Consider the following 56,925-nt stretch of genomic DNA (forward strand, 5'->3'; position numbering starts at 1 on the left):
CGGACGCAGACGCTTGACCAAGCGCGGCTGCTCAGAAGTGCGCCGACTCTTGCACAACGCCGCCATGTCCGCTAGCAAGACCGAGGCTTGGAAGGAGGTCTATGAACATTATCGGAGTACAGGTAAGGCAACCACTCAGGCGCTGGTCATCCTGGCCCGAAAGCTGGCCAGAATTGCATTCGCCTTGATGAAGACTCAAGGCGAATACGTGAGCAAAGGCGGCAAAAAGCATTGCCCACAACCATAGAATCTCCCACCAAGATTGCGCTCGCTTCACTTCTTGGGCACGGCATGCGACACCGGGTGATCGTGCATTGGCTGTTCATCCGCAGCGCATGATTTTCAGAATCCAGCGTGGCTTTTGTGGGAGCGGCCTTGCGCCGCGATCGGGCGCGAAGCGGCCGTCAAGTCAGTCATCGCGGGCGTTCAGGATGATCGCGAGGCAAGGCGGTTCCTACAGAGGAGCGGTGCTGGATGACGGCACCGGCATGTGCAGCGCTTGCACGGTGCTCGGCCAGTCGAGTTGGAAGGTGCCGGCGGGGGTCTGCAGCCTCAGTTGGTGACGGTCCATGCCGGCATCGGCCACCGGTGTCCAGGGCTGCGCGGCCGTATTGCCGAGGCTCCGGGTCAGGTTCGTCAGGTCGTCAGGATGACAGTGCAGGGTGGCACTGGCCGACTCGCGCTGCCCGCTGGCCAACTGGCGCACCAGGGCGTCGATGCGCGCCGGTTCCGGCACCTCGTCCAGCAGCGCGCGCAGCGCCTCGTTGACCAGCCGTGCTGCGCTGGCTTCGATCTGCTCCCACATGGCCTGGCGCTGTGCTTCCCAGGCGGCGAGCGCGGCGTCGGCGTTTTCCCAGAACCGCGCCTGGGCGTCGAGCCGCTCGGCCTCGGCCAGGTCACGGGCCTGCTCGAGCACTTGCGCGGCTTGCTCCTGGGCCTGTTCGATGACCCGTTGCGCCCGACCGCAATCGACCAGGGTTTCGCGGGCGATGCAGGGTTGCAGCAGGCCTTGAGCGGTGGGGCGTAGTTCAAGCGAGCGACGGGCGAGCATCGGGTGTCTCCGTGTCGTGAGCGAGCGGGGTGATGGGCGCTGGGCGTTGCCCGGTCCTCCAGCAGACCGACTGCCACAGCGTGTCGAGCCTGGCGGCTGGCGGCTGCGGCGTCGCCCAGCGCTCGAGGGCCTCGACCCTGGCGCGGGGGAAGGCCAGGCGTGCGCGTTGCCAGGTCGGCTCACCCAGCCAGGCCCGCAGCAGCACCAGAGGATCCTGGTCCGGTTCGAGCCAGTGTCCGGGGCGCAGCGCCTTGGCCGTGCGCTCGCACCAGGCGCGGTCCTGCGTCGACAACGTCGGGGCTGCCGAGCGCGGTGAGCAGGTGGCGGCCACCAGTTCGCAGGCCAGCGTCAAGGTGGCGGGCGTACACAGCAGGGCCTGCATCGCCGGGTTCGGTTCGGGCGGCATGCACGGCGTGATGCCCAAGCCCTTCGCCAACGCGGCGTGGTGCCCACGGGCGAGGGCGTGCAACTGCGAGGTGCTCAGTTGGTCGAGGCCGGGTGGCTGCCAGTCGATGGCGGCCAGTTGCCAGGCGTGGTGCCACCAGTGAATCCAGGTCAGCGCCGCGCTCATGCGGCCGAGCCCTTGTCACGGGGGGCAGCGCCCGCGGGTTTCACGGCGAACAAGGTGGCTGCTGGATTGCCCGGTGCGGTGCCGGGTCGGGCGAGCTTCTGTTGCAGCGCGCGCGGCAGCGTCAGGGCACCTGTGCGCCACAGTCGGTAGAGTCCGTAGCCGACCCCCAGCAGCAGGCTCAGCAAGACGATGCCGGTCACGACCATCACCGTTCGCCAGTAGCCGACGTCTTCGGCTTTCATCAGGAACGGCCCGAACGGCGCCATCTCGCGCCGCTCCTGATAAGGCAACGTGGGCACGAACACCACCGACAACTTGCTGGTGTTATGCGCCGCGTCGGCCATGCCGGGGATGCCGCTGGCGATCAGGTTGCGCACCCGTGGCGTGATGCTGTCCGGGTCCAGCGCGCCGGTGTGCTTGATGAACACCGAGGCCGACGCCGGCTGCACCGGCTCACCGGGCGCGACCCGCTCCGGCAGGACCACATGGACGCGGGCGAGTACCACGCCGTCGATCTGCGACAGGGTCGATTCGAGCTCCTGGGACAGCGCGTAGATGTAGCGGGCGCGTTCCTCCAACGGCGTGGAAATCACCCCTTCCTTACGAAAGATATCGCCCAGGCTGGCGCGTGAGCGCCGTGGCAGGCCGGCCGCTTCGAGCACGCGCACAGCGCTGTTGAGGTCGGCAGGCGCGACCAGGACGCTCATGCCGTCCTTTTCCGTGCGCTTGCTGGCCTGGATGTCGTTGTCCGCCAACTGCGCGATCACTTCATTGGCATCCTGCTCGGAGAGACGACTGTGCAGCGTCGAGCGCTCCTCGCAGGCGGTGAGCAGCAGGCACAGCAACAACGTCGAGCAGGCGCGCATGAACATGGCCGGCAACTCCTTCACTGGAGGTTGGTGAGTTTCTCGATGGCCTGGGAGCCCTTGCTGACCAGCTTGGCGGTCATCAGGCTTTCCAGGTGGAACGACGACAACGAGCGGTTCGACTGCAGCATGTCCTGCGGGTCGGCGGTGCGGATGGCCTTGACCAGATCACGGTTGGCGCGCTCGTCCAGACGCTGCAGTTCGCCGGAGCGGCTGGACAACGAGTCGATGATGCGGGCTGCGACGTTGTTCGGGTTGTCCGGCGCGGGCGGCTTCTCGCGCATCTGCGCACTGAACCAACTGACATCACTGGTCTCGGCGCTGGCCTGCGGCTTGGCGCCGGTCTTGCTGGTGGCGGCCAGTTGCTGGGTATCGACGGCTTGGATTTCCATGGGTGTCTCCAATCGGGTTGGGGCGTAGCGAAAAGGGCGCGGCCGTTCAGGCGCACATCAGCCGCAGCACGTTGCGCGCACTGCCGGTCACGCTCAGATGGAATTCGACGGCCTCGCGGCTGCGTCTGACGCGGCGGCGCGCCAGTGGGGCCTGCCCGGCGAGGCGGGCCAGTGCCAGGTCCAGTTGCTCCAACGCCAACTGGAACAGCCGGACTTCGCGATCCTGCAGCGGCGTGCCCAGGGCGATGCGCTCGGTCCAGGTGCCGGCGTGTCCGTCGGCGGCGGCAGGCGACGGGTAGCGTTGCGGGTGTTGATCCATGAAGCCTGCGACTTCGAACAGCAGGTCCTGATCGTCCGAGGCGTACTGCGCCTGGCCAGTACGGTCGTCGAGGTCCAGCAGCACCAGCAGCTTGCGTCGACCCAGCAAGGCGATGAGCCTGAGCAGCAAGCGCAGACTCGCGCAGCTGCGGTCCAGCGCACCGCCGCTCTCCCAGGCGCTGAACAGGGCGCCGCAGAACGGGTTGTTGGCGCTGCCGAAATCGCTCTGGTTGCCAATGTCGTTGTCACCCAGCGGCGGCCTGCGCGGGGCGAGCATCTGCGCCAGGTCGCCGAGCAGGTCTTCATCGCAATAGGCGTCGTCGATGTCCACTTCCAGGTTCTGGCCGGTACCGCCGTTGATTTCTTCCAGGATGTCCGTGAGGACCAGGTTCAGCGGACTTTGCGTGGGCAGCGCCAGGTCCTGCTGGGGCGGTTGCCAGGCCAAAGGCGAGCGCCCGCCTGCGCCAGCATGTTCGGCGCCCCAGCGCAGCAGCGACTCCTTCAGTCGGCCGCTGCCGGCATGGCGGGTGACGTGCTCGGTCAGCGCATCGGCCACGCGCTGGGTGACCGAGTCGCGGCGCGGCGTGTGGGCGTCAGGCAGCAGGGCAGCAGGGGGGCGAAGGCTGTTCAGCCGATCGATAGGCATGGGTCTGATCTCATCGCGCTCGAAGAGACCCCGCCGCAGCGGGGCTTGAAGCGGGTCGTCAGAAGCGTATGTTCTTGGACGCCTCCCCCATGGCCGTGATGGCCTTGGTGGCGCTGTCCATGGACTCGGCCGAGATGGCGTTCATGGTGTCGGCGACCAGTTTCTGCTGGTCGAATTGGGATTTCATGGTCGTCATCGCGGCCGAGGTCGCATCCATCTGCTGCATGGCCGCCATGGAGGCCGCAAGAGAAGCTCCACCAAAACTCATAGTCGTGTCTCCGGATCGGTTGAATGGCGAGACGCGTGTGACTGTCTCGAAACCTGGGTGGCCGTTCAGCTACAAACGGTTCCACGCCGGCCGCTCAGTTCGTCGAAATTTCCAGGCACTTCATCCGGTAGTAGAGCGTGCGCCGGGCGATGCCCAGCTCAGCGATGACGGTGTCGATATGGCGGTGGTGACGGCGCATGCAGTCTTCGATGAGCACTTTCTCGAACTGCTGCAACTGCTCTTTCAGGTTGAGCGTGGCGCTGCTGCAACGCTCCGCCAGTTCAGCGCGCGGTAGCGGCGGCAGGCCGAGCACGTAGCGCTTGGCAGCCGATTGCAGTTCGCGGATGTTGCCCGGCCAGGCATGGCCGACCAGGTGTGACAGCAACCCCGGCGAGGGGGCCAGGTAGGGCCGGTCCAGGGCGGCGGCTTCGCGCTTTACCAGTGACAGGAACAGCGGCACGATGCGTTCCCGACGGCTGCGCAGGGGCGGCAGCTTGAGGCTGACGATGTTCAGCCGGAAGTACAGGTCGCGGCGAAACTCTCCGCGTTCGACCATCTCTGCCAGCGGGCACTGGGCTGACGCGATCACCCGCATGTTCACTGGAATGCTCTGGGTCGAACCCAGCCGCTGGACGGTCCGCGATTCCAGCACCCGCAGCAGCTTGGCTTGCAGCGTCAGAGGCATGCTGTCGACTTCGTCCAGGTACAGCGTGCCGTTATGCGCCGCCTCGACGAACCCCGCGCGGCTCTGGCTGGCGCCGGTGAATGCGCCGGAGTTGGCCCCGAACAGTTGGCTTTCGGCCAGGCTCTCGGGAATGGCGGCGCAGTTGATGGCGACGAACTTGCCGGAGCGCCCGGACATGCGGTGGATCTTTTCCGCCAGCGTGTCCTTGCCCGTCCCGGTTTCCCCGCGTAACAGCACGTCGACCATCAACGGGGCGACGCTTTGGGCAAAGGCCTCAAGGTTCAGTGCATCCTCTTTATAGGTCGTGGAAAGTGCAGCGCAAAGCAGCTTCGGCATCACTGACGACTCCATTCTTGTTCTCATCGGAGGTCGGTAGATTCTCGATCAAGGCACGTGGAAAACTCCCGCGCCGCGGCATGACCGACTTCAGACCCATCCCGGCTTGCTACGCAGGCTTAGAGATTTGCATGAAAAAAAGTTCATGGGCTCTAACGCAGAAGTTCAACGTTTCAGCTAAACGGTGCAGCACATGGCTTTCACGAAAAACTGACGTTTTTTTCGCATTTGCACCGTCATTCGAGCTAGGTCATTGAAATAGCAAGGAATAAAAACCAATTGACCATATCTTGACTGATTGGTCACTTATGTGACTGCGCCGCTTGCCGAGTACATGACCGTTGGTCACTTTCAATGAAGCAAATGCCCTCGGTCGATTCGATATACTCCTGCGCTTGTTCGGGAGACCTTATGCCACCGCTGCCAATCGATGCCGCCTTGCCGGCCCTTCTCAAAGCCCTTCAAGCGCGTGACGAGGTAGTGCTGCAAGCCCCGCCAGGCGCGGGCAAGACCACCCGCGTGCCGCTGGCGCTGTTGAATGAACCGTGGCTGGCCGGACAGCGCATCGTCATGCTCGAACCGCGCCGCCTGGCGGCGCGGGCGGCGGCCGAGCGTTTGGCCAGTGAGCTGGGTGAGAAGGTAGGTGAGACTGTCGGCTACCGAATTCGCCTTGAAAGCAAGATAGGCCCGCGCACCCAGATCGAGGTGGTCACCGAAGGTATCCTCACCCGTCGCCTGCAGGCCGATCCGGCGTTGGAGGGGGTGGGGCTGTTGATCTTCGACGAGTTTCACGAACGCAGCCTGGATGCCGACCTGGCCCTGGCGCTGAGCCTCAACGGCCGCGAGCTGCTGCGCGACGATCCGCCGTTGAAGATCCTGCTGATGTCGGCGACGCTCGAAGGCGAGCGCTTGTCGCGCCTGCTCGACGACGCGCCGGTGGTGAGCAGCGAAGGGCGCATGTACCCGGTGGATATCCGCTGGGGCAGGTCGTGGCAGTTGGGCGAGTTCGTCGAGCCACGCATTGTCGATTGCGTACAGCAGGCGCTGGCCGAGCAGCCCGGCAGCCTGCTGGTGTTCCTGCCCGGTCAGGCTGAGATCCGGCGCGTGCATCAGGCATTGCAGGCGGCGCTCGGCGAGCGTCGCGACATCCTGCTGTGTCCGCTGCACGGCGAGCTGGACCTCGACGCCCAGCGCGCCGCCATCGATCCTCCGCCGACGGGCCAGCGCAAGGTGGTGCTGGCCACCAACATTGCCGAGACCAGCCTGACCATCGACGGCGTGCGCGTGGTGATCGACGCAGGACTTGCTCGGGTGCCGCGTTTCGATCCCGGCAGCGGCATGACCCGCCTGGACACCCAGCGCATTTCACGCGCCAGCGCCACGCAACGTGCCGGTCGGGCCGGCCGTCTGGAGCCTGGGGTGTGCTATCGCCTGTGGTCCGAAGCGCAGCATGAGCAGTTGGCTGCGCACGGCAGCGCAGAAATAGTGCAGGCCGATCTGGCTGGACTGGCCCTGCAACTGGCCCGCTGGGGCGTGGCGCCTGAGCAACTGCGCTGGCTCGACCAGCCCCCGAGTGCGGCCTATGCCCAGGCCCAGGACCTGCTGGTGCGGCTCGGCGCCTTCAAACCTGACAGCCGCGAGGCACTCGGCGCCCACGGCCAGGCCATGGCCGAGCTGCCGGCCCATCCGCGCATCGCCCACCTGCTGTTGCGCGGGCAGCAACTGGGGCTGACCGACATGGCCTGCGAGGTGGCCGCACTGCTGGGCGAGCGCGATATCCAGCGCGGCGCTGGCGCCGACCTGCACACGCGCCTGGCGCTGGTCGGCGGCGCGCAGGTGGCCGAGCGTGCCAGTCGCGGCGCCGTGCAGCGGGTCCGCCAATTGGCGCGGCAATACCGTGGACTGCTGCGCGGCAAGGCGGCCAATACGGTCGCCGACCCTGACCATCCGCGTTGGCTCGGCGCGCTGCTGGCGTTGGCCTATCCGGACCGTATTGCCCGTCAGCGCCGCGAGGGGGGCGCCGAGTACCGGCTGGCCAACGGTCGCGCGGCGCTGTTCGCTGAAGTCGATGCGCTGATGAAGTGCGCCTGGCTGGTGATTGCCGAGCTGGGCAGTCGTCAGGGTCAGCGCGAGGAGCGCATCTACCTGGCCGCCGAGTTCGATCCGGGTTTGTTCGAGGACATTCTCGCCGAGCAGGTCGAGGTGGTCGATGTGCTGGAGTGGGACGAACGCGAGCACGTGTTGCGCGCCGAGCGCCAGCGCAGGGTCGGCGAGCTGGTGCTGGCCACCCAGGCGCTGCCGGGTCTGGATGACGAGGCCCGGTCGCGGGCGCTGGTCGGCCTGGTGCGGCGCAAGGGACTGGCGTTGTTGCCGTGGAATCCCGAGCTGCGCCAGTGGCAGGCCCGTGTGGCACTATTGCGTCAGCTGGATCTGCAACACGATGGGGTCAGCCAATGGCCCGACCTGAGCGACGACGCCTTGCTGGCGAGCCTCGAAGACTGGTTGCAACCCTACCTGGGCAACGTCTCACGGCTGAGCCACTTCGCTCAGTTGGACCTCTCGTCCATCCTGCGCAACCTGCTGCCCTGGCCCTTGCCGCAGCGCCTCGACGAGTGGGCGCCGGTGCACCTGTGCGTGCCGTCGGGGTCGAACATCCGCCTGGACTACAGCGAGCAGCCGCCGATTCTCGCCGTGCGCTTGCAGGAGCTGTTCGGCCTGGCCGACACGCCGCGCATCGCCCAGGGCCGTCAGCAGGTCAAGTTGCACTTGCTGTCGCCGGCTCGCCGGCCCGTGCAGGTGACCCAGGACCTGGCCAACTTCTGGCGCACCACCTATGCCGAGGTGAAGAAGGATCTGAAGGGACGTTACCCCAAGCACTACTGGCCGGACGACCCGCTGGTCGCCGAGGCGACCGCGCGGGCCAAGCCCAGAAAGTCCTGAACCCGCGCCGGCCGTGCCGCCTCACTCAGAAGCTGTACGCCACCGACATCAGCGTCCTGCGCTCATCGCCCACGGCCTGCGCCAGACCTGCGGCGTAATAACGGCGGTCGAACACGTTCTTGAGGTTGAACGCGGTGCGCCACTGGTCGTTGCTGTCGCAAAGCAGGCTGTGGACCTGCAGCGCGGCCTTGCTGTTCTCCGACAGCGGCATCCCCCCTCGAAGGTGCCCTGGCGGTAATCATGGCTGCCACAGCTCATGCCCAGGGTGGCGAAGGCCTCTGGCTTGGGGCGCAGTCCGTTGAGGCATAGGCAGTCGGAGGCCACTGGGGCGCGGAGGGTCACCGCGCTCCGGCTGTCCTGAATAGGCGCTCGTCCTGTACGACGCTCTGGGTTCAAGCCTGGCGCAGGACGAAGGTCTGCACCTGGCCCTCGAGGGTGTTCAGCCACTGCGCCCGCTGGCCGTTACGCATTGTGTTGCCTGGCCGTATCCCCACCCGCTGTCCGAGGTGGTCTCGCAAGTGGCAGAGCAAGCCCGATTCGTCCATCGCTAGCGGCTCGATTTTCCAGGGCTCGGTCACGTCAGCTACCCAGTAGAACCCCAGGAAGCCGTTGATGCTTATGCCAAGGCGCTTGGCCGAGCCCTGGCCGCTGCTGTCGCGGGGTGGACCCGGCAGGGTGATGTCGAAATACAGTCTGTCGGTGCTGCTGTGGCGAAACACGAAGTCCATGGCGGGGCTTTGTCCATCGCTACCGACCTGCAACCAGCCATCTTCGGCGATGCCGGTCCAGCTGAAACTGTCGTCCGAGCGGCTCAGGCGCAGGGGCTTGAGGCCGCGCGCACTGTTGAGATAAAGCTGGGCGCGCAAAGACCGGCCATACAGGGCGAGAATGTCTGGATGCATGGTGAGCGGCTCGGAGGAGGGATGAGGCCCCAGACTAGGGGGCCGCCCACCGAGGCGGCAGGGTCAAAAGCTTCAACCTGTACCCCACCTGCACAGCGTCGATGAATCACGCGTGAGCCTTGTCCTCCAGCAACATGAACAGCCGGTACAGCACCACGCTGCTGAACAACTGCAGGAAGCCGCTGAGGCTGTCCAGCGCCAGTTGCACGCCAGGCTGCGGCTCGGGGAAGGCCATCAGCAGCAGGCCGTCGAGCAGCCACAACGGCGCCAGTACCGCCAGCACGCACATCAGGATGCGCAGGAAGTGGCCGGTGGTCATGCGTGCGCTGGTGCGCATCGACTCGATCACGGGCAGGCCGCGCAGTACCAGCAGGTATTCGGCGAACACCAGGTTGATCATGATCCAGATGCCGGGGAACACGAACAGCGCCAGGCCCGCCATGATCAGCAGCGAGCTGATCAGGATGAGCAGGGCCAGGGCTGGCCACAGCTGCACGGCGCGGGCGAACAGATCACGCTTGCGGGTGTCCAGGCCCTGGCTGCGGGTGTCCAGATAAAGGATCAGCGCGGCGCTGTACAGCGGGTAGAACAGCAGGCTGACCAGCATGCCGTAAGCCGGCGAGGCGCTGTCGCCCATCTGGCGATAGAGCAGTTGGGTGAACAGGGCTTCGAGCACCACCAGCGGCAGGCACAGCTGCACGATGCTGGTGAAGTGGCGGCGGAAGAAGTACAGGGAGTCACGCAGGATGGTCAGCGGGTTCATCGGTCCGGATCGCAGGAAAAAAGCGGTGCATCACTTTAGCCCAGCCGCGCCTGCCTGAAAAAACTTTCATCGCTCCGGCGATTGAATCCGTCGCTTGCGCGCCCCATCTTTGCAGGTGTCCGATGTTCCGCATGGCCCACGAGGTAGCCCATGAACACTGAAGAGCAAACCCTGATCGACGGCTTGTTCATCCGCATCAAGCAGGCCGAGGATCCGCAACAGCCGCGCGACGCTCAGGCCCAGGCGCGTATCGAAGAACACCTGCGCCAGCAACCGGCGGCGCCGTACTACATGGCCCAGGCGATCCTGGTGCAAGAGGCGGCGCTCAAGCAGCTCGACGCCCGCGTCAAGGACCTCGAGGCCCAGCTCAAGCAGGCGCGCGAGCAGGCGCCGGAAGCGTCGCGCAGCAGTGGTGGCTTCCTTTCCAGTCTCTTCGGCAGCAGCCCGCGCAGTCCCGCTCCCGAGCCGCAACGGCCAGTGGCACCGCCTGCGTCTGGCGGTGGCTGGCGCGACCCGGCACCGGCCCCGCAAGCCTACGCCCAGCCGCCGCAAGCCCAGGCCCAGGCGCAAGGCTTCGGTGCGGCGCCTGCACGCAGCGGCGCCAGCAGCTTCCTTGGCGGCGCCATGCAGACGGCGGCCGGGGTGGCGGGCGGTGTACTGCTGGCGCAAGGTATCAGCAGCCTGTTCAACCACAACTCGCAGCCCAACGAGGTGGTCGAGGTGATCCATGACGAACCGGCGCCGGCCAGCGACACCAGCGGCTGGAACGATCAGGACAGCCAGCGCCAGGTCGCCGACGACAGCAGTTGGAACACGGATCAGGGCGGCTACGTGGACAGCGACTACGACAGCGGCGGCGGCTTCTTCGACGATGACGACACCCTCGTCTGAGCCTCAGGCATACTGACGCGAATTCCAGGGGCGCCCAGCGCCCCTTTTTTCGCGGCGCCAGGCCGCTGCCACGATTGAGCGCATTGCAGCGGGAGCGGCTGCCAGTTGAAAAAGATCGCACTGTTCGCCGACGTCCAGAACCTCTACTACACCGTGCGCCAAGCCCATGGCTGCCACTTCGACTACAGCGCGCTGTGGTCGCAGGTCAGCGCCCAGGGCGAAATCGTCGAGGCGCTGGCCTATGCCATCGACCGCGGTGACAGCAAGCAGCAGCAGTTCCAGCAGATCCTGCGCAACCTGGGTTTCGAGGTGCGCCTCAAGCCCTATATCCAGCGCAGCGACGGCTCGGCCAAGGGCGACTGGGACGTGGGCATCACCTTGGATGTGTACGAGGCCGCCAGCCGAGTCGATTTGGTGGTGCTGGCCTCCGGCGACGGCGATTTTGACCAGTTGCTGGAGCGGGTGATGCGCCGTTTCGGTGTGCAGACTCAGGTCTATGGCGCGCCGGGCCTGACCGCTCTGTCGTTGATCAGGCAGGCGACACACTACGTGCCTATCGAAGGCTGTCTGCTCAAGCGACATTGATCACGTCGCAGTTTTGGGGGCTGTTTTCATAGTGCAGCAGCAGGTACGGTTCCCGAACAGATGGGCCGATCGAATTCGTGGTGTGTAAACACACTTCGCTGAAATACGCGATGCAACTGTGAAGTGGCGCTCTGCCGCAGCGCGTCTATGCTGATGGTTTTACATTCCAAATCATCTGCTATGTAGAGCCTGTATGAAAACTGCAATCAAACCTACGCGAGCCGAGAACTTCCCAGAGTGGTATCAGCAAGTCGTCCTGCACGCTGAGATGGCTGAGAATTCGCCAGTAAGGGGTTGCATGGTCATTCGACCCTGGGGTTATGGTATTTGGGAACATATTCAGCAAGAACTGGACAGGCGTTTCAAGGAGACGGGCCATGTCAATGCTTACTTTCCGTTATTGATTCCATTGTCGTTTCTGCAAAAGGAGGCCGATCATGTCGAGGGTTTCGCCAAAGAGTGCGCAGTCGTCACCCATCATCGTCTCGAGCAGGACGCAGAGGGTGCTCTGGTCGCCGCCGGTGAACTCGAAGAGCCGCTGATCATCAGGCCGACCAGCGAAACGGTGATAGGCGCCTCATTTGCTCGCTGGGTACAGAGTTATCGGGATCTGCCACTGCTGATCAATCAGTGGGCCAATGTGCTGCGCTGGGAAATGCGGCCGCGGATCTTCCTGCGAACTTCGGAGTTCCTGTGGCAAGAAGGCCATACGGCCCATGCATGCAAAGAGGAGGCTCTGGAGGAAACTCTGAGAATGTTGAATATCTACGCGGACTTCGTCCACGACCACCTGGCGATTCCGGTCATCAAGGGCCTCAAGTGCTCCTGGGAGCGCTTTCCTGGCGCGGTCGATACCTACACCATCGAAGCCATGATGCAGGACGGCAAGGCGTTGCAGGCGGGTACGTCGCATTTTCTGGGGCAGAATTTCGCTAAAGCTTCCGATATCCGCTTCATCAATCGCGACGGTCAGCGAGCATTCGCCTGGACGACCTCCTGGGGGGTGTCCACACGAATGATCGGCGCAATGATCATGACGCACGGTGACGACGATGGTCTGCGGGTTCCACCCAAAGTGGCGCCCGTGCAGATAGTCATCGTGCCCGTCGTTCGCGATGAGTCGGACAGACAGTCGATCCTGGAGGCTTGCGACGTACTGCGCTCGCGACTGTCAGCGCAGCGCTGGGACGATCAGCCGGTACGAGCGCTGGTGGATAAACGAGAACTAAGCGGTGCGGACAAGAAGTGGTACCACATTAAACGAGGTGTTCCGATACGGGTTGAAATTGGCGCCAGGGAAGTTCTGGCAAGCACCGTGTCGTTAAGTCTTCGGACCGAGCCCAAAGAGGTTGAAAGTTCGACAGTCGAACACTTTATCCATAGCGTAAGTCAGCGACTTCAAGGGATACAGGACCGGTTATTGGAACAGGCCAGTCAGCGTTTACTGGAGCGGACGATCACTGTAACTTCATTGAGCGATTTCAAGCGAGCGTTCGAGGAAGAGCAGCAGACTGCGCCATTCGTACTGGCGCCTTTTGTAGATCATCCTCACGTAGAAGAGGGGCTCTCAGGCATGGGCGTCAGTGTCCGTTGTCTGCCCCTGCAACAAACAGGCGATACACACCATTGTTTATTCACTGGGCAACCGACCAAGACAATGGCGCTATTTGCCAAGTCCTACTGAACCTAGGCTCACCGTCCGTCACCGTGCTCGTCGACGAGTACGGTTGGGCGGATTTTCCGACTGTGTCGCAGCAATATACCCCCGCCTGTGGCGAGCAATGTCAGAAGATAAATCAACAGCCAGATCGGGCTTGCCTGAGAAAGGATCAGCCCGGCCACCAGCGGAGTGGAAGCGGCACCCAAATACGTTAGATTCTGCGAGCTGTAGTAGGCCCCGGCCCGGTGTGCCGGCGCGATCTCAGTGATGAACAGAAATTCGACAGGTTGCACGATGATTTCGCCGACGGTGAATATCAGCGTGAACAGTATCCATCCCACCAGTGTGCTGGACGTGCCGAAGCCAACGAGCCCAATGGCAAAGGCCGCCAGGCACAGTCCGATCCAGCGCGCGAAATGTTCAACTGAGACGTGACGGCCCAACACATATTGCAAGCAGGCGGACGTCAGCGCGTTAGTGATGAAGACGACATTGATGATTTCGTACATCTGCTGGACCGAGTAGCGCGTCAGCAGATATTGGCCGATGTAGAGATGAAACTGGCCAAACACGCCTGCGAGCAAGATAGTCGCCAGCGTGTAGGTCAGTAATGTTCGGTCTGCGACCATGCTCCTGAGGGTCGACCGCATCGTTTCCTCGGGGGCGGAGTCGTCGCTGCCAGAGTCGCTTGGCTGCCAGGGGAGAAAGATTGCAGCCATCAACAGTGAAGCCATGACTGCGCACAGTAGTAGCGGATTTCCGCCGAGGCTGTGCAACCAAAGGCCCATCAATGGCCCGACGGCGTAGGCGATGTTGGTCAGGCTGTACTTCACCGAGAGGACGCCTGCCGTCTGATGCGCACCGAACCAGCGAGCGATGCACAGACGCACCGCAGTCTCCGAAGCCAGGTACGCCAGGTTCAGGATCAGACACAGCATGAACGCGACGATCAACGAGTCGCACAGTTGCAGTCCCACATAGGCCGCGCTTTGCAGCAGGGGTGAAAGTACGATCACCCACTTGGGCCCTAGCCGATCGGTCAGCGCTCCCGCCACTAAGCTCACCAGTGAACTGAACAAGACAAAGCCAGCGATGAACAGTCCTATTTGGTCCACTGCGAGGCCGAAGTTGACCTTCAAGTACACCAGGAAGTAGGCCATGAATGCGGCACGCGCCAATGTCGGCAAGGCCGACAAAGGAACGATCAATCCACGGCCGTGAAACAGCGACGCAAGCGCCAGAGGTTTAGATAACGCCATGGACGACACGCGTTGAGTACCGAAGCGATACTTGACCTTGCACCTGGAATTGACGATGAAGCGCTTGCAGGGCTGCAATCGCAGCTTCGTACTCGGCGGTTCCCGGCAACGCGGCGTACGAGCACGACAAGGTTCTGTCGATGAATTCATCAATTCCCAACTGCTGGGCATTGGCAAATCTGCGTTCTTCGAACTGCCCAGCGTAGAAGTCGTTCACGCGGTCCTCGAGTTCCCGGTCGATCTCGAGCGTCTGTGCATAGTGCTCGAAGCTCTGTGCGAGCATGGCTTCATAAGCGATATGGAAGGCGTCGTGGTCAGGGCTTCTGATGTTCCACGCCAGTATGACCGGTCCGCCGACGTTCAGGATTCGGCGAAACTCCTCAGCCGCTCGCCGAGTATCGAACCAATGGAAGGATTGCCCGCACACAATTGCACGGGCCGAGCCTGGGGCCAGTCCGGTGTCTTCGGCAGATCCCTGTCGATAGTCTGCGTTCTGGTCACGGTCACGCGCTTGAGCGAGCATCTGACTATTGGGTTCGATGCCGATCATGGGGAGCCCTAAAGCGCCAAGCTGGCGGGTGAGAATACCCGTGCCTGCACCGATATCGACAATCGGTAGCGTGGACAGGCGTGGAACGCAGTGATTGATCCACGTGATCGCGGCACTGGGGTAGAGCGGTCTTGCGCGCTCGTACACGTCAGTTTTGCCGTTGTAGGACTTCGCCAATGAGAGGGTCATGGGTCCGGGCTCCGTTAATCATGCTGAAGTGTGCAGTAGTCATCGAGCAGGCGTGAAAACAGCCCAATGAAGTCCCTGGCGTGGGCAAAGGCGCATGTGGTGGGAGCGACGTGGTTCAGGTCGTCAACAATGACCGAAACGATCACCTTCACCTGACCTTGGCGCATGAAGTAACCCACGTTGTTGTAGTTGCGATAACCAATGCCGTGTTTATCACCTACGTGACTGGCCTCGTCGAGCCAACTTCGGATTGCCGTGGTGTCTTGTTGCCCACGCATGCACGCCAAGCCGAATTCACACAGTTCTTGGGCAATGAATGTGGGGCCCCTGCCGGTGCCTTGAACGCCCTGCACCATCAACTCCAGGGCTTTCACCAAGTCCGAAGCGGTGGTGGTATTCACCGCTTCCAGGGGATGGTCTGCATCGAGCAGCGGGTTGGGGACGGCACCGACATGATGGGTGTGCTGCAACTGCAACGTCTTTGAAAACGCATTGAGCCGCTGCAGGCCGAGCCGACGCACGAGATGGAACGTGGCTACGTTGTCGCTCAGGGCCATCATGCATTTGAGCAACTCCGCAATGGTGAACGCGCGGGGTTCGTCCAGTAGCCATAATGCCCCGCACGTCTGCTGGCCAGCCGCCTGCGGAAGGAGCCAAAGCCGGTCGTCGAGCCGCCAGTTACCGGTTTCGATTTCGCGCAGTACCGCAATGAGGATGAACAGTTTGCGGGTACTCGAGGCAGGGCATGGCGCATCGGCGGCCTGTTCGAAGCGCGAGCCTGTCTGCCAGTCGAGGATGCACCATCGATAAGCGCAACCTGGCCCCGTTCGTGACAGCGTGAGCATGCACTGATGAATGTCCTGAATCGTCGAGCAACGCGCTGGGTACTGGTGAGCGGGCAGTTCAATAGGCATGTGCGGTGACCTCACGAAGCGTTCGTGCCACCGTCTCAGCTACGGCTGCGAAGTTCGTACGGATGAAGAAGTGATCGCCTGCGACCGTCGTCAATTGGCACCTGCCCAACGTTTGACGCGCCCAGCCCGAGTAATCGGGCTGCTGATCGGTCACCGGGTCGTTATCGCCCAGTATGAGATGAACGGGCGCCGATACCTGCGCAGGCGGGCATCTGGAGAGGTCGATGGCCAGCTGAAAATCTGCGCGTATGACCGGCAGAGCCTGTTGCATGAGTTCAGGGTTGCTCATCAGTTCTGGCGGCGTACCGCCCAAGTCCTGGAGAACCTGCAGCAGGCGCTGATCGCTCAGATCACGTTCATAGGCGCCCATGGCAACGGCGAAGCGCTCGGGTGCCAGGCAGCCACTGACGAACAGTGCCTCTGCGCGCAGTTCAAGACGCTGCTCAAGACTGACGAGCAGCTCAAAGGCGAGCCGACCGCCAAGACTATGCCCGAACAACGCAAACCGGCCGCGGCAGCGGCTTTGCACCTGTTCGAGCAGATACGTGATCGTGGCTTCACGGCTGTTGAACGCAAGGGCCCCGGGCGACTGGCCCCGTGGCGGCAAGTCCACAGGTATGACCTGGGCCATCGGTAGTAGACGTTGCCAGCGTGCGTAGAAACTCGCGCTACCTCCCGCGTAGGAAAAACACAGCAATGAAATACGGTCCTGGCTCACACGTCACGCTCCTTCAGTTGGAGTAGGGCATCGAGCTTCTGGCTCATCAACTGTGCCCACCCTTCTACCTGCTTGTGGCTGAAGCGCTGACTGTGATGCCAGAAATTCAAGCGCAGGTCGTCGTCAAGTATCTCGACTACCAAGTGCAGGCCAGGGACACGCTGCATGTCTTCTATATTCGCTTGGGCCAATAGACGGTCTGAGATGGGTCCGAGAATTTCTACACCTTCCACACGCACCTGATCTGGCGCCGGGACCGTGTGCCGATAGTTGAGGAAGTTGATGCCCAGATCGGAGAAGTAGGTATCCAGTGCCATACCCGCGAATGCTGGGACAACATCAATCAGCATACTTGGGTGCATCAACGGATAGTCCTGCATGGCGTTGATCGTGCGTGCGACCATCCCTATGCCATCAAGCCACTGGTGATGCACCGTAATTGGAATGGGCCAAGGCGAAGTGAAGGGGCCAATGACATCGTTGAACTCCTCGAGACCGCGGCCGCTATTGATCGTGCTGATCATCAGCTTGTCGCACCGCAACACGTGCGCCATGGTGGAGGCGTAGGCATACAAGACCGCATTGAATACGCTGAAACCGTATTCGCCCGCCAAGGTCGCCAGGCGCCGATTGGCCGATGGCAATTCAATACTGTATCGGCTCGAAGGCGCCACCGTCGTCGAGGTGAACCCTGGGTGGTCAGGCAGTGCTGTGGGACCCTCGAAGGCGTTGAACAGCCCCCGGAAGAAGGCGGCATCTTCCGCCCAAGTGCTCTGGTACTGGGCCTGCCTTCTGGCGTAGTCGGCGTAGCGCAGGCCCTCTGCGCGTGCGCGTGGCGTTTGATCTCGCATGAAGGCGTGCAGGCAATGGGCGAATCGCTCGAGCATCAGCGTCAGCGATTTGCCATCGAACTCCAGGTGCTGCACACCTAGCAGCGCGATGAAAAAGGGTTCTCCCACGTCAATGAAACGCAGTGCCCAGGTCACGTTCACCTGCGGCTGGGGTAGCGTGCGAGCCATTGCGCGCACCTGCTCACCAAGCTGCTGGGCTGGATCGGCGACATCTCGCAGGTCCACGAAAAGCGCGTCGAAGCTGTCAAGTACTTCGTGGGTCGAGCGGATCTGTGGTCTACCTTGCGGGAAAAAGGTGCGCAGCAGCGGCTCTTCGTCCAGCACTTGAGACAAGGCCGCATAGCAATGCTCGCGCTGAAGCGGCGCATGAATTCGATAGGGAATGACCCGCAGGCCGTACCCTTTGGCGATCAGCGAAAGCCAGCGAACCTGCTGGATCGACACGGGGGGCTCCCCTGTTTCCACGCTATCCAGTGACTGCGGTCGAGCGCCGGGCGCCCGCCATTTTTCGGTCCCGGTCAAGGTTGCGACCACCTGCGCGAGCGCGTCCATATTGGCGATCTGCTGCAGTTGCTTGATGCTGTAATCAATACCCAACTGCGTGGTGAGCGCATTGCGCAATTGCACCTTCGCCAGTGAGTCAAAACCCAACTCGGCCAGCGTCGCCTGGCTGATGTCCTGGAAGCTGCGTTGTGTAGAGGCGTTCAGTCCTACCAGGTTGTCCACGGTTTTCATCAGCCACGGCTCGAGCTCCGAGCGCCTGGCTCGCTCGTCGTGACAGGTACCGAGCCTTTCAGCCAGGGTGAGAGAATCCGGGGTCGAGATCGCGCTGGCCTGGGCTGAGGGGGGCAACTGCTCAAGCAACCTGGCGCATGCGGGCGAGCGAGCAGCGAGCTGCTCTATGTCCAACTTCATGAATGCGCTGTTGCCAGGCGGTTGTGCCATCAGTTGACTCAAGTAATCGATGCCTTGGGCGCTCGAGTGCCCCAGCAGTCCGCCGGCTTGCAAGATGTGTTGACGTTGAGGCTGATCGCGTAGTGCTCCGGCGTCGAGCCAAACGCCCCAGTTGATGGTGGAGACGTTGGCTGCGGTGCCAAAGCACTGGGTTGGCAATGCGTCGAGGAAGGCGCTGGCAGCCCCGTAGGCCGCTTGTCCGCCATTGCCCAGCAACGCAGTAGCGGAGGAGAAGTTGATCACCCACTGGATCTGCAAGCCTCGTTCGGCAAGCACAGTGCACAGCGTGAGGATGGCTGTGCACTTGGCTGCGAATGCCCGTCGCAGATCCTCGAAGCTGACGTCTTCGTACAACTTGTCTTGCAGATCCACCGCCAGATTGAACAGGCACAGCTTGCCCAGGCGAGCGCTGCTGGCCCAGGCACGACATTCTTCGCGCCCTTGTTTACTGCTGGTATCCATACAGTGGTAGTGGACCTGAGGATGGCAACGCATGATTGCCTGCAGTTCATCTGCCGGCCGCAGGGATCGTCCAATCACATGAATAGCGCTGACATGATCGTCCACAAGACGCTGTATCAAATGTCTGCCAATCCCTCCGCCGCCGCCCAGCAGTAGATACGTTATGCCGTTGTCGAACTTCATGGGTGTCTGCTCGAGGTGCGCTGCCTCCAGGCGCGGGACCTGAGCAGTGCCGTCGCTACAGTGCACCAGCGTTTCATCGCTGTGCAGCACCTGCCGTAACACCCTCCACTCGTTTTCATCATCCGGTTGCGCAGGCGAAGGCTGGACGAAATGCACCACGCACGCCCGCAGTTGTGGACATTCGATCATGACAGTGCGGAACAAGGCGGCCACGCTGGTGGCGAGTGCTGAGGGATGATCGGGATGGGCCATTGCGGCCGGACTTGCACAGATCGCACAAAGCCGAGGCAGTTGTGCGTACGTTCGCGTCAGGCTACGCACGAGGTCCAGAAGATAGGCACACACCGCGACTGCCGCGTCTGGCTCGTCTGTCGGCAGATGAGTGAGGTCTGCGTAAACGCAGTCGAATCCTTCCGGGTACTCTCGCCAAAGCGTGTCGATTGCGGCAGGCGCGCAGTGATCGGATCCTTGGGCAGCCCCTATCCAGGGGGCCGAGTCCACAGCCCAGACGTGGCCGAAAGCCCGTTGCAGTGCTGAGCCGTATCTGGAATTCGAATCTGGGGTGAGCAACAACACGTTCGTGGGGGGCGAGCTGATCGATTGAGCATTTTCCCAGGAAAGTGGATGCCAAGTGGTTTTGTAAAGGCTTGGTGTGCTCGCCTCAGGGACGTTGCTTTCGATCCAGCAGCGCACCCGTTGAAATGGATAACTTGGCAATCCTTCGAGCAAGTGGGGCGACGGTGCCAGCGAACTGCTGAGTTGGGCGCCATCGCTGTAGAGCCGTGCGAGCACCGCGAGGTACTGCTGATCGCTAGCGCGCCCCTTGCGAGTCATTGGAAGAACGATGACCTCTGAAGGGGATTGCCCGACTGCCATCGCAGACAAGGCACTGGATACGCCGACCTCGACGAAATGGGTACACCCTCGCTCCACGGCGCAGGCGTAAGCGCTCTGCCAGTTGACGGTCTCGCGCAGTTGGCGACGCCAGTAAGCGGCCTGGGCCACCGTGCTGTCTGCCATTGTTCCGGTCAGGCCCGAGATCAGCGGCATGGAAGGGGAGGCCAGTTCGAACTGCGAGACGAATGCCTCGAACTGTTCCAGCAAGGGCTCCAGGAGCGCCGAATGTCCCGGCCTGCTGATGTTCAGGCGCTGGTGGGTGACTGCGCAGGCATCAGCATGTCGCATCAGGGTCTCGATGTCGGCAACGCTTCCCGATACTACGGTGTTGGCCTGCGTATTGGTTGCCGCGATGGATGCGTTGACGCCACACGCTTGCATCAGCCCGATGACTTGTTCCTGGTCCGTTGCGATCATCAGCATGGCGCCCTGCTCGCCGATCGAATGCAGTAGACGGCTGCGCTCGGTGACGATCATGAAGCCTTGCTCAGGGGTGAAGACGCCTGCGATGCAGGCCGCAGCATATTCTCCCAGGCTGTGCCCCAGTAACGCGTCAGGTGCATGAAGGTTGCTCAGGAGCAAGCGCGCCATCGCCACTTGCACAATGAAGATCAAAGGCTGGGAGCGAGAGATATCCGTTTCGAGCGCGCCACTGAAGTGGTCATCGAACAGTAATTGCGCTGCCCGTGCCGCGAACGTCGTGCTGCAGATCGCGTCGAACTCATCCACTGCCTGGCGGAAAACGGGCTCTCGCTCATACAGCGCGCGCGCCATGCCCCGATGTTCGCCGCCCTGGCCCGAGAACATCAAAGCGACTCGAACCGGCTGCGAGTGCCTGATGGGCAGTGGCATGTCCTGCAGGTCTTGCAGGCCTTGCATGGCTTGTGAGCGGTCGGTAGCGACCAGGCAAGCGCGATGGTCAAAGTGCGTGCGCCGTTGCCACAGGTTGGCCACGAATGTGGCGTAGGCCTCATCCGGCTGGGTATGTAGAAACTCCCTGTATTGCGCTATCAATTCACGTAGGGCTTGCGGGGAGCGTGCTGACAGAGGAACGAGACCTGCCGGGAGCGCGGGCACTGCTGGGGCATGAGCGTGCGTAGGCGCCGTTTCCAGGATCAAATGGGCGTTGTTGCCACCCAAGCCGAAGCTGCTGACGCCGATCTGGACACGATCGACATCAAGGTCAATCGTGTTCCGGTTGACTTCAAATGGCGTGTCTTCGATGTGCAGTTCTGGATTGTAAGTGTGTAGGTGGAGCGTCGCCGGAATCTTGCGGTACTTGGCGATCATGATCCCTTTGATCAGTCCTGCCATGCCTGCTGCCCATCCCAAGTGGCCGATGTTGCCCTTGACGCTGCCCAGATAGCAGAGTGACTGCCTGGAGCGTTCAGCGAAGACGTTGGCCAAGGCTTTGACTTCAATCGGGTCGCCAATGGGCGTGGCGGTGCCGTGGGCCTCGATGTAGTGGATGCGCTCCGGCGAGCTCTCTGCAAGACTCAACGCTTCACTCACCACTTGAGTCTGGCCTGCCACGGATGGCGCCGACATGCCTGCCCGGTGAGCACCGTCATTGTTGGTTGCAATACCCCGAATGAGCGCATGAATCTCATCGCCTTGGGCAAGCGCGTCGCTCAGTCGCTTGAGCACGATGACCGCCGCCCCGGAACCAAAGATGGTGCCGCTGGCCTGGGCGTCGAACGGACGGCAGTGACCGTCCGAGCTGAACGGCATCCCAGGCTCGAAGAAGTAAGGAATCGTCTGAGGTACCGAGATAGCACTGGCGCCGACCACCGCGCTTTCGCATTCGCCTAGAAGCAGGGCCTGTACGGCAGCCTGGACGCCAAATAAAGAGGTTGCGCATGCGGCCTGAACATTCACCGCCGGCCCACGGCAATCGAGTTTGTAGGCAATTCTGCTGGCAAGGAATTCCTTGTCAGTGGCCATGAAGCGGGCGAGCGCTTCAGAGGACTGGTACAGGGCGCATGCACTGTCGTGTGCTTGCAAGCCATAGACATTGTTAATGAAATACGAACTTGGACCCGCACCGCAGAACACCCCAGTGGCTGCTGTTCGGCCATGTAGCGCGGCATCTTCCATCGCTTCCCACGCACATTCGAGCAACACCCGCTGTTGCGGATCCAACAACATCGCCTCTTTGAGGCTGAAGCCGAAAAATTCGTGATCAAAGCACTCGATGTGCGTGATCTGCGCCTTGGCGTGAATTCTGCCTGCCTGATCTTGGGAAACCTCGATGCTTTCCACGCCATTCAGGAGATTCTGCCAGTATTGATGCACCGAATTGGCACCCGGGAAGCGGCATGCCATGCCGACGATGGCGATCGCGGTGTCTTCGAATCCCGACTGTTGGTCATTGAGCTCGCTCATCTTCAGTGCCTCCTCTTGGCCGATAGAGTTGCCATGGCAGCACAGCGCTGCCTGCGATCACTGACCGGCAACGGTCTATCGGGCGGCGGTGTGACGCTGTGAGGACGGGCCAAGTGCGCGCAGAGATGGCGTGCGCAGGGGAATTCATACAGGTCTGTCAGACGCAGATCGCGACCCAGCGCATGACGCAACTCCGCCATGAGCAACAGCAAAGTGATTGAACTGGCGCCCAGGTCCATGAAATTGTCGAGTGCGCCGACCTTGTCCAGTCCGAGGCAGGAGGCGGCGATTGCGCACAACTGAATTTCCATGGGGCCGTGCGGGGGCTCGTAATGCCCTGGGAGTTGATCGCGTGCGCTACCGAGTCGAGGTAAACGTTGCGGATCGGCTTTGCCGTTATGGTTGAGCGGAATGGCGGCTATCCGCTGATAGAAAGAGGGCAGCATGTACTCAGGCAATTGCGCGGCCAAGTGCGTGTGCAGAGCGAGGGTGACGTCTTGATCCGCTGCGTGTGTGGTGTAGTAGAGGATCAACACCGTCGTGGCCCCCGACTCGCGCGCAACGACCAGGCAGTCCGTAACAAGGCCCGAGTCGGACACCACCACCTCGATTTCCTTGAGTTCGACGCGATGCCCTCGCACTTTATGCTGACGGTCGTGACGCCCTTTATAGTGATAGAGGCCGTTGCTGTCCTGATAGCAAATATCGCCCGTGTCATACATCCGCTCACCGGATACAGGATCATGGATGAACCTGTCGGCTGTCTGCTGCGCCATGCCGTAGTACCCCAGAGCCAGTGATCTACCGGCGATGTACAGACGACCGCACGCGCCTGGCGCTACCGGCTGCAGGTCCTCGTTCAGTACACAGGCCCGGCTGCAAGGCAGCACGTCTCCGAGGGGAGGGAGATCGGGCCATTGCTTGGGTGGCTGCTCGAGCACGTGTTCCATCACGACGTGAGTTTCCGATGGCCCGTAATGATTGATCAGCCGGCAGGTTGGGTGCTCCTGGAACCATCTACGTACTGCGGGATTGATCCTCAACTGTTCACCTGCCACCAGGATCTGTGTCAGCCGCGGTAGGTCAAAGGCGCCATTGCGATCAAACATCGTGAAAGGGATGAGCATGGAAGTGGGCAGGAACAGCCGGGTGACCTGCCTGTCGTGCAGAGTGCGATAGAGGATGTGCAGGTCTTTCTTGATATCGTCTTCAATCAAATGAAGGGTGTGGCCGCAACACAGCGTGCTGTAGATCTCCTGAAAAGATACGTCGAAGCCCTGCGCGGCATAGAAAAGCGTGCAGCCCTGTGCGGTATCGGGTTGGATCATGCCGGCGATCAGTGCGCTCAACGAGCGGTAGGGCACCATGACCGGCTTGGGGCGTCCGGTCGTGCCCGAGGTAAAGACTATGTAGGCAGCAGCCTCCTGACGTTCGTTGACTCCCGTGGGCTCGGACGGCTCGGTGCCGGGGTGGACTTCGCTCAGGTCGAGCAAGACCGTCCCAGCACGCACCAAGTCGAGAGGTTCGGTGACGTGTCGATCCACAATGCAGAGCGCCAGGTCAACGGCATCGGCCAGCTGTTTTTGACGCTCGATGGGATACCCGCGGTCCAGCGCAACGGCCGTTCGTCCCGAGATGTGCACCGCCAGCAGCGCGACGATGTAGTTGATATTTTTTGCCATCATCAAGCCAATAAGCGGGCCGGTGGTGGCTGCTTGCAGGGTGAGCGCCAGTGCCGCAGCGCGGCGGTACAGTTGCCGATACGACAATGAATGATCAGTCTGGGTAACGGCAATACGCTCAGGATGAGCACGTGCAATGTCGATGAACCGCTCGATAAAGTCCATGGCTCATGCTCCATTACCGGCGCCAATACGAATGGCCATGTTGCCCATGGGGTCGCGATTCTCAAACATGAGTTGATGCGCCTGGGCAAGTTCGTGGAATTCGAAAGTTCGAGTCAAACAGGGTCTTATTGTTTTCTGTTCAACCAAGGCGTTGAATGCCTCGCACTGTTTTCTATTGGCGAAGTGCGAACCTTGAAGTCGCTTTTGCCTCATCCACTGGTAGCGGATATCGAACGTGCCCCTGTAACCACTGGTGCCGGCACATATCACGACCATGCCGCCGGGTGCGCAAACGAAATTTGATGTTGGGAACGTATCTTCGCCGGGATGTTCGATCACGATCGATGGGTTTTTACGTGCACCCACCAAGCGCCATATTTCTTTTTGGAAGCGCCGAGCTTCCATCATCCAGTCATGGTAGAGCGCGCTATCTTGCAGGTCATCGAGGGGCCCCCAGTGCTTGTAGTCGCGGCGATTGATCGTTCCGTGCGCGCCGTTCTCCATGCAGTACGCAGCTTTTTCCTCGCTGCTGACCACTACGATTGCAATGCCGCCTGCCGCCCGTACCAACTGGGTAGCCATCGTTCCCATACCCCCGCTACCGCCCCAGATGAGAACCACGTCCCCTGGCTTCAGGGTATGGGGTGCGAATCCATACAACATTCGATAGGCAGTCGCTCCACAGAGCATGTAGGAGGCCGCTTCCTCCCAAGAGAGATGTTTGGGCTTTGGCAGCAACGCTGTTTGCTTGACGCGGGTATATTCGGCGAACGCGCCGAAGTTGACTTCATACCCCCATATCTTTGCAGACCTGTCCATGATCTGGTCATCGACCGCATCCTCATCCCACCAACCGCAATGCATGACCACTTCGTCCCCAATCTGGACGTCGGTTACATGCTCCCCGATGGCGACGACGATCCCGGAGGCGTCCGATCCCGCAATATGAAATCCCTGCTGCTCCCCACCGCCACCCTGCAGTGCGACGACATCGACCGGATGGCCCTGTGCTGCCCAGATGCCATTGTGATTGACGCCTGCAGCCATGACCTTTACCAGGCACTCATCGTCTCCCACCGGAGGAAGGGTCACACGTTCCAGGGCGAACGCTTTCAGCGGTGGGCCATAGCGCTCCGGTCTTATCGTGTGCGCTTGCATGGTGTGGGGAAGCCCAAGGGCCCGGTGTGTAGAGGTGGATGCTACGGGTGCATTCATCGTTCGACTCTCCATGTTCGACAATTAGAACTCATCGCTCGAACTCACCGCCCTTTGAATTCCATTCGACCAGTGGTCGTGGGATCGATGTTCTGGCGTCACCGAGATCAGAGTTGTGAGGGGGGTAGATTAATTATCCAATGCATGTGTTTTAACTGGTCTTCTAGGACGGGTCAGGTTCACTAGGCTAGTTCGAAACGCCCCCGGTGCAAGTGTCCAGTCAAGCGGATGCAGCAAGGCCGCGTGCAAATGTGATAATCAACACCTGATAAAAATCAATGAGCTCAATTGATTGCAGTGGAGAGACTCCGCTGGTCGGAATTCCAGTGAACGTTTTGTTATATCTACAAGCGAGGGGCTGAGGCGAAAGTAGGCGTTCATTTGAGTGTCGGAAAGAGCCTACACAGTGGAAAGTTAGTAGCCGAAGTGTATAGATACTTCGTTTGGTCATAGTGTTTCGATGCGGGTTGAGTCACGGCGATGTGGGCCACTGAAGGCGACCCATGGCCTGCAGCCTCTGCTCGCAGGCCCTGCTCATCGCTCCCCAACCGTCCAACGCGACTTCGACCTGCCGTGGGCGGTCGCTGCCTGAAGGTGCGCAACGTTCGTGACGACGTGGGATCGTTGCTGCCCCTCGGCAATCCCGCCATTGCACACAGCGCTTGAAAGCGACATAAAGAGGGCTGTCAGCGTCTGGAGGCATTGTTACGTTGACTGATGCGCCCTTCAACGCTTAGTGGAATGTGTGGTGGATCTCATCGCGTCAGGTTTCAGGTGATCCAGCGGCACCCGCCGTTCCACGGCGCTGGACAAGATGATCGCGGTCTTGCTGAAACCCAGTTGCGATACCTGATTGATCAGCGCTTCGAGCTCGGGCATCGACGCCACCGCCGCCTGCATGATCACGCAGGGGTCACCCGTGACCCGATGGCATTCGGTGAGCTGGGGAATACGCGTGAGGGCGTCGTAGGCCTGCTGGTTGCCATGGCTGTTCAGGCGCAGCTCGATGACGCACTGGATCGGCAGGCCGATCTTTTCCAGATCGACCTTGGCGGTGTAGCCGGTGATCACGCCGCTGGCCTCGAGCTTGGCCACCCGTTCGGCCACGGCCGGGGGTGACAGGTTGACCTGGCGGGCGAGTTGGGCGTAGGAGGCGCGGCCGTCCTCGAGCAGGGCGGCGAGCAGCATGCGGTCGTACTTGTCCATCGGAGCCTCGTTCAGGCAATCGACGGTAAATCCGTGCAATTACCGTTGATTGAAAAGTGTCATGCCTGATTAAACCTGTTTTGTAACTTATGTTTGCCCAGGCGCCTTTCTAAACTAAGACACCCGTAAACGGATTTCGAGTCTTTTATCATGCCCGCCTCCCGTCGCTTTCCCTGGTTGCTCCTGGGCGCCTTCACGGCGCTGTACCTGGTCTGGGGTTCCACCTACCTGGCCATCCGCATCGGTGTCGAATCCTGGCCGCCGATGTTGATGGCGGGGGTGCGCTTCGTCATTGCCGGCAGCCTGCTGTATGGCTTCCTGCGTTGGCGCGGCGTGCCGGCACCGACTTGGCCGCAGTGGCGCTCGGCCGGCGCCATCGGCTTTCTGCTGCTCAGTTGCGGCAACGGCGGCGTGACCCTGGCCGAGCACGCCGGTGTCGCTTCGGGCGTTGCCGCCCTGGCAGTGGCCACGGTGCCGCTGTTCACCCTGCTGTTCGGCCTGGGGTTCGGCCACCGCAACTCGCGCCTGGAGTGGGCGGGCATTCTGCTTGGGCTGGCCGGCATCGCGCTGCTCAACCTGGGCTCGAACCTGCAGGCCAGTCCCATGGGCGCGGCGCTGCTGATCTTCGCTGCCGCTGCCTGGGCCTTCGGTTCGGTGTGGAGCAAGACCCTGCCGCTGCCCCAGGGCGCCATGGCCAGCGCGGCGGAAATGCTGGTCGGTGGCGGCGCCTTGCTGCTGGGCAGCGTCCTCAGCGGCGAGCGCCTGACGCAGATGCCGAGCGCGGCGGGCTGGGGTGCGCTGGCGTATCTGGTGGTGTTCGGTTCGATCGTGGCGTTCAGTTCCTATATGTATCTGCTCAAGCACGTGCGCCCGGCGGCCGCCACCAGCTATGCCTACGTCAACCCGGTGGTGGCGGTGCTGCTGGGCATCGCTTTCGCCGGCGAGCGGATCGGTGCAGAGGAAGCCTTGGCCATGGGCGTGATCGTCGGCGCGGTGGTGCTGATCGGCCTGCCGCAGTGGCGACGGGCGCCGCGTCAGGTGGCGTGAGCAGCGCAAGGCCACAGCGAAGGCAGGCTTGCGGTAAACTGCCGCCTTCGCTGAACCCCCTCTGACGGTACACCCATGACTTTCGCCAAACTCGGCCTGATCGAACCGCTGCTGCGCACCCTGGAGCAGTTGGGCTATTCCACCCCAACGCCGGTCCAGGCCCAGGCCATTCCCGCCGTGCTGGCCGGCCGCGACCTGATGGCCGCCGCCCAGACCGGCACCGGCAAGACCGCCGGCTTCGCCCTGCCCGTGTTGCAACGCCTGGCGCTGGAGGGCGGCAAGGTGGACAGCAACTCGATCCGCGCCCTGGTGCTGGTGCCCACCCGCGAGCTGGCCGAGCAGGTCCACGCCAACATCCGCGAGTATGCCGAGCAACTGCCGCTGAGCACCTATGCCGTGTATGGCGGTGTCAGCATCAACCCGCAGATGATGCGCCTGCGCCGCGGTGTCGACCTGCTGGTGGCCACTCCCGGCCGGCTGCTCGACCTGTTCCGCCAGAACGCCCTGAAATTCGCTCAGGTGCAAATGTTGGTACTCGACGAAGCCGACCGCATGCTCGACCTGGGTTTCGCCGAAGAATTGCAGGCGGTGTACGCCGCGCTGCCGCGCAAGCGCCAGACCCTGCTGTTCTCGGCCACCTTCTCCGAGCAGATCCGCCTGCTCGCCGGGTTGGCGCTGAGCGATCCGCTGAGTATCGAAGTGAGCCCGCGCAATGCCGCCGCCACCACGGTCAAGCAGTGGCTGGTGCCGGTGGACAAGAAGCGCAAGACCGACCTGTTCTGCCACCTGCTGCACAAGCAGCGCTGGAGCCAGGTGCTGGTGTTCGCCAAGACGCGCAACGGTGTCGATCAACTGGTCGAGCGCTTGCTCGCCGACGGCATCAAGGCCGACGGCATCCATGGCGACCGTCCCCAGGCCACCCGCCAGCGCGCGCTGGATACCTTCAAGGCGCGCGAGATCCAGGTGCTGGTGGCCACCGACGTGGCGGCGCGCGGTCTGGACATCGACGACCTGCCGTTGGTGGTCAACCTCGATCTGCCGATCGTTGCCGAGGACTATGTGCACCGAATTGGCCGCACCGGTCGCGCCGGCAACAAGGGCGAGGCGATCTCGCTGGTGTGCGCCGATGAAGTGCAACTGCTGTCGGCCATCGAAACCTTGATCCGCCAGACCTTGCCGCGCCATGAAGAGGCGGATTTCATCCCCGATCACCGGGTGCCGATGACCGATGCCAGCGGCCAGGTACTGAAGAAGCCGAAGAAACCCAAGAAGCCCAAGGAGAATAGCGCCAAGCGCGGCTTGGGCAAGTGGATGGACAGCGCCGAGGACGCTGCGCCGACGGTCAAGCCGGTACGCAAGGTGCCGAGTTTCAATGGCGGACCGCGTAAGCGCAAACCCTAGTGGCGCAAGGCCGACCGCGAGACGAGGCTGCACGGCAGGTGGGGTGTCATGGGGTAGTCGAGGCGGGCTGGCGTTCAGCGACCCACTGCGCCGCAGCCCGTCCGGCGCGCAGGCCGCTGGCGAAGCAGGCGGTGAGTAGGTAGCCGCCGGTCGGCGCTTCCCAGTCCAGCATCTCGCCGGCGCAGAACACGCCCGGCAGTGCCTTGAGCATCAAGCCGTCGTCGAGTGCCTCGAAGCACACCCCGCCGGCACTGCTGATCGCTTCGTCCAGTGGCCGTGTGCGCAGCAACTCGATGGGCAACGCCTTGATCGCTTCGGCCAAGCGCTGCGGATCGGCGAAGGTCGCTGGGTCGGTCAGTTCGCGCAGCAGCGCAGCCTTCACCCCGTCGATGCCCAATTGCCCTTGCAGGTGCCGGGCCATGGACCGCGAACCGCGCGGCTTGGCCAGGGCCTGGGCGATCTTGTCCACAGGCCGGTCCGGCAGCAGGTCGAGCAACAACGTGGCGCGACCTTCGCGTTCCAGGCTGGCGCGCAGCGGCGCCGACCAGGCGTACACCAGGCTGCCCTCGACCCCTTGTGCCGTGAGGATGAACTCGCCCTTGCGCGGCACGCTGCCCGGCACGCTCAGGGCGATGTTCTTCAGCGGCGCCCCAGCGAACCTGGCCTTGAGCACCTCGCTCCAGCCCTCGACCTCGAACCCGCAGTTGCTCGGGCGCAGTGGCGAGATATCCACAGCGCGCTCGGCCAGCACGGGCACCCAGGCGCCGTCCGAGCCCAGGCGCGCCCAACTGCCGCCGCCCAGGGCCAGCACCACCGCTTGGGCGTGCACGTGCCGTTCGCCCTGTGGATAACCAATGCGCAGCGCCCCTTCGGCAGTCCAGCCCAGCCAGCGGTGCCGGGTGTGGATAACCACGCCGGCTTCGCGCAGGCGCTTGAGCCAGGCGCGCAGCAGTGGCGCGGCCTTCATGTCGGTGGGAAACACCCGGCCCGAGGTGCCGACGAAGGTCTCGATGCCCAGGCCGTGAATCCACTGGCGTAGCGCCTGCCCGTCGAAGTCGCGCAGCAGCGCATCGAGTGCGTCGCGGCGCTCGCCGTAGCGACCGACAAAGGCGGGGTAGGGCTCCGAGTGGGTGATGTTCATGCCGCCGACGCCGGCCAGCAGGAACTTGCGGCCGACCGAGGGCATGGCGTCGAACACCTCCACCGTCACACCCGCCTGGGCCAGCGCCTCGGCGGCCATGAGGCCGGCGGGGCCGGCACCGATCACGGCGACGAGGGGAGGGCGAGCGGGGCAAGAGTCGGTCATGGCGGCAGGCGGCTGTGGAAAAGAGCCGGCATTCTACCCCAGCGCTGGGTGCGCAGGCACTGTACAAAAAATGATCAGATGCTTGCAGATCAGGCAGTTAAAGGGCTGTAGCGGCTTTCGCTCAGGTTATCCACAGGCGGTTCCACAGTCATTGTGCGTAACCCAGCACCCGCGCTGCGCTGTGGTGGAGAATGCCGTGACGACGGGCCAAGGCCTCGCGGTCCTTGCTGTAGCCGCCGCCGATCACCCCAGCCACTGGAATGTCGCGGCCCAGGCAATGACGCAGCACCGCCTCGTCGCGCGCGGCAACCCCGGCATCGGTCAGTTGCAGGTAGCCAAGGGCATCGTCCTGGTGGACATCGACGCCGGCGTCGTACAGCACCAGGTCAGGCTGATACAGCGGCAACAAGTAGTTGAGCGCATCGTCCACCACCTGCAGGTAGGCCGCATCGCCCATGCCGCGTGGCAGCGGGATGTCCCAGTCGCTGCGCGCCTTGCGCGCCGGGAAGTTCTGCTCGCAGTGCAGCGAGACGGTGATGGCGTCCGGGGTGTCCTCGAGGATGCGCGCGGTGCCGTCGCCCTGGTGCACGTCGCAGTCGAAGATCAGTACCCGCTGGACGCGCCCGGCTTCGAGCAGATAGCGGCTGATCACCGCCAGGTCGTTGAAGATGCAGAAACCGGCCGGATGGTCGTAGTGAGCGTGGTGGGTGCCGCCGGCCAGGTGGCAGGCGATACCCTGTTGCAGCGCCATTTCGGCGGTGAGCAGCGAGCCGCCGACGGCCCGCACGGTCCGCCGGGCCAGCGCCTCGCTCCAGGGCAGGCCGAGCCGGCGCTGGTCTTCGCGCGACAGCTCGCCGCTCATGTAGCGGTCGATGTAGGCGCGGTCGTGGGCCAGGGCGAGGATGTCATCGGGGCAGATGGCCGGGCGCAGCAGCGCCTCGTCCTGGGTCAGGCCGCTGGCGACCAGGTGGTCGCGCAGCAGGCGGAACTTGTCCATTGGGAAGCGGTGCTCGGGCGGGAATTCCGGGCTGTAGTCGTCGTGGTAGATCAGGGGCAGGGACATGGCGAGGGTCGCGGCGAAAGGCAGCGCTGATCTTGCCTGTCCCCGGCGATGCGGCGCAAGAAGAGCGCTCAGCGCTGCCGCGTGGCCAGCACCCGCTGCCAGTCCGGCTCGTTCATGCGCCCGAGAATCCGTGCCTTGCCGTTGCCATCGACCGAGACGAACAGGGCACTGGCGTAGGCGCTGTCGCGTTGACCGGGCGCGACGCTCAGCGAGCGCTGGAAATGATCGACGCAGCCGTCATGGGTGATGAGCACCAGGTTGTGACCGCTGCGTTTGTGCGCCAGGGCCTGTTCGGTGAAGTGGGCGTTGCAGCCTTCGAGCCAGTCCTCGCTGGTGACCGTGTCGCCGACGATGAAGTGCGCGGTCTGGCGGGTGCGCAGTTTCGGGCTGCTGAGCAGGTCGGCGCCCGCCAGGCCCAGGTGCTGCAGGCCTTCGCCGACGCGGCTGGCGGCCTGGCTGCCGGCCACGGTGATGCCGGTGGCGTCGTCCAGGCATGGGCCGGGCGCGCTGTCGCAGCGCTCGGCATGGCGGATCATCACGATGACCGCACCTTCGGCCCACTGCTGCAGCAGGCCACTGGCGTTCAAGTGTCGTTCGTTGCCCAGGTTCACGATGGTGGTCCTCGTCGACGCCCACAGCAGTGCCGATGCGGCGGTTAACAGCAGTGCCAGGCCCAGGGCCAGGGTCATGCGCGGCAGGCGCTGCCACGTACGGCGCGTGGGCATGACCAAGGGGCTGAGGGTGTCGCTCGACAGCATGCGCGGGCTCCGGCAGGAAAGGGCCGCGAACAGAGCGGCGGTGGGTATGGGGCAATTGTGCGAACGGATCTGTGGGAGCCCGGTGAAGCCGTTGTGAAAAATCCATTGGCCCCGGCACATGAGGAAATCTTCATCCATTGCCTACGCTGTAGACTGCAGCCCAGTGCCAGCCGGAGCCCCGTCCATGACCCCCATCCTCACCCTCGAAAGCGCACGCCTGAACCTGCGCCAGTGGCACGACGACGATCTGCCGGCCTTCGCCGAGATGTGCGCCGACCCGCAGGTGATGCGCTACTTTCCAGCGCCCTTGACGCGCCTGGAATGCGCCGCGCTGATCGGTCGCATTCGCGGGCATTTCAGCGAATACGGCTACGGCCTCTGGGCCCTGGAGCGCATGGACAGCGGCGCGTTCATCGGCCTGACCGGGCTGCTCAACGTCAATTTCGAAGCGCCCTTCGCACCGGCCGTGGAAATCAGTTGGCGCCTGGCCCGGCGCCACTGGGGGCAGGGCTTCGCCAGCGAGGCGGCGTGGACCTGCCTGCGCTGCGCGTTCGCGCAGTTGCGTCTGGACGAGGTGGTGGCCTTCACCAGCCAGGACAATGTGCCGTCGCAGAAAGTGATGCAGGCCATCGGCATGCGTGAGGACGAAGCGGGCCGCTTCGAGCACCCGCGTCTGCCCGAGGGCCATCCGCTGCGCCCGCACGTGCTCTATCGCATGGACCGTGCGCACTGGGAACGCAGCGTGCGCGGCTGAACGGCACTTGCGCGCGGCGGCGCTGACAAATTCTGTATGATTCGCGCCATTCAATCGATTGCCGCAATGCCGTAGGAGACATCGCCGATGAGCCACGTACTGGACGACCTGGTCGACCTGTTGAGCCTCGAACCCATCGAAGAAAACCTGTTCCGAGGTCGCAGCCAGGACCTGGGCTTCCGCCAGCTGTATGGCGGCCAGGTGCTGGGCCAGTCGCTGTCGGCGGCCAGCCAGACGGTCGAGGACGCCCGCCACGTGCATTCGCTGCACGGCTACTTCCTGCGCCCGGGCGACGCCAGCATGCCGGTGGTGTACTCGGTGGACCGGGTGCGCGACGGTGGCAGCTTCAGCACGCGCCGGGTCACGGCGATCCAGAAGGGCAATCCGATCTTTACCTGCAGCGCCTCGTTCCAGTACGACGAGGGCGGTTTCGAGCACCAGGCGACGATGCCCGAGGTGGTCGGGCCGGAAAACCTGCCCAGCGAAGTGGAACTGGCCCAGGCCATGGCCGACAAGCTGCCCGAGCGCATCCGCGACAAGGTGCTGTGCGCCAAGCCCATCGAGATCCGTCCGGTCACCGAGCGTGACCCGTTCGACCCCAAGCCCGGCGATCCGGTGAAGTACGCCTGGTTCCGCGCCGACGGCAACCTGGCCGACACGCCGGCGCTGCACAAGTACCTGCTGGCCTATGCCTCGGACTTCGGCCTGCTGACCACTGCGCTGCTGCCCCATGGCCGCTCGGTGTGGCAGAAGGACATGCAGATCGCCAGCCTCGACCACGCGCTGTGGTTCCACCGCGACCTGCGCGCCGACGAGTGGCTGCTGTACGCCACCGACAGCCCTTGGGCCGGCAACGCCCGCGGCTTCAGCCGCGGCAGCATCTTCAACCGCGCCGGGCAACTGGTGGCTTCGACCACCCAGGAAGGCCTGATCCGCCACCGCAAGGACTGGGCATGAAGCTGCACGAGGCGCGCCATTGGGTGTTCGACATGGACGGCACCCTCACCGTGGCGGTGCACGATTTCGCCGCCATCCGCCGCACGCTGCAGATTCCGCCCGAGGACGACATCCTGGGCCATCTCGCCGCGCTGCCGCCGGCCGAGGCGGCCGCCAAGCACGCCTGGCTGCTGGAGCATGAGCGCGAACTGGCGCTGACCTCGACCGCTGCCAGCGGCGCCGTGGAGTTGGTGCGCGAGTTGGCGGCGCGGGGCTGTCGCCTGGCGATCCTCACCCGCAATGCCCGCGAGCTGGCGCATATCACCTTGCAGGTGATTGGCTTGGCCGACTGTTTCCCCGTCGAGCAGGTGCTGGGTCGCGACGAAGCAGCGCCCAAACCCGAACCCGAAGGCCTGCTGCACATCGCCAAGGCCTGGGGCGTGGCCCCCACGCAATTGCTGATGGTCGGCGATCACCGCCACGACCTGGATTGCGGTCGCGCCGCCGGTGCCGGCACGGTCCTGGTGAACCTGGCGGACAACCCTTGGCCGGGCCTGGCCGACTGGCACGCTGCGGATTGCCGGGCCTTGAAGGCGATGTTGGACTGACGGCAGCTTGCGCCGAGATTGCGCTCGCCTCATCTCTTTGGCCCAGTATGCGACACCGCGTGAACATGCGCTTGCTGTTCATCTGCAGCGCATGATCTCCAGCGTCCAGCGCGGTTTTGTGGGAGCGGCCCCTAAGAAGTTGAGCAAGACCGCGGGTCGGTGGTAGGTGAGAGACAGTTGGCTTGCGCAATGTCCGCATAAACCCCTGGAGCATGGGGTGGTACGGCCTCACAGTCACCGCGCTAGCGCATGACATTCCATTACATTCCGACACGCTGCTCAGGGCATGGCGGCGACTAGAATGCGCGGCTTGAATGAGACCGATTCTCTGTCACGCATCCGCAGTCGCAGGAGCCCTCGCATGTCCGCCATTCTCCGTCGCGCGCGGCAGTTGCTGCCGCTCGTGGTCTTCCTCGCGGCCGGACTGGGCATCGCCCAGACCGCCAGCGCCACCCAAGTCACCGACGTGCTCGGACGCAAGGTCGAGATGGACCACGCGCCGCAACGTATCGTCCTCGGCGAGGGCCGGCTGTTCTTCGCCCTGGCCCTGCTCGACCGCGACAACCCGTTCCAGCGTGTGGTCGGTTGGCAGAACGACATGCGCCTGCTCGACCCGCACACCTATGAGGTCTACGCCAAGCGTTATCCACAGGTGGCCAAGCTGCCGCTGATCGGCCAGGCCTCGGAGCAGAGCGTCAGCGCCGAGCAGATCCTGGCGCTCAAGCCGGACCTGGCGATCTTCAGCATCGCCGGCGAAGGCCCGACCCAGCACAGCCCGGTGGCCGACCTGCTGGAGCAGGCGGGCATTCCCGTGCTGTTCATCGATTTCCGCGTGCACCCGATCGAGAACACCCGGGTCAGCCTGCAAGCGCTGGGCACTTTGCTCGGCCGCGAGCAGCAAGCGCAGCAGTACCTGAGCTTCTACGACAGTCACCTCAAGCGAGTCACCGATGCGCTGGCGGGGCTCGAGCCCAGCCAGCGGCCCAAGGTGTTCCTCGAACTGCTGGCCGGTGTCTGGCAGGCGCCGGGCCATACCACGGGCAAGAGCGGCCTGGGCAGCGTGGTCGAGGCGGTCGGTGGGCATAACATCGCCGCCGACGTGGTGCCCGGCGCGCTGGGCGATGTCAGCGTCGAATACGTGCTCAAGGCCGACCCGGACGTCTACATCGCCACCGGCAACCGTGCTCCAGGCGTGCTGCTCGGGGCTGGCGTAAGCGCCGACAGCGCACGCCAGAGCCTGGCGAAGATCACCGCGCGCCCCGAATTCGCGCCGCTGCGGCCGATCCGCGAGGGCCAGGCCCATGGCCTGTGGCATGACTTCTACAACTCGCCGTTCAACATCCTGGCCATCGAAGCCATGGCCCGCTGGATTCACCCCGAGCGTTTCAAGGACCTGGACCCGCAGGCGACCATGGGCCAGATCAACCGGATGCTCGAAGTCGGCCTGGACGGCCACTATTGGATCGACGCCCAGTGACGGCCCAGGCCCAGGCCCAGGCGCTGCCAGGCGTCGAACAGGCGGCCTGGCAGTATCGACGCCTGTTGTGGCGGCGTACCGCGCTGGTCGGCGGCCTGGCCGTGCTGTTGCTGCTGTCGGTGCTCGGTGACCTGGCCAGCGGCGCCTCGGGCATGGGCCTGGGGCAATTGCTGCACGGGGTGTTCGACCCGAGCACGCTGAGCGCCACCGAGCGGGTGATCATCTGGAACGTGCGCCTGCCCTATGCGCTGATGGCGGTGCTGGTGGGCGCGGCCCTGGCGCTGGCCGGCGCCGAAATGCAGGCGATCCTCGACAACCCCCTGGCCAGCCCGTTCACCTTGGGCGTGTCGTCGGCCGCCGCGCTCGGCGCCTCGCTGGCCATCGCCTACCCGCTGAGCGTGGCCTGGCTTTCGCCCAGCGCCCAGGTGACGGTGATGGCGTTCGTCTTCGCGTGCCTGTCGGTGCTGCTGTTGCAGGGCATGTCGCGGCTGCGCGGCGCGGGGGTCGAAAGCCTGGTGCTATTCGGCATCGCCTTGGTGTTCAGTTGCAACGCGCTGGTGTCGTTGCTGCAACTGCTGGCCACCGAGGACGTGTTGCAGCAACTGGTGTTCTGGACCCTCGGCAGCCTGGCCCGGGCCAACTGGCAGAAGCTTGGCATCCTCGCTGCGGTGCTGGCGCTGGTCGTGCCGTTTTCCTTGCGCAGCGCGTCGGCCATGACCTTGCTGCGCATGGGCGAGGACCGCGCGCGCAGCTTCGGTGTGGATACCCGACGCTTGCGTGTGGCCTCGCTGCTGCGCATCAGCCTGCTGTCGGCGACCGCCGTGGCCTTCGTCGGCACCATCGGTTTCATCGGCCTGGTCGGCCCGCACATCGCGCGCTTGCTGGTGGGCGAGGACCAGCGCTTCCTGTTGCCGGCCAGCGCCCTGGTCGGGGCGCTGCTGCTGTCGCTGTCGTCGATCGCCAGCAAGCTGATCCTGCCGGGGGTGATCGTGCCGGTCGGCATCGTCACCGCGCTGGTCGGTGTGCCAGTGTTCGTGGCGCTGGTGTTCAAGCGCGGGAGGCGACTGTGAGTCTGCGTATCGACGACGTCTCGGTGGCCTATGGCCGACGTTCGATCATCCAGGGCCTGAGCCTGCCGGAACTGCCGGCCGGCAGCCTGGTGGCGCTGGTCGGGCCCAACGGCGCCGGCAAGTCCACCTTGCTCCGCGCCTTGGCCGGGCTGGAGCGGATGCAGGGCGCCGTGCATCTCGACGGCGAGAACGTCACCCGCCTGCCGTTCGCCGAGCGCGCCCGGCGCCTGGCCTACATGCCCCAGCAGTTGCCGCCGGGGTTGGCCTTGGGCGTATTGGAGAGCATCGTCGCCGCCCTGCGCGTGGGCGCGGCGCAGGACGTGCTGGGCACGGCGTATGAGGCGCTGCGCCAACTCGGTATCGAGCACCTGGCCGAGCAGGGGCTCGACAGCCTGTCCGGCGGCCAGCGCCAGTTGGTGGCCCTGGCCCAATTGCTGGCGCGCAACCCCCAGGTGCTGCTGCTCGACGAGCCCACCAGCGCGTTGGACCTGCACTACCAACTGCGGGTGATGGATGCGGTGCGCGAGCGCGTCGTGCGCCATCGCCTGCTGGCGGTGGCGGTGCTGCACGACATCAACCTGGCGGCCAGCCATGCCGATTGCCTGGTGATGCTGGAGAAAGGCCGGGTGGTGGCCTGCGGCACTCCGGCCCAGGTGTTGGCGCCGGACTTGCTGGCGCAGGTGTACGGCGTCGAGGCGCGGGTCGAGCAATGCTCGCGTGGCCGCCTGCAAGTGCTGGTGGACCGGGCGCTGCGCTGAGTCCTGACGCAGGCGGCGCCCGCTCGCGGGTGAGCCTGCTGCCACCGACATACCCCGCACCGCCATCGGCGCCCCCCTCGGTGGCGTGCACGGATAAACGGTGTCGTGATCGAACACCTTCGCGGCGCTCTCGAACAATTAGCCCGGCACCCGCACTGTTTGAATGAAGCCCACTTCGACGCCGCAGTCCGTCAACCCGTGAACAACCTCAACAACATCACGTGGACTGCGTGCAATTCATTGTTTTAAAAGGAGATCGTTTCCGCCTACGCCTGCCCGTCCTTACTTGTGTCAGCAAAAAGAGAACAATATCAATGAACACCGTGGGTACTGATGGCAACCTTGCTCAAGGTTTCAAGCCACGTCATGTAACGATGCTGTCCATCGCAGGCATCATTGGTGCAGGACTTTTCGTCGGCTCCGGACACGCCATCGCGGCCGCCGGCCCCGCTACCATCCTTTCCTATTTCGTTGCCGGCACCTTGGTCGTGCTGGTGATGCGCATGCTCGGCGAGATGGCTGTCGCCCATCCCGACACCGGCTCGTTTTCCACCTACGCCGACCAGGCCATTGGCCGCTGGGCCGGCTACACCATCGGCTGGCTGTACTGGTGGTTCTGGGTGCTGGTCATTCCCATCGAAGCGCTCGCCGCCGGGCACGTGCTCAACGCCTGGTTCCCGCAGGTAGACAGCTGGATCTTCGCCCTGGCCTCGGTGCTGCTGCTGGCGTGCACCAACCTGTTCAGCGTCGCCAAGTACGGCGAGTTCGAATTCTGGTTCGCCATTCTCAAGGTCACCGCGATCCTCGGCTTCATCGGCCTGGGCTTCGCCGCGCTGATGGGGTGGCTGCCCAACCGCGAAGTCAGTGGCCTGAGCACGTTGGTGGCGCAACACGGCGGCTTCGCCCCCAACGGCTGGTCGGCGGTGATCGGTGCGTTCATCACCGTGATGTTCAGCTTCATCGGCACCGAGGCGGTGACCATCGCCGCGTCCGAGTCCAGCGACCCGTCGCGCAACATCGCCAAGGCCACCCGTTCGGTGATCTGGCGGATCAGCACCTTCTACATCCTGTCGATCTTCGTGATCATCTCGGTGGTGCCGTGGAATGATCCGCAGTTGGCCGTGGTGGGTTCCTACCAGCGCGCGCTGGAAATCATGAACATCCCCAACGCCGCCTTCATGGTCGACATGGTGGTGCTGGTGGCGGTGACCAGTTGCATGAACTCGTCGATCTACATCGCCTCGCGCATGATGTACTCGCTGGCCAAGCGCGGCGACGCGCCGGCCCTGCTCAAGCACACCTCGAAAGTGGGTGTGCCGCGTGCCGCGGTGTTCGGCAGTACGCTGATCGGCGCCGCCATCGCCGTGCTGAACTATTTCGCCCCCAAAGGCGTGTTCGAGTTCCTGCTGGCCAGCTCCGGCGCCATCGCCTTGCTGGTGTACCTGGTCATCGCCATCTCGCAACTGCGCATGCGCCGTCGCCTGGAGCGCGAAAGCACCGAACTCAAGTTCCGCATGTGGCTGTTCCCCTGGCTGACCTGGGGCGTGATCGTGTTCATCAGTTGCGCGCTGGCGGTGATGATGTTCACCGAGGAACACCGTGCCGAAGTCAGCGCGACCCTGAGCCTGGCGATCCTGATCTCGTTCCTGGGCATCGTCACCACCCGTGGGCATGCGCGCAAGGTCGTGGCGGGCTCGATGGGCTGAAAGCCGCGCGTGTAACTCGATGTGAAGAGGGGCGCCTTTACCGGGCGCCCCTCTGTCGTTTACCACAGCCCACTCGGAGCGGTCCGACAGCGATTGAGCGGCGCCCTTGGATAGGCTTCCTGGCTTACCTTCCTGCCAGGAGTGCGCCCATGTCCACACCCCGCAACACGCCCGAAAACACTTCACCGCAAGGTCAGGGCGAAGACCGCTTCGCCGAAGTGGTGACCCTGATTCACGGCGCGCGCCAGCGCTGCCTGCAGGCGGTCAACACGCACTTGATCGAGCTGTATTGGCAGGTCGGTGCTTACATCAGCCGCAAGATCGAGAGCGCCGAATGGGGCGATGCGGTGGTCACTCAGTTGGCCGCGCACCTGGCGCGGACGCAGCCGGGGTTGCGCGGGTTTACCCGACCGAACCTGTTTCGGATGCGCCAATTCTATGAGGCCTACCGTCATGACGAAGTTGTCTCGCCACTGGTGAGACAACTGCCTTGGACCCACAACATGATCATCCTCAGCCAGAGCAAGCGTGTGGAAGAGCGCGAGTTCTACGTGCGGCTGGCGATTCGCGAGCGGTGGTCCAAGCGCGAACTCGAACGCCAGATGCGCACCGCCCTGTTCGAGCGCAGCGTCACCGATCCGGTCAAGGCCTCTGCCTCCCTGGCCGACGCTCACCCGCAGGCACTGTCGGTGTTCCGCGATACCTACTTGCTCGAGTTCCTCGACCTGCCGGACACCCACGCCGAGGCCGACCTGCACAGAGGCCTGTTGCAGCGCCTGCAGCGTTTTCTCATCGAACTGGGCCGCGATTTCTGCTTCGTCGGCGCCGAGTACCCGTTGCAAGTCGGTGGACGCGACTTCGCCCTCGACCTGCTGTTGTTCCACCGGGGCCTCAACTGCCTGGTGGCGGTAGAGCTCAAGGTGGGACGCTTCGAGCCCGAGCACCTGGGCAAGTTGAATTTCTACCTCGAGGCCTTGGACCGCACGGTGCGCAAACCCCACGAGAACCCGAGCATCGGTGTGCTGCTGTGTGCCAGCCAGCATGACGAAGTGGTCGAGTATGCCCTCAACCGCAGCCTGAGCCCGGCGCTGGTCGCCGAGTACCAGACCCAGCTGCCGGACAAGGCACTGCTTCAGGCCAAGTTGCAGGAGTTCTACGCCCTCGACGCCGGCTGAGGGTGTCAGTGCGGCGCGCGCGCCATCGTGACCACGTCCTTGGCCACCAGCAGCCGCGCCGCATTGTGGCCGACGCCCTGCACCTGGAACTGTCGATGCGCCACGGGCGTTTGCCACTGCTGGGCCAGAAACGCCTCGTAGTGCAGGTAGGCGAGCTGGCGTGTCAGCCGGGTGGCGCCTTGGACGGCGGCGCCGCAGGCGTGATCCATGACCGGGTCGTCCGGCTTGTCGTCGAGCTGACCGACCATGTAGGTCACGTCGCGCGCGGCGTAGCGTCGGAACACCTGCACGGCGTCCAGGCCCTGGCGAGTGAAGTACGCCGGCGCCTGCTCCAGACCGTAGCGGTAGTGGTTGTAGTCAGGGCAATCGTGACTGGCCAGCGGCTCAAAGACGCCATCGCGCAGGCGGTTGGCATCCAGGTACAGGTAGGACGACGGGCTGGATACCAGGTAACGCACGTTGATACCGCGCGCGCCCAAGCCCTGGTCACCGTCGCCGAGCAAGGTGTAGCGCTGCAGCAATTGGCCGCCGGCGGAGTGACCGATCACCAGGATGTCCTTGAGCGCGGGAAAGTGCTGGCGGTCGCTCAGGTAGGCCAGCAGATCGTCGAGCACGCTGAAGCCGGCGATGCCTGCACGCCCGCTGCGCGATTCGGTGCCCTGCATCCACAGGTTCTTGGGCCATAACGGCATGTCCGGTGTGGCGAGGCGGTCGTTGACGGTGAGGAAGTTCGGCGCCAGCAGCAGGGTGTCGTTGGCGGTCAGCCCCGCCGCGCTCAGCAGTCGCTCGCCCGCCTGGTAATAGTCGTCGGCGTTGCGGCGCACGCCGTGCAGCACGATCACCGCCCGCTGCACGGGCAGGCTGGCGCGCTGCAGGTCGTCGTTGGCGAAGGCGAGGAAGGCGTAGGGGGCGGCGGTGCCCAGGCGCAGGGTCTGGGGGGCGGCGAAGGCCTGGGCGCTCAGCAGGCTGGTCAACAGCAGGAGCAGAAAGCGTCGGAGCGCGTGTGGCATGCAGGCAACCTCAATGTGCAGCGGTGGTAAACCGCGTGCCTTCGATGCTAGTTCCTGCCCGCCGTGCGCGCGAGCCATGTGCGCAGTCAATTCATCCCATAGGCAGTTTTTTAATACGCGCGTCCCAGATTCTCGTAGAGAATGCTGGCAAATAGCTTTTAGCGCTTGGGGAAGAACATGTTCGGCAAGATCGGTATCACCAAAAGGTTGGCCTTCGGCTTTGCATTGGTCGTGGGTTTGATGCTGATCGTCACGGCCATCGGCGTGCGGCGAGTTGGCGGCATCGACGAGCGACTGACCCAGGTCAGCAGCCAGACCACTGTCAAACAGCGCTATGCCATCAACTTGCGCGGCAGCGTGCACGACCGCGCCATCGCCCTGCGCGACGCGGTGCTGGTGCACGAGGATAGCCAATTGACGCCGATTCTCCAGGACATCCAGCGTCTGGACGACGTCTATCAGACCTCGGCCGCGCCGTTGGCCAAGATGCTCGGCGAGGGGCAGGGCAGTGCCGAAGAACTGCGCCTGCAGCAGCAGATCCAGGTCGCCGAACGCAGCGCCCAGGCGGCCACCGCGCAGTTGCTTGGACTGCGCCGGCAAGGCGATTTCGCCCAGGCCCAGGCACTGCTGCTGGCTCAGGTGGGGCCGGACTACAAGGAATGGCTGCGCAGCATCAACGCCTTCATCGACTTCCAGGAAAAGGACGTGGTGCACGACATCGCCCAGGTGCGTGCGAGCGCCTCGGGCTTCGCCGGGCTGATGCTGTGGTCGGTGGCCCTGGCCGCGTTGCTGAGCCTGGTCGCCTCGCTGCTGATCATCCGCAGCATCCGCTCGACCCTCGGTGCCGAGCCTGAGGAAGTGGCGCGTCTGTTGCGCGGCCTGGCCGAAGGCCAGATCGACCCGAACCTGCGCAGCCAGCACCCGCACAGCGTGATGGGCGCGCTAGGCACCACCAACCGTCACCTCACCGAGATCGTCACCCAGGTCAACCAGGTGGCGAGCGACCTGGTCGAGTCCTCCAGCCGCATGCGCCAGAACGCGTCGGACAACCAAGGGCGCATGCAGCAGCAGGGTGACGACACCCAGCAGATGGCCAGCGCCGTGACCCAACTGGTGGCCGCGATCAACCAGATCTCCGCCTACGCCGCCACCGCTGCGCAAGCGTCCGCCGCCGCGGACCAGGAAGTGGATGCCGGCAAGACCGTGGTCGAAGGCACGGCCGATTCGATGCAGGCGTTGTCCCAGGTGCTGGAGTCGGCCAGCGAGGCGGTGCTGCAAGTGGCCTCGGACAGCCAGGCCATCGAAAGCATCATCGAGGTGATCAACTCGATCGCCGAGCGGACCAACCTGCTGGCGCTCAACGCGGCCATCGAAGCGGCGCGCGCCGGCGAGTTCGGCCGGGGCTTCGCGGTGGTCGCCGACGAGGTGCGCTCGCTGGCCAACCGCACCCAGGAATCGACCCGCGAGATCAGCGCCATGATCGGCAAGTTGCAGGACGGCGCCGGCAAGACTGCGCAGATCGTCGGCAGCAGCCGCGAGCTGGCCCAGGAGACAGTGCAGCGCACGCAGGTGGCGCAGCGTTCGTTGAACGAGATCCGCCGCGAGGTGGCGGCGATCAGTCGGATGAACGAGCAGATCGCCACGGCGTCTTCGCAGCAGGACACGGCGGCGACGCTGCTGGGCCAGGATATCCAGCGCATCCAGGGCTCGTCGCAGCAGGTTCAGGCCGGCTCCACGCGCCTGGCGCAGGACAGCCAGGAGTTGCTGGCGCTGGCCGATGCACTGGGCCAGCGCATGGGCTTCTTCAAGACCCTGCGCTAGCGCAAGCGGCCACGGCGAAGCTGAAAACCTGGGACTGCTGCGCAGTCCAATCGCGACACGAGGCCGCTCCCACGAGAGCGTGCGAGCTGCCAGAAATTGAGCATGACAGTTGCCCGCAAAGGCCTCAGCGCACGAGGCCCGCCCAGGCTGTCTGAGCCTACACCGGCCAACTTGTGGGAGCGGCCTTGCGCCGCGATTGGACCGCAGAGCGGTCCCTGCAATGGCCGCGGCGAAGCCGAACCTACAGGCCTCAGCGCCCGACCATCTGGTCTGGCCGAACATGCGCGTCGTACGCCTGTTCGGTCAGCAGGCCCAGCGCTACGGCGGCCTGTTTCGGTGTCAGTCCTTCATCGGCCGCCTTGCGCGTGATGCGCGCCACCTGGTCGTAGCCCAGCACCGGGTTCAGCGCCGTGGCCAGCAGCAACGAGCCTTCCACGTTGCGCGCCAGCACCGCGCGATCCACTTCCAGACCCAGCAGCAAATGCTCGGTGAAACGCACGATGCTCTCGCTCAGCACGCTGATCGACTGCAACACGTTGTGGATGATCACCGGTTTCGCCACGTTCAGCTCGAACAGGCTGGACGCGCCGGCCACCGTCACCGTGGTGTGGTTGCCCATCACCTGCATGCAGGCCTGGGCCAGCACCTCGGCCAGCGTCGGGTTGCGTTTGCCCGGCATGATCGAGGACGTCAGCCCGTCGTCCGGCACGATCAGCTCGCCCAGCCCGCAACGCGGCCCGGAGCCGAGCAGGCGAATGTCGTTGGCCAGCTTGCTCAGCGACACTGCCAGCACGTTGAGCACCCCCGATACTTCGACGAACACATCGTGGGTACCCATGCCCTCGAACGCACACGGGTTGGCGGTGAACGGGGTTTCGGTGATCTGCGACAGCGCTTCGCAGAAAGCTTCGGCGAAGCCTGGCGGTGCGTTCAGTCCAGTGCCTACCGCCGTGCCGCCCTGGGGCAGGCTGCTCAGCCGGGGCAGGCAGCCGTGCACGCGTTCGATGCCATGGGCGATCTGCGCGGCGAAGCTGGCGAAGGCCTGGCCCAGGGTCATGGGCACGGCATCCATCAAGTGCGTGCGACCGATCTTCAGCACCGCCTGCCATTGCTGCGCCTTGTCCTGCAGCGCGGCCTGCAACTGCACCAGCGCCGGCAGCAGCGCCTGGCTCAAGGCCAGGCGGGTGCTCAGGTGCATCACCGTGGGGAAGGTGTCGTTGGACGACTGCGAGCGGTTGACGTGATCGTTCGGGTGCACCGGCGTCTTGCCGCCCAAGGGCTGGCCCAGCAACTGGTTGGCGCGGTTGGCGATCACCTCGTTGGCGTTCATGTTGGTCTGCGTGCCGGAGCCGGTTTGCCACAGCGTCAGCGGAAAGTGGCTGTCGAAGTGGCCGTCGGCAAGCGCCTGCGCGGCCTGCTCGATCACCTCGGCCAGCGCCGCGTCCAGTGTGCCCAGGCGCCGGTTGGCCCGGGCGCAGGCCAGCTTCTGCTGGCCGAAGGCATGCACCAGCGCAGGCGGGAACTGCTCGCGACCGGCGCCGAACACGCCGATGGCGCGCTGGGTCTGGGCGCCCCAGTACTTGTCCTGGGGAATCTGCACCGCGCCGAAGGCGTCGTGTTCCAGACGAAAGGTTTGCATGGGCTTCTCCATGGCTCAGAGCGGCGCCGCCGAGGCACGTCCGAGCACCCGCTCGTACTCGCCCTGGGCCTGCTGCTCGGAGAACTCGCCGGACCACTTGGCGACCACCACGGTGGCCACGCTGTTGCCGATGGTGTTGCACGTGGCGATGGCCATGGACATGAAGCGGTACACCCCGAACAGCAGCGCCAGGCCTTCGACCGGCAGGTTGCCGATGGCCGTGACGGTGGCGGCGAACACCACGAAGCTGCCGCCGGACACCGCCGCCGCCCCCTTGGAGGTCACCAGCATGATGGCGATGATGCCCAGTTGCTGTTCCCAGCTCAGCGGCACGCCATAGGCGTTGGCGATGAACAGCACGCACAGCGACATGTAGATCGACGTGCCGTCGAGGTTGAAGGCGTAGCCGGTGGGCAGTACCAGGCCAACGCTCTGCTTGGAGCAGCCGAACTTCTCCAGCTTCTGCAACAGGCGCGGCAGGGCGCTTTCCGACGAGGCGGTGCCGAGCACGATGAACACTTCATCCTTGATGTACTTGAGGAAGCGCCACAGGCTGAAGCCGCACAACCGGCACACGGTGCCGAGGATCACGAAGATGAAGAACAGCACCGCCACGTAGAACATCAGCACCAGGTTGGCCAGCGACATCAGCACCGCCGTGCCATTGCTGCCCACCGCGTAGGCCACCGAGCCGAAGGCGCCCAGCGGGGCGAGCTTCATGATCAGGTTGATGAACTCGAAGAAGCACTCCGAGACGCGGTTCAGGCCGTCCTCGACCACCGCGCGGCGCTCGGCCTTGAGCGCCAGCAGGGCGAAGCCGAACAGCACCGAGATCACCAGCACTTGCAGCAACTGACCGCCCGCGAAGGCGCCGACGAAGTTGTCGGGGAAGATGCCGTAGATGAAGTCCAGGGTCGACTGCGGCGCGTGTCCCTTGGCCACGGCGGCAGCGGCAGCGGCCGAGGTGGCGCTGTTGGGATGGGCATCATGCATGCCCGAACCGATGTCGATCAGGTTGCCCCAGCCCAGGCCGATGGCCAGGGCCAGGGTGGAGACCACCTCGAAGTAGATCAGCGCGCGGATACCGACCTTGCCGACGCGGCGGATGTCGCCGGCCGAGGCGATGCCGTGGACCACGGTGAAGAACACCAGGGGGGCCACGGCGGTCTTGATCAGCTTGAGGAAGATGTCGCCGAGGATCTTGAACTTGGCCGCCAGCTCCGGAGCGATGAAGCCGAAGGCGATGCCGATGAGCATGGCCGCGACCACCTGGAAGGTCAGGTCGCGGTAGAAGGGTTTTGCAGGGGCAGATGACATGGTCGAATTCTCATTGTTGTCGTTGTCGAGAAAACCACGCGGGCTGCACACAGCCCGCGTCTTGCATCAACGCGGCACGCGGCCTTGGCGCTCCAGGGCGCGGTCGACCATCTGCGGCGCCAGACCCAGGTAGTTGGCCGGGTCGGTCAGGCGTTCGAGCTCGGCGCGCGGCAGGCGTGCGCTGACCTCGGCATCGCGCAGCAGCGCATCGAGCAGGCTGACGCCTTCGTCGTTGGCCACGCGGCACGCGGCATACACCACGTCGTGGGCGACCTGGCGACCCAACTCCGGCGCCAGGCCCATCATCACCGCTTCGGCGACGATCAACCCACGGGTCATGTCCAGGTTCTGGCGCATGCGCTCGGTGCGCACTTCCAGGCCGGCGAGCATGAACTTGGCCTGGCCCAAGGAGGCGGCGGTGAGGGCGAAGGCTTCGGGAATGGCGATCCATTCGGCCTGCCACGGGCCGGTGGAGCGCTCGAAGTCCTGGATCATCGCATCGAGCATCAGCCCGGCCTGCTGGCGCACGCCCTTGGCGGCGGCGTACATCAGCTCGCAGGAGATCGGGTTGCGTTTCTGCGGCATGGTGCTGCTGGCGCCCCGGCCTTTGACGAAGGGCTCGTAGGCCTCGCCCAGCTCGCTGGTCATCATCATCATCACGTCCAGCGCGACCTTGCCCAGCGAACCGCTGACCAGGCCGAGGAAGTTCAGGGCTTCGGCCAGGCCGTCGCGGGCCACGTGCCAAGTGGCTTGCGGCACGCCCAGGCCCAGTTCGGCCATCAGCGCTTCCTGCACGTCCAGGCCTTTGTCGCCGAGCGAGGCGAGGGTGCCGGCGGCGCCGGCGAACTGACCGATTTCCACCCGTGGGCGCAGCTCGACCAGGCGCTCGGCGTGGCGGTCGAACATGCTCAGCCACACCGCGCACTTGTAGCCGAAGGTGATCGGCAGGGCGTGCTGCAAGTGGGTGCGACCGGCCATCGGCGTGTCGCGGTAGCGCTGCGCCAGGTCGGCGAGCAGGCCACGCACGGCCTGGATATCGCGCTCGACGATGGCCAGGGCGGCGCGCACCTGCAGGACCACGGCGGTGTCCATGATGTCCTGGGTGGTGGCGCCCCAGTGCACGTAGCGTCCGGCTTCGCCGCAGGTTTTCGACAGTTGCTCGACCAGGGGCAGGATCGGGTAGCCGACGATTTCGGTCTCGTGCTGCATCAGCGCCAGGTCCAGCGAGGCGTAGGTGGCCTTGGCGGCGATCTCGTCGGCGGCAGCGGCCGGAATCACGCCGCAGCGGGCCTCGGCGCGGGCGAGGGCGATCTCCACTTCGATGTAGCGCTCGATCAGCGCTTTGTCGGAGAACACGCCGCGCATTTCGGCGGTGCCGAACATGTCGCGGAACAGGGCGGAATCGAAGACGGTGGTGGACATGGCGGATCCTTTCTTGTTCGGTATTTGTTCGAAATTAATCGAACTTATTTGATATATCCGAACAAAATGGTCTGCCACATTTGGTACACTGTCAACCCTTTGCCTTCCGTGAACATGAGCCGTCAATGAGCACCCGTGGCCGCTACTCCGATATCGCCAGAGACCTCACCGACAAGATCGCCCGTGGCGATCACCCGGTCGGCTCGCTGCTGCCCACCGAGCTTGAGCTGTGCGAGCTGTACGGCGTGGGGCGACACACGGTGCGGGCGGCCATCGACCAGTTGCAGGGCCAGGGCATGGTCTCGCGGCGACGAAAGGTCGGTACGCGGGTCGAGGCGGCAGCGCCGCGCAGCGGTTATTCGCAGGCGATCGATTCGATCACCGACCTGGTCCAGGTGGCCGAATCCCATGTCCGTGAAATACAGGGCGTGCGCCATTTCGTGGCCGACATCGCCCTGGCCAAGCGCCTGGGGCTGACGCCGGGCGGGCATTACTTCTGCGTGTCGAGCATCAAGGTCGAAAGTGGCGAGCGGCGCTATCCGCTGTGCTGGACCGACGTCTACGCCGAACAGCGCTTCGCCGAGGTGGTGGCCGAGGCCGAGGCGCATCCGGGCGAGCTGATCGCCGCCTTGATCGGCAAGGCCTTCGCCAAGAGCATCGAGTCGGTGGACCAGGAGGTCAGCCCGGTGCAGCTCACCGCCGAGCTGAGCGCGAGCTTGAAAGCGCCCAGCGGCGATCTGGGGCTGAACATCATCCGCCATTACCGCGATCAGGCCGGTGAAATCATCTCGGTGTCCGAAACCGTCTACCCACGCGACCGCTTCACCCTGGTGATGCACATGACCCGCGCCCAGCGCTGAGCGCAGCGGCGCTCAGGCCATGCCGGGCGGGTGGCCGTGGTAGGCCTTGTAGGCGTTGCTGAAGTTGGCCGGGTTGGCGTAGCCCAGGCGATAGGCGATCTGCGCCACCTGCCATTTGCGTTGCAGCAGCAGCGTGCGCGCCAGCTCCATGCGCTGCTGGCGCAGGTACTGCAGCATCGACTGACCGAATACCTTGGCGAAGGCGCGGCGCAGGGTGGTTTCGCCGACCCCTAGCTGACGCGCCAGCTCCAATACCGTCGGCGGATCGGCCAGGTGTTCGTCGAGCAGACGCCGAGCCTCGTGGGCCAGGTCCTGCTGGCCGCGCTGCGGCGCGTCGGGCGGGGCTACGCGGCCGGCCACATGCGCCCCCAACTCCACCAGCACGGCCAGGCTCAGGCTTTCCTGGTGCAAGCGCTTGAGCGCGCCGTGGTACGGGCAGTGGTAGAGCTGTTCGAGCAGGCGGCCCACGGCGGGGCAGGCGGGCAGGGCGCTGAAGCTCATGCCATCGCCCAGCAGCGCCAGCAACGGGCGCAGGTTCGGGTCTTCCTCGGCCAACTCGCGCAGGTAACGGCCGGCCACCCGCAGCCCGGCCATGCGCGCGTGGCTGCCGGGGGCCAGGGTGTCGACCGCCTGCATGCTCTCGCTCAGGCCCAGCACATGGGGCGTGCCGGCTTCGTACTGGTTCAGCCGACCCTCGATGCGGTGCTGCCACTGGCCGTCCAGCACCTGGACGATGCACAGGCTGCCGGGCAATACCTTCTCGATGCGCAGCGGCTCGGGGAACTGCAGGTCGCAGTCGAAGTACTGCAGGTGCTCGCGCACGGTGTGCGCATGGTAGTGGCCCACCGCGCTGCCCATGACCTGCGCCGTGCGGCGGTCGAACACACCGGCCTGGGCCAGGGATGACGGGCTGTCGAAGCTGAAGTGGGTGTCGAGATAGGGGTTCGGGCTGTTCATGGGGCGAGCGCGTCCGTGAATGAGGTGAGTGACGCGGTGCGCAATGTTAACGCGTCCACATCTTTACCGTCAGCCGTTGTGAGTGGCGGGCCGTTAGTTGTGAGAGACGGCCAAATGGCTTGGCAGTTCCCTGAGGGTCCACTTCAATACTCCACTTTTGACCTCCGAGGAGCGACGAGCATGCTGACGTATCGTAGATGGGCGGCCGTACTGGCCACTTCCGTAGCCCTGTTCATGGGCATCGCGCAGGCCCAGGCCGAGGATCGTCCGCCCGTGGCCGATAAGGTGGTGGCCTATGCCGGCGAGCAAGGCGTGAAGGTGTGGACCCTGCGCATCGGCGAGCGCAGCGCCAACGAAGCCCTGGTGCAGGTCGAGGGCGTGGACCACGACTGGAACATGAAGATCCAGAAAATGAAGGTCGAGAAGACCGACAAGGCCACCCGTTACTACACCACCGTCGATGGCCAGAAATTCGCCGCGCTGGTGATCCAGGGTTCGGACAGCTGGGCCGCCAGCGAGCTGTACCTGCCGGGTGAAGCCCAGGCGCTGAAACTGGGTTACTCCGAGTCGCTGTCCGAGCAGGGCAATGCCCAGGCGTTCCTGACCGATTACCTGAACGCACAAAAATAAATACCCCTTCTTTTGCCGAGAGCCTTGCCCATGAGCACGCCAGACCAGCCCAACTCGCTTAACGCACTGTCCGACTCGCTTGGCGCCGAATACGACCAGTCCCGCGCTGCCCAGCGCGAGCAGGTGATCGCCGAGCTGAAACAGGTGATCGACCAGGTGCCCGAGCAGATCGAGTTCACCAACACGCCGCGTTTCAAGGTGTGGGGGCCGATCCTGCTACTGGTCAGCCTGGCCATCGCCTTCGGTGGGATGAAGACCGGCAGCGCTGGCCTGACCTGGCTTGGCGTGATCATGGCGGTGCTGTTCGGGGTGATGTCGTGGCAGCACCGCACGGCCGGCACGCAGGTGTTCATGCGCCTGAATCGCCGGCAGTTGTGGGTCGACTCGCTGTCGGCGCCGGTGGAAATGGCCGATGTCGAGGACATCAGCGTCAAGGACGAAGGCCAGGTGATGCAGCAGAAGCTCGACCTGAGCAGCGAGGCTGTATTGCCCACCCACCGTGCCGCGAAATTCCAACTGTTCGGCAACCAGGCCATGGCGTTGAAAAAGCCGCGTCCGCATATCCGCATCATGTCCGCCGGCATCATGACCGCTGGACGCCGGGTGCATGTGGATGAAATGGGCGCGATCCTGGCCGCCTACCGCGATGCTGCGCGTGCGCAGCGTCAGTTGGACCTGCTGCTGCGTCAGGGATGACGCCGCTGCATCGAAACGCTTTTCAGCGTCGCTTTCCCCTATCCAGAGAGTGTTTTGCGTGAATAACCCAGACAAACCCGACCCGCTGAACGGGCCATCCGGCAGCGACGCCTCAGGGTCCAGCCAGGCCCAGCTCGGCCGAGTGATCGCCGAGCTCAAGCAGACCCTCGAACGCGTGCCCGAGCAGACCGAGTTCACCAACTCTCCCCGCTACAAACGGTGGGGACCGGTGATCGCCCTGGCCGGCGTAGGCGGCGTGTTCTTCGGCCTCTCCAGCGGCAAGCTGCTGGTGGTGCTGTGCGGCGTGGCGCTGGTGCTGTTCGGTGCCGCCCTGTTCTGGCAGCACCGCAACGCCGGTACCCAGGTGTTCATGCGCCTGACCCGTCGTCAGGTCTGGGTCGATACCCTGTCGGCGCCGGTGGACCTGGCCGATGTCGAAGACATCAGCGTCAAGGAAGAGGGCCTGCTCACCACCCAGGAATTGACCCTGAGCCGCGAGGCCATCCTGCCGACCCACCGGGTGCGGCACATGGTGTTCTTCGCCGACCAGGCCGTGGTCGACACGGAGCCCGAGCCCTGCATCCGCATCATGTCGGCCGGTTTGATGAGTGGTGGGCGCAAGGTCTCGGTCCGCGAGATGGCGGCGTTGCTGGAGGCGTATCGCGATGCCGCCTGCGCCGAGCGTCAGCTCGCGGTGGTACAGCCGCGTGGATGAGGCCGCTCGCGAAGCGCATCTGATCGACCTGCAGCGTCTGGCCGACGGGCCGACCGAACGCCTGGAGATCCGTGAGTCCTCGCGTGGCAAGTCGCTGGCCTGTGCGGTGTTCGGCGGGCTGATGGTGGCCCTGGGAGGCTGGTTGTCGTGGGTCTTCGTGGTGATCGGCATCACGCCCGGCAAGCCCGTTTTCCTGCTGGCCTGGGCCGTCAGCCTGGCGCTGGTGCTGGCGGGTGTCGCCGCGCTGGCCTTGGCCGAAGCGTTGCGCCGCCGGCATGGCCAGTGTGTCCTGGCCCTGACCCCGAACACCCTGACGTTCTCCAACTCGAACGGTGCGGTGCCGCTGCACACCTTTTCGGGTTTCGAGATCGACCAGCGTCACCTGAGAACGGTGCTGACCTTTCGAGTCGCCGCGCACGCCCGCGCACCGGCGCTGCAAGCCGCCTGCTTCAAGTCGCTGACCGCGCCCGATGCCCATCCGGTGGCCGGCGGCCTGAGTGTCGAGCTCTGGCTGTGCGTGCCCACCCTCGATGGCCAGCGCATCGACTTCGAGGCGCTGACTTCCCTGCTGCTGGACTACATCGAAGCGGCGCAGGCGCGGCGCACCCTGGGCGAGCTCTATCCACAGGTGCAGCGCTTCGGTGCTGCGCGCTGAAGTCATCGAGTTGGAGATACGCCGGTGAACCTGACCAAACGCCTGTGGTGGGCGCTGCCCGTGATCCTGCTGCCACTGCTGCTCATGGCCTGGACCGCCCAGCAGTCCTGGCGCGCCAACCATGACCTGGAAACCGCCGAGATCATGCGCCAGTGGATCGCCACGTCCGACGACACCTTGCTGGCAAGACTGTCGGCGCGCGAGCGCAATGACGTGATCCGCCCTGAAGATCGCGCCCGGTATTTCCAGCGCCAGATCGACCTGGTCGACGCCGACGCCGGCTCGCTGCACCTGCGCGCCTGGCTGGGCGAGTTGGCGTACTGGCTGGCGGTGGCGGCGCTGCTGGCAGGGGTCGGCACCTGGCTGAAGATCCGCATCGACGCCTGGCGGGCGCGGCTTTCGCAAGACTTTCTGGAACAGCGCCTGGCACGCAGTTGGCACGTGCTGGGACGCTGCCTGATCGGTTACACCGGTCTGCTGGTGGGCGCGCTGGGGCTGGCGCTGCTGTACGAGATCAGTTGGGGCTACAGCAACTTCAAGCAAGGCGGCTTGAGCGCGCTGATCATCGTGCTGTCCATGGTCTCGATGATCTGTGCTGGCGTGGTGATGATCGACCGCTTGCGTCGGCAGTGGACGGTGCTGGAGTCGCCATCGTCGAGCTTTCTGGGGCGCACCCTGAGCCTGCAACAGGCGCCAGCGGTGTGGGCCTGGGTGCGCAGCCTGGCCGAGCAGGTCGGGGCGCCGACACCCGACCATCTGGTGGTGGGGTTGGACCAGTCGTTCTTCGTCACCAGCGTGCCGGTGGTCCTGCAACCTTCGGGTCAAGCGCTGCACGGTCGCACGCTGTACCTGCCGCTCACCGCGCTATGCGCACTCAGCCAGGCGGAGACCGCCGCGATCATCGGCCACGAGCTGGGGCATTTCCGTTCCCAGGACACCGAGCGCAGCAGTGCCCTGGCTGCGCAGTTCGGCCTGATGTGCGCGCACTACGCCAGCCTGACCGAGGACGATGGCCCACCGCCGTGGTTGGAACGACCGGCGCTGTGGATGGCGGGGCAGTTCCTGGAGCAGTTCGAGCGTGCGGTGCAGCACTGGAGCCGGGTGCAGGAGCTGGCGGCGGACCGGGTCGGGGCGCAGGTGGCCGGCACGCAGGTGTTTGGCCAGGCGCTGTTGCGGATCATCGCCCTGGACGAGGCGTTGCCCCAGGTGTTGGCGGCGCGCGCGGGCGATAACCTGCTGCAGGCCTGGCAGGGGCATCTGCGCGAGCATCCCTTGGTGCTGGACGAGCAGGTGCTGCAACACGCCCTGGCCCACCCGTTCGACAGCCATCCACCGACCGCGCTGCGTTTGCGTGAGCTGAAGGTCAAGGCCGACGCCGAGCTGTTGGCGACCGCTACGCGGGTGCCCAGCGAGGAAGACCGGCGCTGGTTCGAAGGGTTGCTCGGTGCCCAGCAGGCGTCCAGCCGAGGGGCTCGTGCATGAGTAGCGATTGCGCTTCGCTCGACGATTTGGCGCAGTCGCTGGGGCGTGAGTTCGACGCACGCATGGACGCCCGCCGTCGTGCAGCCATCGCCGAGCACGAGGCCCAACTGGCGGCCTTGCCGCCGGTGACCGAACTGACGCAGTCGCCCCAGGTGCGCGGGATGTTGGCGGTGGGTGTGTTGGTGTTGGCCGGGCTGGCGCTCTGGTGCCTGAAGGATGCCTGGCCGGTGAGCGTGCCGCTATGGCTGCTGGCCGCGTTGGCGATCCGCAGCCTTTGGCTGCAGCGTGACACGGGGCAGCAGCCGCTGCTGCGCCTGACCCATGAGCGGTTGTGGTTCGCGTGCCTGGACCGGGAATTGGCCTTGGTCGACCTGGTCGAGGGGCGGGTCAGGCAGGGGCGGGACCTGCACATCGTGCTCACCCTCAAGCCAGGCACAGTCCTGCCGCGCCCACGCAATCGGCTGGGACCCTGGATGCCCAGGGCCAAGGTCAAAGGCGGTGTCCAGCCGCAGGTGACGCTGATCTGCTACGGGCTGACGCACCAGGGCCAGTCATTGGATGCGCAGGCGTTGATGGATCTCTTGCGCGCGTACGATGCGTGCGCGCAGGCCAAGCTCCGGCTTGACGCCTTGTACGCACAGGGGTGATGGCTCAGATTCGTGTAGGAGCGGCCTTGTGTCGCGATCGGGCGCGCAGCGGCCGCAAAGCAGACGATGCGCAACGGCCTGACACACCGCCCCGCCACCAGGCCGGGTCCTAAACCATCGGCACGGGCGCGTCGTCCGGCATCAGCGTGGCGATCAGCGCGCGGACGGTGCCGGGCAGGGCATCGAGTTCGCGCACCAGGATGCTGCGCTCGCGGATCGACCAGGATTCGTCCAGGGCGATGGTCACCAGGTTCATGGTGCGGCTGTGACGCAGCGCCGCCGACTCGGGAATGATGCCGATACCCACGCCGGCCTCGACCATCCGGCAGATCGCCTCGAAACTCGACATCTGGATGCGCAGCGCCAGGCTCTGCCCCATGCGTTCGACATGGTCGCGCAGAAAGGTCAGCAGCGTGCTGCCGTCGTGCAGGCCGATGTGCTGGTAGGCCAGGGTCTGCTTCAACGTCACCTGCCGCCGCCCGGCCAACTCGTGGCCGGCCGGCACGATCAACACCAGACGGTCGGTGCTGAAGCGCATCACCTGCAACCCCGACGCTTCCACGGGCCCGGCGATGATGCCCATGTCGCTGCTGCCGTCGAGCACGCCGCGCACGATGTCCCGTGACAGCCGCTCTTGCAGGTCCACCGTGACCCCAGGGCGCTCGGCGAGAAAACCGGCCAGCACCTCGGGCAGGAATTCGGTGACCGCCGTGGTGTTGGCGAAGATGCGGATATGCCCGGCCGAGTCGGTGCCGAAGCGGGTGAACTCGGCTTTCAGATAGTCCACCTGACGCATGATCAGCCGCGCGTGGGTGAGCAGCGTGTGCCCGGCCGGGGTCAGCTCCACGCCACGGCTGTCGCGGTACAGCAGGCGCGTGTCGAGCTGCGCTTCGAGCGCCTTGATCCGCGCGCTGGCCGCCGCCGGCGAGAGAAAGGCGCGGCGCGCGCCCTGGGTCAGGCTCGGCGACTCGCCGATGTGGATGAACAGCCGCAGGTCTGCCAGATCGAAGTGCATGGGGAGGTCCTGTCACGGTGATGGCGTTCGGCAGTTATGAACGCTGGCTTACGCAAATGCAAATTCACAGAATGCCGGGCGCCTCGCATCATCGGTTGAAGGGCAGTGGCGAGCGGCGAGCCGTAAGCGGCAAACCGGTCGCGCAGAGCCTGCAGGTCGCCGCTTGGCACTGCTTCCTCACACAATAACAAGACGCAGAGGCCCCACTCATGACTGCTCCGATGCACCCTACCGACTACAGCGCCTGGATCGGCCGCACCGAAGAGGCCTGGGATGTGCTCAGCCGCAATCTGGTCAAGCGCATTGCCGCCACCTTTGGCGAAACGGCGCCGGGGCATGGCGAGGCGCTGCCGCCGCTGTGGACCTGGTGCTTTTTCCAGGAGCCGGTCGATGAGGCGCAGTTGGGCGGCGATGGCCATCCGGCACGGGGCGGTTTCCTGCCGCCGGCCGACAACCGCAACCGCATGTGGGCCGGCGGGCGGGTCGAGTTCATCGAGCCGTTGATCGTTGGCGGAGAGGCCCATCGCCTCTCCACCATCACCCACATCGAAGAGAAGCTCGGACGCAGCGGCGCCTTGCTGTTCGTCACCGTGCGCCATGACTACAGCCAGGACGGCCGGCTGTGCGTGCGTGAAGAACAGGACATCGTCTACCGCGAGCCCAACCCGCCGAAGACCGGCAGCGGCCAGGGCTGCGAAGCGGGCCAGTGGAGCGAAACCATCGCACCGACGTCGACCCTACTGTTCCGCTACTCGGCCGTCACCTTCAACGGCCATCGCATCCACTACGACCAGCCCTACGTCACCCGCAGCGAAGGCTACCCCGACCTGGTGGTGCACGGTCCGCTGATCGCCACCCTCAGCTTGCGCGCATTCAGGCGCGCCCACCCTGACAAGCGCGTGCGTCATTTCGCCTACCGCGGCCTGCGCCCGCTGACCTTGCCCACGCCCTTCCAGGTGAGCGGCTGCCTCGACGCGCCCGGCACGGCCCGGCTGTGGGCCGGCAACGCCGATGGCATCGCCCAGAGCGCCGACGTGACCTTCGACTGACCCTCAGCAGAGACGCCCCCATGCACAGCTACGACAGCGATGACCTCACTGCCATCCGCGAAGGCGTGCGCGCCTTGTGCGCCGAATTCCCCGCCGAGTACTGGCGCCAGCTCGACGAGCGCAAAGGCTTTCCGGAAGCCTTCGTCAAGGCCATGACCGACGCCGGCTGGCTGTCGGCGATGATCCCGGAACAGTACGGCGGCTCGGGCCTGGGCCTGGCCGAGGCCTCGGTGATCCTGGAGGAGGTCAACCGCTGCGGCGGCAACTCCGGGACCATCCACGGGCAGATGTACAACATGTTCACCTTGCTGCGACACGGCAGCGAGGCACAGAAAAATTTCTATCTGCCCAAGCTCGCCAGCGGCGAACTGCGCCTGCAATCGATGGGCGTCACCGAACCGACCACCGGCACCGACACCACCCAGCTCAAGACCACCGCCGTGCGCC

General features: G+C 64.4%; 52 protein-coding genes (1 of these 52 only partly in view). 25 read left to right on the forward strand and 27 right to left on the reverse strand.

What is annotated here, in order from left to right; translation table 11 throughout:
* Positions 1-247: transposase (locus Q7C30_RS02260; protein ID WP_317870508.1), on the forward strand; the 247-nt coding region annotated here is incomplete at its 5' end.
* Between the two features lie 207 nt (positions 248-454).
* Here Q7C30_RS02260 and sctL read toward each other — a convergent pair.
* The 7 genes from sctL to Q7C30_RS02295 form a co-directional block, all read right to left on the reverse strand.
* Positions 455-1,051, reverse strand: coding sequence for a type III secretion system stator protein SctL (gene sctL / locus Q7C30_RS02265; RefSeq protein ID WP_317870511.1), 597 nt, complete (start codon positions 1,049-1,051; stop codon positions 455-457).
* A complete protein-coding gene (locus Q7C30_RS02270; RefSeq protein ID WP_317870512.1) occupies positions 1,029-1,622 on the reverse strand; it encodes a type III secretion protein in 594 nt (197 codons plus the stop codon). Before Q7C30_RS02270 ends, sctL begins: the two co-directional genes overlap by 23 nt.
* Entirely contained in the window at positions 1,619-2,494 is an 876-nt protein-coding gene (gene sctJ / locus Q7C30_RS02275; protein WP_039580501.1) for a type III secretion inner membrane ring lipoprotein SctJ, read from the reverse strand. Before sctJ ends, Q7C30_RS02270 begins: the two co-directional genes overlap by 4 nt.
* 14 nt (positions 2,495-2,508) lie before the next feature.
* Positions 2,509-2,880, reverse strand: a complete 372-nt coding sequence (gene sctI, locus Q7C30_RS02280) for a type III secretion system inner rod subunit SctI (protein ID WP_039580498.1) — start codon at positions 2,878-2,880, stop codon at positions 2,509-2,511.
* Positions 2,881-2,926: 46 nt separating this feature from the next.
* Positions 2,927-3,844, reverse strand: coding sequence for a type III secretion protein (locus tag Q7C30_RS02285; protein ID WP_317870513.1), 918 nt, complete (start codon positions 3,842-3,844; stop codon positions 2,927-2,929).
* 58 nt (positions 3,845-3,902) lie between these two features.
* Positions 3,903-4,112: a hypothetical protein gene (locus tag Q7C30_RS02290; RefSeq protein ID WP_029612820.1), complete on the reverse strand. Its 210-nt coding sequence runs from the start codon at positions 4,110-4,112 to the stop codon at positions 3,903-3,905.
* Between the two features lie 94 nt (positions 4,113-4,206).
* Positions 4,207-5,133: a sigma-54 dependent transcriptional regulator gene (locus tag Q7C30_RS02295; protein ID WP_295488499.1), complete on the reverse strand. Its 927-nt coding sequence runs from the start codon at positions 5,131-5,133 to the stop codon at positions 4,207-4,209.
* 411 nt (positions 5,134-5,544) lie between these two features.
* Between Q7C30_RS02295 and hrpB the strand changes: the two genes are divergently transcribed.
* On the forward strand, positions 5,545-8,073 hold the full coding sequence (hrpB, locus tag Q7C30_RS02300) for an ATP-dependent helicase HrpB (RefSeq protein WP_317870514.1): 2,529 nt from the start codon (positions 5,545-5,547) through the stop codon (positions 8,071-8,073).
* Positions 8,074-8,098: 25 nt separating this feature from the next.
* Here hrpB and Q7C30_RS02305 read toward each other — a convergent pair whose 3' ends face one another.
* From Q7C30_RS02305 to Q7C30_RS02315, 3 genes are all read right to left on the reverse strand, one after another.
* Complete coding sequence (locus Q7C30_RS02305; RefSeq protein WP_317870516.1) at positions 8,099-8,284, reverse strand: hypothetical protein; 186 nt, start codon at positions 8,282-8,284, stop codon at positions 8,099-8,101.
* Positions 8,285-8,465: 181 nt separating this feature from the next.
* Positions 8,466-8,975, reverse strand: a complete 510-nt coding sequence (locus tag Q7C30_RS02310) for a hypothetical protein (RefSeq protein WP_317870518.1) — start codon at positions 8,973-8,975, stop codon at positions 8,466-8,468.
* A 106-nt stretch (positions 8,976-9,081) separates the two neighbouring features.
* Positions 9,082-9,738, reverse strand: a complete 657-nt coding sequence (locus tag Q7C30_RS02315; protein WP_039580487.1) for a membrane protein — start codon at positions 9,736-9,738, stop codon at positions 9,082-9,084.
* 150 nt (positions 9,739-9,888) lie between these two features.
* Here Q7C30_RS02315 and Q7C30_RS02320 point away from each other — a divergent pair, with 150 nt between their 5' ends.
* From Q7C30_RS02320 to proS, 3 genes are all read left to right on the forward strand, one after another.
* Positions 9,889-10,629, forward strand: a complete 741-nt coding sequence (locus tag Q7C30_RS02320; protein ID WP_317870519.1) for a DUF2076 domain-containing protein — start codon at positions 9,889-9,891, stop codon at positions 10,627-10,629.
* Positions 10,630-10,734: 105 nt separating this feature from the next.
* Positions 10,735-11,214 carry an NYN domain-containing protein gene (locus Q7C30_RS02325; protein WP_039580479.1) on the forward strand — a complete coding sequence of 160 codons (480 nt, stop codon included), beginning with the start codon at positions 10,735-10,737 and terminating at the stop codon, positions 11,212-11,214.
* A 193-nt stretch (positions 11,215-11,407) separates the two neighbouring features.
* Positions 11,408-12,898, forward strand: coding sequence for a proline--tRNA ligase (gene proS / locus Q7C30_RS02330; RefSeq protein WP_317870521.1), 1,491 nt, complete (start codon positions 11,408-11,410; stop codon positions 12,896-12,898).
* A gap of 8 nt (positions 12,899-12,906) precedes the next feature.
* Here proS and Q7C30_RS02335 read toward each other — a convergent pair whose 3' ends face one another.
* From Q7C30_RS02335 to Q7C30_RS02370, 8 genes are all read right to left on the reverse strand, one after another.
* Positions 12,907-14,133 carry an MFS transporter gene (locus Q7C30_RS02335; protein WP_317870522.1) on the reverse strand — a complete coding sequence of 409 codons (1,227 nt, stop codon included), beginning with the start codon at positions 14,131-14,133 and terminating at the stop codon, positions 12,907-12,909.
* Positions 14,120-14,872, reverse strand: a complete 753-nt coding sequence (locus Q7C30_RS02340) for a class I SAM-dependent methyltransferase (protein WP_116889310.1) — start codon at positions 14,870-14,872, stop codon at positions 14,120-14,122. Before Q7C30_RS02340 ends, Q7C30_RS02335 begins: the two co-directional genes overlap by 14 nt.
* 14 nt (positions 14,873-14,886) lie before the next feature.
* The gene (locus Q7C30_RS02345) at positions 14,887-15,786 is read right to left on the reverse strand and encodes a serine hydrolase (RefSeq protein ID WP_116889308.1); all 900 of its coding nucleotides are present in this window, start codon (positions 15,784-15,786) and stop codon (positions 14,887-14,889) included.
* Positions 15,776-16,504: an alpha/beta fold hydrolase gene (locus Q7C30_RS02350; protein WP_317870523.1), complete on the reverse strand. Its 729-nt coding sequence runs from the start codon at positions 16,502-16,504 to the stop codon at positions 15,776-15,778. The genes Q7C30_RS02345 and Q7C30_RS02350 overlap by 11 nt, the downstream gene beginning before the upstream one ends.
* Entirely contained in the window at positions 16,501-22,236 is a 5,736-nt protein-coding gene (locus Q7C30_RS02355; RefSeq protein WP_317870525.1) for an SDR family NAD(P)-dependent oxidoreductase, read from the reverse strand. Before Q7C30_RS02355 ends, Q7C30_RS02350 begins: the two co-directional genes overlap by 4 nt.
* A 2-nt stretch (positions 22,237-22,238) precedes the next feature.
* Complete coding sequence (locus Q7C30_RS02360) at positions 22,239-24,083, reverse strand: non-ribosomal peptide synthetase (RefSeq protein ID WP_317870526.1); 1,845 nt, start codon at positions 24,081-24,083, stop codon at positions 22,239-22,241.
* Between the two features lie 3 nt (positions 24,084-24,086).
* Positions 24,087-25,313, reverse strand: a complete 1,227-nt coding sequence (gene ccrA / locus Q7C30_RS02365) for a crotonyl-CoA carboxylase/reductase (protein ID WP_317870563.1) — start codon at positions 25,311-25,313, stop codon at positions 24,087-24,089.
* A 711-nt stretch (positions 25,314-26,024) separates the two neighbouring features.
* Positions 26,025-26,504, reverse strand: coding sequence for an Lrp/AsnC family transcriptional regulator (locus Q7C30_RS02370; RefSeq protein ID WP_039580461.1), 480 nt, complete (start codon positions 26,502-26,504; stop codon positions 26,025-26,027).
* Between the two features lie 150 nt (positions 26,505-26,654).
* Between Q7C30_RS02370 and yedA the strand changes: the two genes are divergently transcribed.
* The gene (yedA, locus tag Q7C30_RS02375) at positions 26,655-27,551 is read left to right on the forward strand and encodes a drug/metabolite exporter YedA (protein WP_317870529.1); all 897 of its coding nucleotides are present in this window, start codon (positions 26,655-26,657) and stop codon (positions 27,549-27,551) included.
* A gap of 75 nt (positions 27,552-27,626) precedes the next feature.
* Positions 27,627-28,952 carry a DEAD/DEAH box helicase gene (locus Q7C30_RS02380; RefSeq protein ID WP_317870531.1) on the forward strand — a complete coding sequence of 442 codons (1,326 nt, stop codon included), beginning with the start codon at positions 27,627-27,629 and terminating at the stop codon, positions 28,950-28,952.
* A gap of 46 nt (positions 28,953-28,998) precedes the next feature.
* On the opposite strand, the gene Q7C30_RS02385 is transcribed toward Q7C30_RS02380, so the two are convergent.
* From Q7C30_RS02385 to Q7C30_RS02395, 3 genes are all read right to left on the reverse strand, one after another.
* The gene (locus Q7C30_RS02385) at positions 28,999-30,258 is read right to left on the reverse strand and encodes a TIGR03862 family flavoprotein (RefSeq protein ID WP_317870532.1); all 1,260 of its coding nucleotides are present in this window, start codon (positions 30,256-30,258) and stop codon (positions 28,999-29,001) included.
* Between the two features lie 148 nt (positions 30,259-30,406).
* Positions 30,407-31,321 (reverse strand): histone deacetylase, encoded by a 915-nt coding sequence (locus Q7C30_RS02390; RefSeq protein ID WP_295488478.1) that lies wholly within the window; start codon positions 31,319-31,321, stop codon positions 30,407-30,409.
* Between the two features lie 68 nt (positions 31,322-31,389).
* On the reverse strand, positions 31,390-32,079 hold the full coding sequence (locus Q7C30_RS02395) for a histidine phosphatase family protein (protein WP_317870533.1): 690 nt from the start codon (positions 32,077-32,079) through the stop codon (positions 31,390-31,392).
* 184 nt (positions 32,080-32,263) lie between these two features.
* Between Q7C30_RS02395 and Q7C30_RS02400 the strand changes: the two genes are divergently transcribed.
* From Q7C30_RS02400 to Q7C30_RS02435, 8 genes are all read left to right on the forward strand, one after another.
* Entirely contained in the window at positions 32,264-32,833 is a 570-nt protein-coding gene (locus Q7C30_RS02400) for a GNAT family N-acetyltransferase (protein WP_295488472.1), read from the forward strand.
* An 87-nt stretch (positions 32,834-32,920) separates the two neighbouring features.
* Positions 32,921-33,790: an acyl-CoA thioesterase II gene (tesB, locus tag Q7C30_RS02405; RefSeq protein ID WP_317870534.1), complete on the forward strand. Its 870-nt coding sequence runs from the start codon at positions 32,921-32,923 to the stop codon at positions 33,788-33,790.
* Positions 33,787-34,377 (forward strand): HAD family hydrolase, encoded by a 591-nt coding sequence (locus Q7C30_RS02410; RefSeq protein WP_317870535.1) that lies wholly within the window; start codon positions 33,787-33,789, stop codon positions 34,375-34,377. Before tesB ends, Q7C30_RS02410 begins: the two co-directional genes overlap by 4 nt.
* A gap of 361 nt (positions 34,378-34,738) precedes the next feature.
* Positions 34,739-35,854 carry an ABC transporter substrate-binding protein gene (locus Q7C30_RS02415; protein WP_116889294.1) on the forward strand — a complete coding sequence of 372 codons (1,116 nt, stop codon included), beginning with the start codon at positions 34,739-34,741 and terminating at the stop codon, positions 35,852-35,854.
* Complete coding sequence (locus Q7C30_RS02420) at positions 35,851-36,924, forward strand: iron ABC transporter permease (RefSeq protein WP_317870564.1); 1,074 nt, start codon at positions 35,851-35,853, stop codon at positions 36,922-36,924. The genes Q7C30_RS02415 and Q7C30_RS02420 overlap by 4 nt, the downstream gene beginning before the upstream one ends.
* Complete coding sequence (locus tag Q7C30_RS02425; protein WP_317870536.1) at positions 36,921-37,682, forward strand: ABC transporter ATP-binding protein; 762 nt, start codon at positions 36,921-36,923, stop codon at positions 37,680-37,682. Before Q7C30_RS02420 ends, Q7C30_RS02425 begins: the two co-directional genes overlap by 4 nt.
* A 314-nt stretch (positions 37,683-37,996) precedes the next feature.
* Complete coding sequence (gabP, locus tag Q7C30_RS02430) at positions 37,997-39,388, forward strand: GABA permease (protein WP_029614685.1); 1,392 nt, start codon at positions 37,997-37,999, stop codon at positions 39,386-39,388.
* A 149-nt stretch (positions 39,389-39,537) separates the two neighbouring features.
* Positions 39,538-40,563 (forward strand): PDDEXK nuclease domain-containing protein, encoded by a 1,026-nt coding sequence (locus Q7C30_RS02435; RefSeq protein WP_317870537.1) that lies wholly within the window; start codon positions 39,538-39,540, stop codon positions 40,561-40,563.
* A gap of 5 nt (positions 40,564-40,568) precedes the next feature.
* Here Q7C30_RS02435 and Q7C30_RS02440 read toward each other — a convergent pair whose 3' ends face one another.
* Positions 40,569-41,573 (reverse strand): hypothetical protein, encoded by a 1,005-nt coding sequence (locus Q7C30_RS02440; protein WP_317870538.1) that lies wholly within the window; start codon positions 41,571-41,573, stop codon positions 40,569-40,571.
* 177 nt (positions 41,574-41,750) lie between these two features.
* On the opposite strand from Q7C30_RS02440, the gene Q7C30_RS02445 reads away from it, so the two are divergent.
* Entirely contained in the window at positions 41,751-43,394 is a 1,644-nt protein-coding gene (locus tag Q7C30_RS02445) for a methyl-accepting chemotaxis protein (RefSeq protein WP_317870540.1), read from the forward strand.
* Between the two features lie 250 nt (positions 43,395-43,644).
* On the opposite strand, the gene Q7C30_RS02450 is transcribed toward Q7C30_RS02445, so the two are convergent.
* The 3 genes from Q7C30_RS02450 to Q7C30_RS02460 all read right to left on the reverse strand — a co-directional run bounded on the left by Q7C30_RS02450 (position 43,645) and on the right by Q7C30_RS02460 (position 47,772).
* Positions 43,645-45,033, reverse strand: coding sequence for a class II fumarate hydratase (locus Q7C30_RS02450; protein WP_317870542.1), 1,389 nt, complete (start codon positions 45,031-45,033; stop codon positions 43,645-43,647).
* A gap of 15 nt (positions 45,034-45,048) precedes the next feature.
* On the reverse strand, positions 45,049-46,350 hold the full coding sequence (gene dctA, locus Q7C30_RS02455) for a C4-dicarboxylate transporter DctA (RefSeq protein WP_029615177.1): 1,302 nt from the start codon (positions 46,348-46,350) through the stop codon (positions 45,049-45,051).
* Positions 46,351-46,416: 66 nt separating this feature from the next.
* On the reverse strand, positions 46,417-47,772 hold the full coding sequence (locus Q7C30_RS02460) for an adenylosuccinate lyase family protein (protein WP_116889282.1): 1,356 nt from the start codon (positions 47,770-47,772) through the stop codon (positions 46,417-46,419).
* A 125-nt stretch (positions 47,773-47,897) separates the two neighbouring features.
* Here Q7C30_RS02460 and Q7C30_RS02465 point away from each other — a divergent pair, with 125 nt between their 5' ends.
* Positions 47,898-48,632: a GntR family transcriptional regulator gene (locus tag Q7C30_RS02465; RefSeq protein ID WP_039580426.1), complete on the forward strand. Its 735-nt coding sequence runs from the start codon at positions 47,898-47,900 to the stop codon at positions 48,630-48,632.
* Between the two features lie 12 nt (positions 48,633-48,644).
* Here Q7C30_RS02465 and Q7C30_RS02470 read toward each other — a convergent pair whose 3' ends face one another.
* The gene (locus Q7C30_RS02470; RefSeq protein ID WP_317870544.1) at positions 48,645-49,589 is read right to left on the reverse strand and encodes an AraC family transcriptional regulator; all 945 of its coding nucleotides are present in this window, start codon (positions 49,587-49,589) and stop codon (positions 48,645-48,647) included.
* A 180-nt stretch (positions 49,590-49,769) separates the two neighbouring features.
* Here Q7C30_RS02470 and Q7C30_RS02475 point away from each other — a divergent pair, with 180 nt between their 5' ends.
* From Q7C30_RS02475 to Q7C30_RS02500, 6 genes are read left to right on the forward strand one after another with little or no spacing between them, the layout of a single operon-like run.
* Entirely contained in the window at positions 49,770-50,219 is a 450-nt protein-coding gene (locus Q7C30_RS02475) for a hypothetical protein (protein WP_029615174.1), read from the forward strand.
* 30 nt (positions 50,220-50,249) lie between these two features.
* Positions 50,250-50,915, forward strand: a complete 666-nt coding sequence (locus Q7C30_RS02480) for a hypothetical protein (protein WP_317870545.1) — start codon at positions 50,250-50,252, stop codon at positions 50,913-50,915.
* A gap of 58 nt (positions 50,916-50,973) precedes the next feature.
* Complete coding sequence (locus Q7C30_RS02485) at positions 50,974-51,630, forward strand: hypothetical protein (RefSeq protein WP_317870546.1); 657 nt, start codon at positions 50,974-50,976, stop codon at positions 51,628-51,630.
* Positions 51,623-52,285 (forward strand): hypothetical protein, encoded by a 663-nt coding sequence (locus Q7C30_RS02490; RefSeq protein WP_317870547.1) that lies wholly within the window; start codon positions 51,623-51,625, stop codon positions 52,283-52,285. The genes Q7C30_RS02485 and Q7C30_RS02490 overlap by 8 nt, the downstream gene beginning before the upstream one ends.
* A 24-nt stretch (positions 52,286-52,309) precedes the next feature.
* On the forward strand, positions 52,310-53,767 hold the full coding sequence (locus Q7C30_RS02495) for a M48 family metalloprotease (protein ID WP_317870548.1): 1,458 nt from the start codon (positions 52,310-52,312) through the stop codon (positions 53,765-53,767).
* Entirely contained in the window at positions 53,764-54,414 is a 651-nt protein-coding gene (locus Q7C30_RS02500; protein ID WP_317870549.1) for a hypothetical protein, read from the forward strand. Before Q7C30_RS02495 ends, Q7C30_RS02500 begins: the two co-directional genes overlap by 4 nt.
* Positions 54,415-54,523: 109 nt before the next feature.
* On the opposite strand, the gene Q7C30_RS02505 is transcribed toward Q7C30_RS02500, so the two are convergent.
* Positions 54,524-55,429, reverse strand: coding sequence for a LysR family transcriptional regulator (locus Q7C30_RS02505; RefSeq protein ID WP_317870550.1), 906 nt, complete (start codon positions 55,427-55,429; stop codon positions 54,524-54,526).
* A 221-nt stretch (positions 55,430-55,650) separates the two neighbouring features.
* Between Q7C30_RS02505 and Q7C30_RS02510 the strand changes: the two genes are divergently transcribed.
* Both Q7C30_RS02510 and Q7C30_RS02515 read left to right on the forward strand, forming a co-directional pair.
* Positions 55,651-56,478, forward strand: a complete 828-nt coding sequence (locus Q7C30_RS02510) for a MaoC family dehydratase N-terminal domain-containing protein (RefSeq protein ID WP_317870566.1) — start codon at positions 55,651-55,653, stop codon at positions 56,476-56,478.
* A 20-nt stretch (positions 56,479-56,498) separates the two neighbouring features.
* A protein-coding gene (locus Q7C30_RS02515) for an acyl-CoA dehydrogenase family protein (RefSeq protein ID WP_039580410.1) crosses the window boundary here: on the forward strand, positions 56,499-56,925 show its beginning. 737 nt of this gene lie beyond the right edge of the window; the window shows 427 of its 1,164 coding nt (coding positions 1-427); it begins with the start codon at positions 56,499-56,501; its stop codon lies off the right edge, out of view.

The organism is Pseudomonas sp. RAC1, assembly GCF_030658255.1.
Lineage (GTDB): Bacteria > Pseudomonadota > Gammaproteobacteria > Pseudomonadales > Pseudomonadaceae > Aquipseudomonas > Aquipseudomonas boreofloridensis.

Bases quoted from the DNA above. Each gene is read 5' to 3' on its own strand.
- Q7C30_RS02285 (WP_317870513.1), bottom strand. From the start codon at position 3,844: ATGCCTATCGATCGGCTGAACAGCCTTCGCCCCCCTGCTGCCCTGCTG.
- Q7C30_RS02295 (WP_295488499.1), bottom strand. From the start codon at position 5,133: ATGCCGAAGCTGCTTTGCGCTGCACTTTCCACGACCTATAAAGAGGAT.
- sctJ (WP_039580501.1), bottom strand. From the start codon at position 2,494: ATGTTCATGCGCGCCTGCTCGACGTTGTTGCTGTGCCTGCTGCTCACC.
- hrpB (WP_317870514.1), top strand. From the start codon at position 5,545: ATGCCACCGCTGCCAATCGATGCCGCCTTGCCGGCCCTTCTCAAAGCC.
- proS (WP_317870521.1), top strand. From the start codon at position 11,408: ATGAAAACTGCAATCAAACCTACGCGAGCCGAGAACTTCCCAGAGTGG.
- Q7C30_RS02360 (WP_317870526.1), bottom strand. From the start codon at position 24,083: ATGGACTTTATCGAGCGGTTCATCGACATTGCACGTGCTCATCCTGAG.
- Q7C30_RS02385 (WP_317870532.1), bottom strand. From the start codon at position 30,258: ATGACCGACTCTTGCCCCGCTCGCCCTCCCCTCGTCGCCGTGATCGGT.
- Q7C30_RS02415 (WP_116889294.1), top strand. From the start codon at position 34,739: ATGTCCGCCATTCTCCGTCGCGCGCGGCAGTTGCTGCCGCTCGTGGTC.
- Q7C30_RS02310 (WP_317870518.1), bottom strand. From the start codon at position 8,975: ATGCATCCAGACATTCTCGCCCTGTATGGCCGGTCTTTGCGCGCCCAG.
- Q7C30_RS02400 (WP_295488472.1), top strand. From the start codon at position 32,264: ATGACCCCCATCCTCACCCTCGAAAGCGCACGCCTGAACCTGCGCCAG.
- Q7C30_RS02480 (WP_317870545.1), top strand. From the start codon at position 50,250: ATGAGCACGCCAGACCAGCCCAACTCGCTTAACGCACTGTCCGACTCG.
- Q7C30_RS02500 (WP_317870549.1), top strand. From the start codon at position 53,764: ATGAGTAGCGATTGCGCTTCGCTCGACGATTTGGCGCAGTCGCTGGGG.
- Q7C30_RS02390 (WP_295488478.1), bottom strand. From the start codon at position 31,321: ATGTCCCTGCCCCTGATCTACCACGACGACTACAGCCCGGAATTCCCG.
- Q7C30_RS02370 (WP_039580461.1), bottom strand. From the start codon at position 26,504: ATGGACAAGTACGACCGCATGCTGCTCGCCGCCCTGCTCGAGGACGGC.
- Q7C30_RS02355 (WP_317870525.1), bottom strand. From the start codon at position 22,236: ATGAGCGAGCTCAATGACCAACAGTCGGGATTCGAAGACACCGCGATC.
- sctL (WP_317870511.1), bottom strand. From the start codon at position 1,051: ATGCTCGCCCGTCGCTCGCTTGAACTACGCCCCACCGCTCAAGGCCTG.
- ccrA (WP_317870563.1), bottom strand. From the start codon at position 25,313: ATGGAGAGTCGAACGATGAATGCACCCGTAGCATCCACCTCTACACAC.
- Q7C30_RS02510 (WP_317870566.1), top strand. From the start codon at position 55,651: ATGCACCCTACCGACTACAGCGCCTGGATCGGCCGCACCGAAGAGGCC.
- Q7C30_RS02345 (WP_116889308.1), bottom strand. From the start codon at position 15,786: ATGCCTATTGAACTGCCCGCTCACCAGTACCCAGCGCGTTGCTCGACG.
- Q7C30_RS02410 (WP_317870535.1), top strand. From the start codon at position 33,787: ATGAAGCTGCACGAGGCGCGCCATTGGGTGTTCGACATGGACGGCACC.
- Q7C30_RS02505 (WP_317870550.1), bottom strand. From the start codon at position 55,429: ATGCACTTCGATCTGGCAGACCTGCGGCTGTTCATCCACATCGGCGAG.
- gabP (WP_029614685.1), top strand. From the start codon at position 37,997: ATGAACACCGTGGGTACTGATGGCAACCTTGCTCAAGGTTTCAAGCCA.
- Q7C30_RS02340 (WP_116889310.1), bottom strand. From the start codon at position 14,872: ATGACCCTCTCATTGGCGAAGTCCTACAACGGCAAAACTGACGTGTAC.
- sctI (WP_039580498.1), bottom strand. From the start codon at position 2,880: ATGGAAATCCAAGCCGTCGATACCCAGCAACTGGCCGCCACCAGCAAG.
- tesB (WP_317870534.1), top strand. From the start codon at position 32,921: ATGAGCCACGTACTGGACGACCTGGTCGACCTGTTGAGCCTCGAACCC.
- Q7C30_RS02270 (WP_317870512.1), bottom strand. From the start codon at position 1,622: ATGAGCGCGGCGCTGACCTGGATTCACTGGTGGCACCACGCCTGGCAA.
- Q7C30_RS02435 (WP_317870537.1), top strand. From the start codon at position 39,538: ATGTCCACACCCCGCAACACGCCCGAAAACACTTCACCGCAAGGTCAG.
- Q7C30_RS02440 (WP_317870538.1), bottom strand. From the start codon at position 41,573: ATGCCACACGCGCTCCGACGCTTTCTGCTCCTGCTGTTGACCAGCCTG.
- Q7C30_RS02380 (WP_317870531.1), top strand. From the start codon at position 27,627: ATGACTTTCGCCAAACTCGGCCTGATCGAACCGCTGCTGCGCACCCTG.
- Q7C30_RS02470 (WP_317870544.1), bottom strand. From the start codon at position 49,589: ATGAACAGCCCGAACCCCTATCTCGACACCCACTTCAGCTTCGACAGC.
- Q7C30_RS02450 (WP_317870542.1), bottom strand. From the start codon at position 45,033: ATGCAAACCTTTCGTCTGGAACACGACGCCTTCGGCGCGGTGCAGATT.
- Q7C30_RS02395 (WP_317870533.1), bottom strand. From the start codon at position 32,079: ATGCTGTCGAGCGACACCCTCAGCCCCTTGGTCATGCCCACGCGCCGT.
- Q7C30_RS02465 (WP_039580426.1), top strand. From the start codon at position 47,898: ATGAGCACCCGTGGCCGCTACTCCGATATCGCCAGAGACCTCACCGAC.
- Q7C30_RS02315 (WP_039580487.1), bottom strand. From the start codon at position 9,738: ATGAACCCGCTGACCATCCTGCGTGACTCCCTGTACTTCTTCCGCCGC.
- Q7C30_RS02460 (WP_116889282.1), bottom strand. From the start codon at position 47,772: ATGTCCACCACCGTCTTCGATTCCGCCCTGTTCCGCGACATGTTCGGC.
- Q7C30_RS02475 (WP_029615174.1), top strand. From the start codon at position 49,770: ATGCTGACGTATCGTAGATGGGCGGCCGTACTGGCCACTTCCGTAGCC.
- yedA (WP_317870529.1), top strand. From the start codon at position 26,655: ATGCCCGCCTCCCGTCGCTTTCCCTGGTTGCTCCTGGGCGCCTTCACG.
- Q7C30_RS02335 (WP_317870522.1), bottom strand. From the start codon at position 14,133: ATGGCGTTATCTAAACCTCTGGCGCTTGCGTCGCTGTTTCACGGCCGT.
- Q7C30_RS02320 (WP_317870519.1), top strand. From the start codon at position 9,889: ATGAACACTGAAGAGCAAACCCTGATCGACGGCTTGTTCATCCGCATC.
- dctA (WP_029615177.1), bottom strand. From the start codon at position 46,350: ATGTCATCTGCCCCTGCAAAACCCTTCTACCGCGACCTGACCTTCCAG.
- Q7C30_RS02445 (WP_317870540.1), top strand. From the start codon at position 41,751: ATGTTCGGCAAGATCGGTATCACCAAAAGGTTGGCCTTCGGCTTTGCA.
- Q7C30_RS02290 (WP_029612820.1), bottom strand. From the start codon at position 4,112: ATGAGTTTTGGTGGAGCTTCTCTTGCGGCCTCCATGGCGGCCATGCAG.
- Q7C30_RS02305 (WP_317870516.1), bottom strand. From the start codon at position 8,284: ATGCCGCTGTCGGAGAACAGCAAGGCCGCGCTGCAGGTCCACAGCCTG.